Source organism: Mucilaginibacter conchicola (genome assembly GCF_003432115.1).
In the GTDB taxonomy this organism is placed as follows: Bacteria; Bacteroidota; Bacteroidia; order Sphingobacteriales; family Sphingobacteriaceae; genus Mucilaginibacter; species Mucilaginibacter conchicola.
In genome coordinates this window covers 115,344-173,014 of the sequence record NZ_QWDC01000005.1, presented here as the reverse complement: position 1 = coordinate 173,014, position 57,671 = coordinate 115,344, and the positions used below count along the sequence as shown (strand labels likewise).

Below are 57,671 nucleotides of genomic sequence, written 5' to 3'. Positions count from 1 at the left end.
ATTGGCATTCTTTAGTAGTTTTCCCTGAGAGATATATTCCTCGGCTATTTTCATTAAGGTTGATGACGCACCTGAGGCGATGCTATCCAATTTATTCAGATCCAGCCCCCAGACGGTACGGAGCGAGGTCATGATGTATTCGTTGAGGCGGTCGGCTTCGGTAAGGATTTCGGTTTCGGCGGGGATGGTGTTATCGCTTAAACCCTGCAAGTACTTGGCATTGTTGGCGATGTTCCACTGGCGGGTATCGCCATTAAACGAATGTGCAGATGGCCCAATGCCCAAGTATTTTACGCCCTTCCAATAATTAGAATTATGGCGGCTATAATGACCAGGCTTGCAAAAGTTAGAGATCTCGTAATGCTCAAAACCATTTCTTTGCATGGCATCAAGCATGTAGGCAAATTGCTCGGCGCTTTGCTGTTCGTTCATGGGCGGTTGTTTCTTTTTGCTGATGAACGCTGCCAGGGCGGTTTGCGGTTCAACCGTCATGCTGTAGGCTGATACATGGGGGATGCCTAAAGAGAAAACTGTTTCGAGGTTATGTTTCCATTTACTATCGGTAAGCAAGGGGTAGCCGTAAATAAGATCTACGGTGATGTTCTCAAAGCCAGCATCCTGGGCGCGCTTTACCGATGCTTCGGCTTCCTGCGCGCGGTGCACGCGGTTCATCCAGGCCAGGTCTTCATCAAAGAAGGATTGGATGCCTATACTGAAGCGGTTAACAGGCGTTTGGCGCAGCGCGTTTATTTTCTCCCTGCCAAGGTCATCAGGGTTGGCCTCGAGTGTGATCTCGGCATTGCTGCTAACACTGTGTAATTGCGTTATGCGGTTGATGAGGCTGTTCACCTCATCGGCAGATAATACCGAGGGGGTGCCGCCGCCAAAGTAAATGGTCTCTATGGTTTCGCCCTTTAGGTAATCCTTTTGCAGTTCCAGTTCGCGGAGCATGGCATCCAGCATTTGGTCCTTATATTTTAAGGAAGTGCTGAAATGGAAATCGCAATAATGGCAGGCCTGCTTGCAAAACGGAACATGAAGATAAATACCTGCCATAGCGCAAAAATCGGGATATTATTTTAATTGGCGTGTAAGAAAAATTTGTCATTTCGAACGAGGTACGAGGAGAAAGCTTCTGCAGCTGCTACTTATGGCGTAGAAGATTTCTCCTCACGCCGGCCCGCTTTCCTTCCCTGCTGCTCGTTCGAAATGACAGTTTTTGGATATTAATTGACTTTTAGCGGCACACCGGTCTGGTTTATTTGTATTACGCATCATCCAATAAATACAATAACTTTGCGGGCTGATGGCACCTACACGCTGGCTTACAGTATTTATTTTATTGATAACCCTGGGCTGCTCTGCAGCGCAGGCACAGGTAAGCGATGATACCACCGAGGTAGCTATTGATACGCCTGTGGTAAAACCGAAGCCGCGTTTTACTGGTCCGTTACCTTTTTTAGATTCGGTAGCCCACGCATCGGCCATGCGTGAGCAGTTCATATCAGATTCGCTTTCTATGTTGTACATAGCCAAGCCCGATCCTGAGCGGCCCAACGCATTTGTAGATAGCATCCTTAAGGCCAATGCTTACAAGAACGATCTTTTCCTGGGCTTAACAACTAAAGTTGCGTCCCATCAGGGGTACGGCCACACGCGCCCCTCACGCGATATTTGGGTGATAGGCGTAATATTTATTTTGCTGCTTTTTGCTGCCGGTTTAAATATCGCATCAACCAAGGATGTTGCTAACGTGTTCCAGTCTTTTTACCATCGCAAGGCCGCCGGCCCCGCCGGGAAAGAAGAAAGCCCTATTAACGCATGGACGTTTATCGGCTTGTTTATCCTTTTTGGGCTTACCTGCGGTATGTTGCTGTATTTGCTTACTACAGGTTATTATAAGGTATATTATACAATTGCAGGCTTCCAGCTATTCATAACCCTGTCTATTGTTATCATTGCGTTATTTGCAGTTAAACTTTTAGTACTTAAATTTCTGGGTTTTGTGTTTGATATCAGTAAGCTGGTTGATGACTATATAGCTACCTTATCGCTCACGTATTTTAATATCACTTTTGTGTTTTTGCCTGTAGCCGTGTGCTTTAGCCTAATTGCCGATGCCTTTATCCCTTTCTTGCTGGCTATTACCCTGGTATTGGTAATAATTATATTTATATGGCAGTACCTGCGCAGCAGCGTAAGCATTATTACAAATTTCCGATTTCATAAGTTTTATTTATTTATGTATCTTTGTGCCCTCGAAATTTGCCCTATATTAATACTGATAAAGGCGCTTAATATTGGATTTAGGTAGATAAAATGGCATTGGAAGACAGAAAGAAAAAGGTTAAAAGTATATTAGTTACATTACCAAAACCTGAGAACGACAAGAACCCCTACGCTGAACTTGCTAAGAAGCTCAATTTAAAGATCGATTTCAGATCATTTATTCACGTAGAAGGCGTACCTGCCAAGGACTTCCGTAAGGAAAAAATTAACCTGGCCGATTTTACTGCGGTAATTTTCACCAGCCGTAACTCAGCCGACCACTTCTTCCGTATATGCGAAGAAATGCGTTTTGAGGTACCGGTAGAAATGAAGTATTTCTGCCTTTCAGAAACCATTGCGCTTTACTTGCAAAAGTATATCCAATACCGCAAGCGTAAGATCTTCTTTGGTAAACAAACCGCCGCCGATCTGGCAGAGGTATTAAAGAAACACTCGGCCGAGAAGTTCCTTTACCCATGCTCTGATGTTGCGGCAGAGGAAACCCAGAAGTTTTTGTTAGATAATGGTTACAACTTTACTCCTGCTGTGCTTTTCCGCACCGTATGCAGCGATTTAAGTGACCTTGCCGAAGTGTTTTATGATGTGATAGCTTTCTTTAGCCCATCAAGCATACAATCGCTTTACAAGAACTTTCCCGATTTTAAACAGAACAATACACGTATCGCAGCTTTTGGTGCTACTACCCATAAAGCAGTGCTTGATGCAGGCCTTATCTTAGATATCCCGGCACCAACACCAGGCGCCCCGTCAATGACTATGGCTATTGAGCAATACGTTAAACAAGCTAATAAATAAAATTTAACTGTAGCCGAACGCAACTTTCTGCGTGGCCAAGCGTATAACGGTGAAAATGTTTATTCAAACGGAGTAAATATTTTCACCGTTTTTTATTTAATACGCAGGTTGTAAAGCTTTTAACCGTGGTAACAATACCTCTCGTTAAAAAAGAATTTTTAGCCTTGCATACGGTAAATTTTAATATATTCGGGGCGTTTCGGTATTTTTTATAGGAGATTAAAGCATAATACTGATTTTGGATACAAAATGAAACAATTATACTTTGTGATTGCAGTTTTAACCGGTACTGTTTTAACCGGTTGTGGTATTGGTGGTGGCGGCGGTAACAACGGTGAGGTAACCGGTGTTAGGCAGCGCAATTTTAGGGCTACCACGCCCTACGGAATGGTGTACATCAAAGGCGGTACCTTTTTAATGGGCCAAACCGACCAGGATGTGTCATTTGCCCAAACCGCACAAACTAAACAGGTAACGGTATCGCCGTTCTTTATGGATGAAACTGAGATATCAAACACCAAATACAAACAGTTTGTTTTTTGGGTGCGCGACTCTATCGCTATTACCAGCTATCTAAACGATCAGAAATATTACTACCAGCCAAAAAAAGGTGCTCCTGCAGATCCTAATGGCCGCAAGTACATTAACTGGGATTATGTGGCTAAAAACCCTGTATTCAGCTTAAAAGGTAAAAATGCTTCAGCAAATCAACAAAAACTGCAAGGCCTTTACTACCAGGGTGATGACCGTATATTTGACCGTAACGAGATCGATATCCGCCTGTTAAAGTATAACTACTCATTAATGTCGTTACGCGATGCATCAAACTACCGTAATGATAAAACCAAGCGCCGTTCAGATTTCATCATCCGCGATACCGTGGGTGTTTACCCTGATACCCTTGTTTGGTTAAGCGATTTTTCTTACGCAGCTAACGAGCCTATGGTTGAGGGTTATTTCTCTCACCCTGCTTTCCGTAACTACCCTGTTGTTGGTGTTACCTGGCGCCAGGCACGCGCTTTCAGCGTATGGCGCACCCGCTTAAGCGATGGCGCTAAAGATAAACGTAAACTACCGCACAACAACCCTTACCAACTGCCTGATGAGGCACAGTTTGAGTACGCAGCGCGCGGTGGCCGTATAGGTACTGATTACCCTTGGGGCGGCCCTTACATCAAAAATGCAAAAGGTTGTTTAATGGCCAACTTTAAACCGGGCCGTGGTAACTACACTGATGATGGCGGCGCTTACACGGTAAACGTACGTTCATATTTCCCTAATGATTTTGGTTTGTACAACATGGCCGGCAACGTTGCCGAGTGGACATCATCAGCTTATGATGAGTCTGCATCAACCTTTGTGCATGACCTTAACCCGGCTTTCCATTACGAAGCTAAAGCCAGCGACCCTGAAGTGTTAAAACGCAAGGTGGTACGCGGCGGTTCGTGGAAAGATATAGGTTACTTCTTACAAAACTCAACCCGCAGCTTTGAGTATCAGGACACTGCGAAATCATATATCGGTTTCCGTTGCGTAACTGATTACATGGGCCGCGACATCAGAGACAGACGCTAAAACAAAACACACAAATAACAAAACTACTACTACACAAAAAGATTATGGCTGGGAAGAAAAAACCTTACGGAATTGGCAACATCGTATCATGGGGTGCCTCTATTGTAATTGTGGGATTGATGTTCAAGATCCTTCACTTACCGGGCTCAACCTATTTTATTGCCGGTGGTTTAACAGTTGAGGCTTTATTGTTCTTGATGTTAGGCTTCCAGAGGGAAGACAAGGAGATTGATTGGACACGTGCTTATCCTGAGTTGGATGAGGATTACAACGGAGAACTGCCAAAAGTATCGGCCCGCCCGGCTGCAGCAGTTCCTGCTAATTTCTCAAACACAGCAGCGTTGGATAAAATGCTTGAGGATGCCAAAATTGGCCCTGAGCTTATTGGCAGCCTTGGCGAAGGTTTAAGAACCTTTGGTGATAAAGTAAACGCTATATCGCGCGTTACCGATGCCGGCGATGCAACTATTGCCTACACCAACAAAGTAAAACAGGCTACAGCAAGCTACGATAACTTAAGCAATGCTTTTGATAAAGCATCTGCTAACCTTGCTGAAATGGCTAATACTAACATTGATACCAAAGCGTACCACGATCAGGTGAACAACCTGGCTAAAAACCTGTCGTCATTAAACGCGGTTTATGAGCTGGAGCTACAAGACTCAAGCGCGCACTTAAAATCAATGAACAAGTTTTATCAGAACCTGGCGCTTACCATGAACAACTTTAACGAATCATTAGAAGATTCTAAACAGTTTAAAGAAGAGGTAGGTCGCTTAGCTAAGAACCTTGCGTCGCTTAACTCAATTTACGGTAACATGCTTACTGCCATGAACCAACCGCGAGTTAGCTAAATAATTTTTTTTGACAGAAGTATAAACTGATAAATACAAGGTATGGCGGGCGGTAAAGAAACCCCAAGGCAGCGGATGATAGGTATACTATACCTGGTACTATTAGGGCTTATAGCCTTAAACGTGCCGGATAGTTTACTCGATGCCTTCAGAAATATTACGGTGAGTTTGGAGACTTCATCCAAAAACGTTACTACAGGTATTGATAATACCTACAAAGCGTTTGAAGCAACCAAGTTGAAAGAACAAAAGGAAAGGGCACAGCCAATTTACGATAAAGCGAAAAAGGCCAGTGCAATAGCCAATGATCTTTACAACTATATCGAATCGTTAAAGCAGAAATTAACAGCAGCAGGTGGCGGCTTTAATCCCGAGATAAATGACGTGGCGCAACGCGATAACCTTGATGTATCGGCCCACTTAATGATCGACGGAAAAAATGCAGATGTATTGCGCGAAAAGATAGACGAAACGCGCAAGCAATTGATAGAGACATTACCGGAACGCGACAGGGCAGGTGTAAATTTCTCGTTAAATGCTATCGATCCACCAAAACGTGGCGATATCAAAAAAACCTGGCAGGAAGCTAACTTTGGCGATGGTATCCCTTTGGGCGCTACTTTAACCACTTTAGCCAAATTACAGGCTGATACCAAGAATGCCGAGAACGAGGTTGTTAAAAAGATCTTAGGCGAGGTTGACCAGGCCGTAGTGAACCTTGATAAATTCAACGCGGTTGCAGTTGCGCCATCAAGCTATGTAATAGCAGGCCAGCCATACACGGCAGAGGTTTTCCTTACAGCGTCTGATTCAAAATCAAACCCTGATATTTCTGTTAACGGTAATAAACTGGCAACCAAAGATGGTAAAGGTACTTATACGGTAAGCACCGGTTCTGAAGGTACTTTCACATGGGTAGGTAAAATCCATGTGCGCCAGAACGACGGTACTTTTAAAGATTACACAACAGCACCGCAAACTTACCAGGTAGCCCGCCCATCGGCAGTGGTATCTCCTGATAAGATGAACGTATTGTATATCGGCGTGCCAAACCCATTATCAGTATCGGCACCGGGTGTTTCAAAAGATAAAATTAAAGTAAGCATCAGCGGCGGTTCTATCAGTGGTTCGGGCGGTCACTACACAGCTAACGTATCATCAATTGGTACAGCTAAAGTAACTGTTAGCGGCGATAAAGGTACCGTGTTAGGTACTTCGGAGTTCCGTGTAAAACGTATCCCTGACCCAAGAGCGATGTTTGCCGGCAAAAGCGGTGGTAACACAAGCGCTGCCAACTTACGTGCACAAGACAGGCTTTTTGCCAAGTTAGATAACTTTGAGTTTGATGCTAAGTTTAACGTAACCCGTTTTACGATGATCTTGATCAAACCTCGCCAGGATGCCATCATCCTGTCAACCACAGGTGGCGAACTTTCTGGTGCTATGAAATCTGCTTTGGCGGGTATCACGCCGGGATCTACCTTAGTATTTAAAGAAGTTGTAGCTGTGGGCCCTGATGGTACTCAGCGTGGATTAGACGGTATGGTAATACAGGCTAATTAATTGGAGATTATGAAAAAGACATATTTGATCGTTTTACTTTGCATGGTTTGCAGTGTTTCTTTTGCACAACGCAAAAAAACCACTACCAAGCGTAAGGCTACAACCACGCGCCAGGCTGCCCCGCGTACAGCGGTTGCACCTGCAACTACTGGTGCCAGCGCTTCTTTACAGCCTGATACTGCAAGGAAAAAACCTTTTGACCGCCCTTTGGATGGTTACTACAAAAAGAACAACATCCTTAGTGCAAAAGTAACTCCATACGCTAACCTGCGCGAAGCCGATGTAATGTTTGCTAAACGTATCTGGAGAGAGATTGACGTTCGCGAGAAAATGAACCAGTACCTGGCATCGCCAAAAATGCGCTTAATTGATGTATTGATGGCTGCTATTGATGCAGGCGAATTAACCGCTTACGATCCAACTCCGTCAAAAGACGATCCGAATGGTGATGGCTTTACAAGGCCACTAAGCGGCGCTCAGGCACGCAGCAAAATGGCTGATAGTGCAGTAGTAGATCAATTTGATAAAAACACCGGCGAGAAAATAGGTTCTAAAGTTATGGCCGGCGAATTTAACCCGGATAGTGTTGTTAAATTCCGCTTAAAGGAAGACTGGGTGTTTGACAAACAACGTTCAATTTTTGAGCCACGTATAGTTGGTATTGCCCCGTTGGTAAAGCCAAAAGCAGCGGGTTTAGACCTGGAATACCAACCGGCTTTCTGGATCTACTTCCCTGAAGCACGCCCTATACTGGCAACCAAAGAAGCCGTTAGCCGCAACAACGATGCAACCGGACTAAGCTTTGACGACTGTTTAGTGAAACGTATTTTCACCAGCTACATTGTCAAACAATCTAACGATAAAGACGAACGTATCCGCGATTACGCACAAGGTATTGATAAGCTCTACGAAAGCGACAGGATCAAAAAGAGCCTGATGGACTGGGAGCTTAACCTGTGGCAATATTAAGTTTTAGAGATCAGAGATTTGAGGTTAGAGATTAGTTAGCCTCTTTATTTTAAATATGAAGCCCCGCTTGTTTTACAGGCGGGGCTTTTATTGTGTAGAAAATCATGTCATCGCGAGGAGCGCCAGCGACGCGGCAATCTCATCGCGTTTAGTCGAACGCGATGAGATTGCCACGCTATCGCTCGCAATGACATGGATTTTTGATGGTATTAAAAATAGCTTACGGCAACAAACCACCGGCCTTTTGCTCGCTCACAGCGGGGTTAAAATAGGCGGTGATAGCTTTGGCTTGTTTAAGGTTCACTACTTCCTGCAGTTCGGTCTCCGTAGCTTCTTTAATTTTCTTTACCGATTTAAAGTATTTTAAGAGCTTCTCGGCAGTTGTTTTGCCAATGCCGTCTATCAGTTCCAGTTCGGTGGCTAAAGTGCCTTTGTCGCGCTTTTTGCGGTGTGCCGTGATGCCGAAACGGTGTGCCTCATCCCGCAGTTGCTGGATGATCTTTAGCGTCTCTGATTTTTTGTCTAAATACATCGGGTATTGGTCGCCGGGATAGTAGAGTTCTTCCAAACGTTTAGCAATGCCGATAACAGTTACTTGCTTCTCGATACCTAATAATTTCAAGCTTTTTAAAGCCGATGACAACTGCCCCTTACCACCATCAATAATGATCAATTGCGGCAAGCCGGTATCCTCATCCAACGTGCGGCGGTAACGGCGGAAAACGGCCTCTTCCATGGTGGCAAAGTCATTAGGGCCCTCAACCGTTTTTACGTTAAAGAAACGGTAATCCTTTTTAGATGGCTTGCCGTCCTTAAAAACCACAATGGCCGATACCGGATACTTACCCTGAAAGTTTGAGTTATCAAAACACTCGATGTGTCGCGGCAACTGGTTCATGCGCAGATCCTTCATCATCTGCGTAAGCAGGCGCTCGGTACGTACCTCGGGGTTTAGTTTCTCGTACTGGTCTATCTTTTCCTTTTTAAAGAACTGTACGTTCTTCTGCGATAAGTCAAGCAGTTTGCGTTTCTCGCCCAGTTTAGGTACGGTGAATTTAATGCGGCTGTCTTCCAGATCGATATCAAACGGAACAATGATCTCTTTTGATGTACTGTTATACCTTGTCCGGAACTCGCTAATGGCGATCTCCAGTAATTCCTCATCACTCTCATCCAGACGTTTCTTCAACTCGATGGTTTGCGTTTGGATGATGGTGCCGTTCATTACCTTTAAGTAATTTACAAAGGCGTATTTCTCCTCGGATGCAATGCTGAACACATCCACATCCGTAATAGACGAGTTTACAACGGTAGATTTACTCTGGTAGTTCTCCAACAGGTCGGCTTTGCGTTTAAGGCGGTGGGCAAGTTCAAAATTGAGGTCGGCAACGGCTTCATCAAGGTCGCGCTTAAGGCCGCGAACCACGTTGCCAATCTTGCCGTTCAGCATATCTGTTATCTCGGCAATGCCGCGGTCGTAATCCTCTTCCGACTGGAAATTCTGGCAGGGACCTTTGCAGTTGCCCAACTGATACTCTAAGCAAACTTTGAATTTGCCTTTATCAATATTCTCACGCGTTAATGCCAGGCTGCAGGTACGCAGTGGATAGGTTTCCTTAATCAGCCCCAGTATGGTATGCATCATGCTTACCGAAGCATAAGGGCCAAGGTATTTAGAACCGTCCTTAATGATGCGCCTGGTCCAGTATATACGCGGGAAATTCTCGTTCTTGATGATGATCCAGGGATAAGTTTTATCATCCTTCAGCATTACGTTGTAGCGCGGCTGATGCTTTTTGATCATGGCATTCTCCAGCAGCCATGCATCTACCTCGGTATCAACAATAGTGAAAGTGATCTTGCGGATCTTGGATACCAGTACCCGCGTTTTGGCGTTTATCTGCGTATCCTTATTAAAGTACGATCCCACGCGGTTGCGCAGGTTTTTAGCCTTGCCAATGTATATCAGTTCATTATCGGCATCCCAATACTGATACACCCCCGGCTTGTGCGGTATGTTTTTTAAAGCTTCCCTGTGATCGAATTTTTCCATGCCCCTCAGTTTGCAGTTGCCGGTTGGCAGTTTGCAGTCAATATTTAACGGCCATATCGCAAAGGTAGTTTTGCAAACTGCAAACTACTAACTGCAAACTAAAAATCCAGTTTCTTCTCCACCTCTGTTTGCCCGGTTTGTTGCTGGCTGTAGGCGTTGCAATCCAGTGTGATGGATAAACCCGATTTTGGCGGAACAAAGTCTATATTCTTTTTGATGCCCAGCTCGGGGTTGGCGTAAACGCGTTTCATATATAACGCCCATATAGGCAGGGCAGTATTGGCACCCTCACCCAAACGGGTTGAGCGGAAGTGGATATCGCGGTCCTCGCAGCCTGTCCACACGCCGGTTACCAGTTGCGGGGTTATACCGATGAACCAACCGTCAGAGTTATCATTAGTAGTACCTGTTTTACCGCCTATAGGGTTGTTGAGTTTGTACGTGCCACGCATGCGCCAGCCGGTACCCTCGTCAATAACGCCTTTAAGCATATAGGTCATAACGTAAGCGGTTTGCTCGTTCATGGCCTGTACCACACGCGGCGAGTTATTGTAAAGTACGTTTCCGTTTTTATCCTCAATACGCAGCAGGTAAGTAGGTTCCGTCCAAACGCCTTGGTTGGCGAATGCCGAATAAGCGCCGGTCATATCAAATACCGAAGCATCAAACGTACCCAAACAGATAGAGGGGTATGGCGGCACGTTGCTGGTAACACCCATTTTCTTGATCAGGTCTGCAACGGGCTGCGGTTTTACCTCGTTCATTACGTAGGCGGTAACCCAGTTTTGTGAACGGGCCAAGGCGGTACGCAAGGTTATCACACCCGGCACGGTCTCGCTCGGTGATGAGCGCGGCGACCATGGCGAACCATAACCCGTAATAGTAATAGGCTCGTTAGCTACTTGCATACATGGCGAAATGCCGTTTTCGATAGCCACGGCATAAGTAAATGGTTTAGCGGTTGAACCCACTTGGCGGGTACCCATCTTTACCTGGTCGTACTTAAAGTGCTCAAAGTTGGTGCCGCCCACCCAGGCTTTAATGTAGCCGGTGGTAGGGTCCATACTCATCATGGCATTGCGTAGCATCATTTTACAATACACAATAGAGTCGATAGGCTTCATTGTGGTATCGATATCGCCGCGCCAGGTGAACAGGTTCATTTTGGCAGGCGTATTAAATTCTTCGCGTATCTCCTCGTCAGATTTATTTAGTTGTTTGGCAGCAATGTAACGGTCTGATCGTTTCATGCCTTTATCCAATAGCGACTTGAAAGTAGGGATGGTTTTCCAAAGGCTGATACCTTTCCAGTGCTGGTTAAACTGTGCCTGCAGGTTACGCATGTATTCTTTTTGCGCTTCCTCGGCATACTCCTGCATGGTTGAATTTAGGGTAACGTAGATCTTCAAACCATCACGATCCAGATCATAAGGGGTAACACCGTCGGGTTTAAAAATGGCTTTATCAACCAGTATCTTCTGAACTTCTTTCTTTAATACTGCGCGGAAGTAAGTTGCAATACCATCATTATGATTAATAGGATTGAACTTCAATCCCAGCGGTTTTGCCTTTGCCTCATCAGCTTGGCCCTGACTTATCTTATCTTCTTCGGCCATACGGCGAAGCACAAAATTGCGGCGGTTTATCGCATTATCGGGATGGTTGATAGGCGAGTAAATACCCGGCCCGTTGATCATACCGATCAGCAATGCAGCCTGGTCTGCCGTTAATTTATCGGGTGTGGTAGCAAAATATGTGCGTGATGCTGAGCTGATACCATAAGTATTGTAAGCACCAAAATCGACTGTATTTAAATACAGCGTCAGGATCTCTTCTTTGGTATAATTGCGCTCCAGCTTAACTGCGGTTATCCATTCCTGTAGTTTTTGTACCACACGTTTAAACGGGTTGTGCGAACGCTCTGAGAATAGGTTAAGCGCTAACTGTTGTGTGATGGTACTGCCCCCCTGCTTTTTACCCACAAGGTTATATAAGATGATAGTGAACGTACGCTGAAAATCGATACCCGAGTGTTCAAAAAAGCGCGAATCCTCTGTAGCCACCAATGCGTTGATCACGTTTGGTGAGATTTGCTTGTAGGTAACGCTTGTGCGGTTCTTGATATAATACTTACCGATAACCTGCTTATCAGACGAGATGACTTCTGATGCCTGGTCGCTCTTGGGGTTCTCCAGCTCGCGGAATGATGGCAGCGGGCCAAACACCTGGAAGGCGATAAGCAGCAGCGCTACCACCAATATGCTGAAGCAAAAGATAAAGAAGCGCCAGATGTACCAGTTGTATCGTTTAATGTCTTGCTGGGCAAGTTTGTTTTTTGTGGGTTTCATTTAGTAATTCTCCTGATAGTACTCGTAGTAACTATCTATTGCAATTTTGTCTGCTAATTTATCCAGATTTTCTTGTGTTATGATAAAAAAGCTGTATTTGTCCTTTGGTACCTTCATAATATCGGGCATCAGCGGGATAATATTGCGGGCGTAATCCTTAACAGCGTTGAGGCTGGTAAAGCGGCCAACGTATATCAGCTGGTTATCGGCACCAACGGCTTTTAACTGGTGTTTGATGGCGTTACCTTCAAAATTCACCCTGTTAAACTGCCCAATGCCAAAACGCGAAGAGGCCACGTTAGTTGTACCCGATGCAACATTTACTACAAAATAGTAGTTGCTGCTATCGCGCTTGCTGAACATCGAGGTGTTGTATTTTGGTTTTTTAACCTCAGGTTTTGCAGGCTCCGGTGTTGGTGCTTGTACCGGTGGAGTAACAGCTGCCTGTTCGGCAGGTTTGGATACCACGGGTTCTTCAACCGGTTTTTTAACTTCAGGCTCGGCTGGTTTGGTAACCGGCGGCGTTTCTGTTTTAGTTATTTCTGATGCTTTTTCTTTGATGACAGGCTCAGGCACCGGTGCAGGTTTCTCTTCCGGTTTACGCACATCCGGTACAATGTCAACCTTCTCTGCCGGTACACGGTATTCTGTTTTTTGCTGATAAACAATCGGCAGGGTAAACAGCGGGTCGGTAGCATCACGATCAGTCAATACCACTTTGCGTTGCAATAGCTCGGCCTGGTTGGCGGCAATATAAGCCAGGTGCTGGTTCACCAGCGGGGTAATGAGTTTATCATCAGGATAACGGGTTACTATCTGGTTAAGGTCATTACTGAACGGTGTCAATGTTTCCTGGTGCGCCGCTGCAAATGCACGCAGGTAATAAACCTGGGCGGCGTAGCGGTTATTTGGATACTGGGCCAACAAGGCATCGGCAGAGGTAACTACCTGTGCGTACTGCTTTGCCGAGTAAAGATCATACACCTTATTATATAGGATAGCAAAACCGTTATCAGCATCGGCCACGTGCTGGGCATAATCAGGATCGAGAATGGTACGGGCAAAAGGTGTTTGCGGATAGTTTTTTACCAGCAGGTCTTTATACTTTGTTGATGATGGCTCGTCTTTGGTTTCGCTGTACAGCCTGTACAGGTTATAATAAATAGCCGGCGTATTATCATTATTAGGGAAACGGCTCAGGATCTTTTCAAAAGCAATAATAGCTTCCTTTTTATCATCCAGTATATCACGATAGAAAGTGGCAATATCCATGTAAGCATCCAGCACGCGCTTGTTTGAGCGGGCCATCAATGGCGGGGTAAGCGGCAGATTCTGTACAATTTGCTGGCGATAGTTATTTGCTTCTACATTGGCCGCGTTGCCCAAACTTGTCGGGTCGGTTGAGGCCAGCGTTGGGTCGGCAGCATTAGGTGTTACCGAGTTATTTTGCGTAATGTTGCTGCTTTGGCGGTTTGCCCTGCGCCAGTTATCTTCCAGCTTGCGGTTGCCCCAAACGCGTTTAAAATTGCTAAAACCCTGACTAACCGCATTGCTGTTATTAAAATAAAAAGCGCTGCCGGTAGGGGTGCTCTCCACAGGCGGATCATTCACATTAACCGTATTACGTGCCTGTGCACTGGTGGCAATGTTAGCTTCCTGTTTTTGTTTGATGGTTTGGGCCTCTACCATCTTATCTATCCGCTGATTGCGGGCAGCTTCATCAAGGCGGGCCAGCATTTGCAGCGTATCCTCGCGCGAGATGATCTGCAACCTGTCGGCAAGTATCTGTAGGTTATCGGCCTTTTTGGCGATGATGGTATAACGCGGGTAATTTGGCGGAAGATTAGCCAGCGTACTATCGTAATACATTTTAGCCTTTACATAATCGGCTTTGTTGGTGAAGTACACATCGGCAGTGCGCAGGTAGGAGAGGCCTTTCTGCGTTTGGTTCCTGATGCTGGCCTTTACAGATTGAGCGTAGCTTTTCAGCGCCTCATCAATATTGCCATCAGCATATTGCAGTTCGCCTATCTGGTAATAGATCTGGTCGTTGAAATCTTTGTTGTTAGGGTTCTTTAATAAGGAGCGAAGTCTGGCCGCGCGGGTAAGCTTAACGCCGCTTTGCCCTTCCTCAATGCGTATGCGATTAAGGTTGGCATTAAAAGCCATATCAAACAGAGCATTGCTGCGTGCCACGCGGCTGTAGCTGGCAATGGCATCCGTTGGTTTATGGTTCAGTTCCTGTAGCTGGCCAAGGATGTAGGTCCAGCGCAGTTCCTGTTCGCTGTTGTTTGAGTATTCGATGGCCAGTTTCGCCATTGCCTCGGCATCAGTATAATCCTGTACATTGATATCATACTGCAGCTTGCTGGCATAAACATCGGCTGTGATCTTCTTTTTAGGATTTACGTTTCGCAAGGCAGTATCCAGCGACACCTTCGCATCATTTGGTTGTTTGATATAAAGCAGCGATCGCGATTTGTAAACCAATGCTTCCTGCCTCAGCTCGGGCTGGGTTGCACCAAATGAGCGGATCACATAGTTGGCATACTCAATGGCATCAAAATAATTACCATCGTAAAAATTGGCTTTGCTTAATAACAGGTAAGCATCACCTAAATAATGACTTTGCTCTTTTACACTGATGATCTTGTTAGCGCGCGACTTTACAGCATCAAGGTCGGCATCGGGCTGGTCCATGCCGGCAGTGGTATCGCGGTAAACGCTTAGCAGTTCGCTGTAATCATCAACATAAGCCTGCTCATAAGCGGCCTGCTTTGCCCGTAGGATTTCGTTGGCATTAAAAAGAATGTTGTATTTGGCCGTAAGGTTCTGCAGCCCGCGGTTAACGGCACTCTGCTTCTCCAGCGAGCAACCGGCAATAAAGAGGCAAATTGCAAGCAAGCCCGGTTTTATCTTTAAAGGGATGTGATTGTACCTCAATTTAATAGATGTTTGTGACAGGTTATGGTTTTTGGTCGCCCTTCTGTTTTGAAGAGTTGGCTAATTTATAAAGGTTTTCAAGGTCGGCTAAATCTTGTTTTCTCGCCGTACCGGCTTTATTCTTTATAAGATCGTCCAGGCCAATATAACTAATTGTTAAATCATCCACATCTACGAACAACCTGTTATTAAAGGCCTCTTCAAAAGTAACTCCCGAAATACTATTCAAAATATCTATCCTTAGCGGGGGATAGCCAAGTTGAGTTACATAATGTTCCCTTAAAAAATCGTCTTTCTTTAAACCTACAGATCCGAATCCAAAGTCATTAATTACTAATAGCATTTTACCGGCATTTTCTTCTGTAGGATTTATCCATATATCTAAGTCACCAGTATGCCTGGGTTTGCCGTGAAAGGCCAATGCATGAGCGCCTACAACCATATAAGCAACATCATGCTGATTTAGCAAAGCGATAAATTCCTGAAAATCCTTTTCAAGTATCATAATGGATGTTGATTAACCACTTTCTCAATCTTAGACGGGAAAGATTTATTTAACCATTTATAATAGTTAAACCTAAGGCGTGTCACTTCCTTTAAACGCTCGGCAACGGGCTGGTTTAGCCAATACTGAATATAAGCCATTTCCTCGTCTTCCTGCTTTACGAAATTTACTACCTTTTCCATGGTTTTAGCCTGAATGTTATTAGAATATATGCAACAAACGCATTTGCTAAAATACTAAACATTATGCAATAGGTTTAATAAATTTGCCCGATGGAAGAAAATGAACCAAAGGATAACAGTAGTGGGGGCAGCCCCGTTAATGCTTATGCTAAATACACGGGCCTTGCTGTGCAAATGATAGTTGTGATAGGTATTTTTGCCTTCGCAGGCTATAAAATAGATGAGGCCGCCGCGCATGAGACCAAGTGGGTTACAGCTACCCTGGCTTTGGTGGGAGTTTTTGTTTCGTTATACCTGGTAATTAGAGCAGTAAGAGATTGAAGACACAAAAAATTATACTTCAATTTGTGGTATTTGTGGCGATACTTGCTGCCATTCCTGCACTGTTGGGCAGCGCCTGGTTGGTGCCTAAATTCTGGGTACTTTTCTTCTTTGTTACAGCTTTCACGGTTATAGTAATTGCCTCATTATTGGCCGTACAGCGTATTAAACCCGAATTATACGCCCAAACCTTCCTGGCAACTACCATTGTAAAGATGTTAGGATGCATGGCTTTTGCCCTGATATTTGTGTCAAAAATACACATCGATAAGACCGTTTTTTTGCTCGATTTTGCTTATTTATATTTCTTAAATACCGCCTTTGAAGTTTACGTTTTGTTGTGTAACTTGCGCAACCAAAATTAGAAGTAAAAAACACTCATTCAATGTATTTAAGCCGTATTTTGAATTCAAAAAAAATAGCTTTAAGCCTCATTTTAGGCGTTTTTTTAACGTTTGTCACTTGTAAAACTTTTGCTATACAGCATGAGGAACACGCCGTGGAAGCGTCAGAATCGCACAACGAAAAGGAGTTTAGCCCAAGTGAGGTAATACTTGAACACATTGCCGATTCGCATAGCTGGCATTTGTGGGGCCATACTACAGTTGCCCTGCCTGTTATCCTTTATACCGATCAGGGTTTCGAGGTGTTCTCATCTGCTCATTTCGAGCATGGCCATGCTGATTATAAAGGTCAATACTACACCTACCGTTTAGTAAAAGATAAAATTGCCATTGTTGGCCCCGGCGAAGAATTAGTTGCCGGTGCAAACATGCTTAATATGCACAAAAAACTGATCGACTTCTCTATCACTAAAAACGTGGTAAGTATGTGGATCTCTTTTGTGTTGCTGTTAATTATATTCTTCAGCGTTTCTGCAGCTTACAAAAAGCGTGCAGGCAAAGCGCCAAAAGGTTTACAATCTTTTATGGAGCCTATTATCCTGTTTGTACGTGATGATATTGCCCGCCCAAACATCGGTTACAAATACCAGCGCTTTATGCCGCTTTTATTAACCGTGTTCTTCTTCATCTGGATCAACAACTTAATCGGTTTAGTTCCTTTCTTCCCGGGTGGTTCAAACTTAACAGGTAACATCGCGGTAACTTTTGTGCTATCGCTTATCACGTTGATCATCGTTAACGTAAATGGTAACAAATACTACTGGAAACACATTTTTGCACCAGACGTACCGGTTTGGTTGTACCCAATTATGTGGCCGGTAGAGCTGGTAGGTATCATCTCTAAGCCGTTTGCATTGATGATCCGTTTGTTTGCTAACATTACAGCAGGGCACATCATTGTGTTAAGCTTAATATCATTGATATTTGTGTTCAAGAGCGTTGCTATTGCACCGGTATCAGTTGCCTTTGTGGTGTTTATGGATGTGTTAGAGTTGCTGGTTGCTGCATTGCAGGCCTTCATTTTCACGCTGTTAACAGCACTATTTATTGGTACTGCTATTGAAGAGCATCACCATTAATAATTGTAAATAACCATATAATATATATTCACTTTTAAATTTAAAACAATGATTGGAAGTATTGCTGCATTAGGTGCAGGTTTAGCAGTAATCGGTGCTGGTATCGGTATCGGTCAGGTAGGTGGTAAAGCGATGGAAGGTATCTCTCGCCAGCCTGAAGCTGCTTCAAAAATCCAAACTGCGATGATCATTGCTGCCGCTCTTATCGAGGGTGCTGCTCTGTTCGGTGTGGTTGTATCATTCCTGGGCTTGAAATAATCCATCGCCCGGAAAAAATTTTAACCGTACTTGCAGCGATTGGCGGCAGGTACGGTTATTAAAATTGACATTTAAACTCATATATAAAACAAAACATGGAATTAGTAACTCCTGAAATTGGTTTGGTTTTTTGGACCACCGTATCGTTCTTAGTGCTGTTTTTCCTGCTTGCTAAATTTGCATGGAAACCTATCATGAGCGCTATTGATGATCGTGAGCGCTCTATTGAAGATGCTTTGCTTAAGGCTGAAGCAGCTAAAGAAGAGATGAGCCGCCTTACTAACGAGAACGAGGTGTTGTTGAAACAAGCCCGTGCCGAGCGCGACCTGATCCTTTCTGAAGCTAAAAAGATCAAAGAGCAGATCATTGCTGACGCTAAAGAAGCTGCACACAAAGAAGGTGCACGCCAGATTGAACTTGCACGTGTTGAAATAAACAACCAGAAAGCTATTGCAATGGCTGATGTTAAAAACCAGGTTGCAGAGCTATCTATACAGGTTGCTGAAAAGATATTACAAAACCAGTTACAAGACCAGCAAAAGCAGGACGAACTGGTATCACAGCTGTTAAAAGAAGTGAAGTTATAATTTGGAGATTGGTGATCAGAGATTAGTGAGTAGTTAAACCGCTCACCATTCAACCATTCACCACTCACTATCAAAATAAGACATGTCAGAAGTAACCATAGGAATCAGGTACGCCAAATCGCTTATAGAGCTTGCACAGGAACAAAATGTTGTTGATGCGATCAAAGCCGATATGGATACTTTTCTTCAAACACTTAAAGCATCATCTGAGCTTAAAGCCGTGCTGAGCAACCCAATTGTTCCGCAACTGAAAAAAGTACAGATACTTGATGCCATATTTGGGGGTAAAGTAAACAACATTACCATCAGCTTTTTTAAACTGATGGTGAACAAGGGGCGTGGCGAAGTACTTTATGCAACAGCTAAAGAGTACATTAACCTGTATAACGTAGCTAAGCATATTACTAAAGCTACTGTTGTATCTGCTACCCCGCTGTCTGCTGCTAACCAACAGGTTATTACTGATGAGTTGCAGAAAGCTATTGGCGGTACCATACAGCTTAACGCTAAGGTTGATGCAGCTTTAATAGGTGGTTTTGTGCTAACCGTTGGCGACAGACAACTGGATACCAGCGTACAAAGCGCCCTGAATAAATTAAGAAAAGATTTTGCCGCTAAGGCAGTTTAATAACAGAAAAATAAACTCTAAATAAATTTTAAAAATGGTAGAGGTAAGACCGGACGAAGTATCAGCTATCCTGCGTCAGCAATTAGCGGGCTTTAAGTCAGAATCTGAATTAGAAGAAGTGGGTACTGTACTCCAGGTGGGTGACGGTATTGCACGTGTTTACGGTTTAAGCAAAGTACAATCAGGTGAGCTGGTTGAGTTTGGTAACGGTTTACAAGGTATCGTACTTAACCTTGAAGAAGATAACGTGGGTGTGGTATTGTTAGGTAAATCAGACGATATTAAAGAAGGTGACACCGTTAAGCGTACAAACCGTATTGCATCTATCAACGTAGGCGAAGGCATGCTTGGCCGTGTTGTAGATACTTTAGGTAACCCGATTGATGGTAAAGGCCCTATTGCCGGTCAAACTTACGAGATGCCTCTGGAGCGTAAAGCACCGGGCGTTATCTACCGCCAGCCGGTTACCGAGCCATTACAAACCGGTATCAAAGCTATCGATGCGATGATCCCTATCGGCCGTGGCCAGCGCGAGTTGGTTATTGGTGACCGCCAAACAGGTAAAACTGCGGTTTGTATCGATACCATCATCAACCAAAAAGAATTTTATGATGCAGGCAAGCCTGTAATCTGTATATATGTTGCCTGTGGCCAGAAAGCTTCTACCGTAGCTAACATAGTACGTACATTAGAAGAGAACGGTGCAATGCCTTACTCTATCGTAGTTGCTGCAAACGCTTCAGACTCTGCTACCATGCAGTTCTTTGCTCCGTTTGCGGGTGCAGCTATCGGCGAGTACTTCCGCGATACAGGCCGCCCAGCTTTGATCATCTATGATGATCTTTCAAAACAGGCTGTTGCTTACCGCGAGGTATCATTGTTACTACGCCGCCCACCAGGCCGCGAGGCTTACCCAGGTGACGTATTCTACCTGCACAGCCGTTTATTAGAGCGTGCCGCTAAGATCAACTCAAACGATAACATCGCTCAGCAAATGAACGATTTGCCAGAGTCTATCAAAGGTATCGTTAAAGGTGGTGGTTCATTAACTGCTCTTCCTATCATTGAAACCCAAGCAGGTGACGTATCAGCGTATATCCCAACCAACGTAATTTCAATTACCGATGGTCAGATATTCCTGGAGTCTAACTTGTTCCTTGCAGGTATCCGCCCGGCTATCAACGTAGGTATCTCGGTATCACGTGTAGGTGGTAACGCGCAGATCAAATCAATGAAAAAGGTAGCAGGTACCTTAAAGCTTGACCAGGCACAATACCGCGAGTTAGAGGCCTTCTCTAAATTCGGTTCAGACCTTGATGCTTCAACCAAATCAGTAATTGATAAAGGTGCACGTAACGTAGAGATCTTGAAACAAGGTCAGTTCTCTCCGGTATCAGTAGAAAAGCAAGTTGCTATCATCTACATAGGTACCAAAAACTTAATGCGTAACGTACCGGTTAACAAGATCCGTAAGTTTGAAGAAGAGTTTACCAGCCAGTTAGAAGTGCGCCACCCTGAGGTGCTTGCAGCCCTAAAAGCAGGTAAGTTTGACGATCAGCTAACCGGCGTGTTAGAGACCGTAGCTAAAGAAATATCAGCGAATTACTAATTAGATGTGCAGATATGCTGATGTGCAAATGTGCAGATCAGCGTATCTCGCAGATAGTTTAAACTATAACCGTGTAATGTTGCAATCATCTGCACATCTGCACATTTGAAATTTGCACATTAATAACGAATGGCTAATTTAAAAGAAGTAAGAAACAGGATAGCGTCTGTAAACTCAACGCAGCAGATCACCAAGGCCATGAAAATGGTTTCGGCGGCTAAGTTGCGCAGGGCTACTGATGCTATTGTACAATTGCGCCCTTACGCCAGCAAATTAAAAGATCTGTTGGCTAACCTTTCTGCAAGCCTAGAGGATGGTGCATCACCTTACCTGCAGGAGCGTGAGCCGGTACGCGTATTGGTGGTTGTGGTAACCTCAAACCGTGGCTTGGCTGGTGCATTTAACACCAACGCTATAAAAGCTGCCAACAACCTGATCAACGAGAAGTACAGTGCCCAAATGAAAGCCGGCAATGTATCAATCGTAGCTATTGGTAAAAAAGGTCATGATTTTTACACTCGCCGCAAGTTTAATGTGGTGGGTAACCATAATGATCTGTACCTTGATCTTAACTTCGCTAACGCATCAAAAGTTACTGAAGAGATCATGCAGGGCTTTGTTAATGGCCAGTATGACCGTGTTGAACTGGTGTACAACCACTTCCGTAACGCAGCTGTACAGTTCCTGATAACCGAGCAATTGTTACCTGTACCAAAAGCTGAGAAGGAAGAGAAACCAGCTAAAGAGGCTTTCGCTACTAAGAAGGAAGCTACTTTAGAAAGCCAGGTTGATTACATACTTGAGCCTTCAAAAGAAGAGATAGTAGAGCAACTGATCCCTAAGAACATCAAGATCCAGTTATACCGCGCAGTGTTAGATTCAAACGCATCTGAGCACGGGGCCCGTATGACCGCGATGGATAAAGCAACCGAGAATGCCGGTGAATTATTGAAAGCCCTTAAACTTTCATACAACCAGGCGCGCCAGGCAGCCATCACCACAGAACTTACCGAGATAGTAAGCGGTGCAGCAGCACTAAGCGGCGCATAATCTGCAGCTATCCGTATGATATCACAAAGGCTTCCCAATTTGGGAAGCCTTTGTTGTTTCTAAACGCCACGTAATTGCGAGGAGCAACAGCGACGTAGCAATCCCCGATATGCAGAGTCGCTTGTCCTAAAGAGATTGCTTCGTTCCTCGCAATGACGCGTTTATTTGTTGTCATTCTGAGCGACAGCGAAGAATCTAACCGCGTTGTTGCTACCTACGTCATTGCGAGGAGCAACAGCGACGTGGCAATCCCCGATATGCAGAGTCGCTTGTCCTAAAGAGATTGCTTCGTTCCTCGCAATGACGCGTAGGTGAGCGTTTTCTTGATTCCTGACTCTAACAGTCCTGATTCTATTCTACACCCCCTTCAGTGGGCTGGGGGGCTAATTTTATCATTCACCAGCCCAACGATCTCTTTCTCCGCTTCAATAGCCTTATTCTCCAATTCAGTGCCTTTACTCAATACCTCATCTACAAAAGCTTTATCATTACACCCCTGGGCATTGATCTTCACATTCATAAAAGCACCCAATACTGCAGAGCGGGCACACAAGGCAGCAACGCCGGCATCCGTCACCGAATTTGGGTTACCCACCTCAACCATAGCCTTGATGAGTCCGAAGCTTTCTACTGCTATCTGCATCACTCTGAACGGAACTTCAATAGCATATTTAGTAGCTGATTGTATAGCCTCTGTTCTCGCAGCCTTTTCCTGATCGGTTGATTTAGGCAATGAAAATGCTTCCATGATTCGGTTAAACGCTGTCGTATCCTTATCCACCAAACCCAGCAGCTCATCCTTATAACGCTGGCCTTGCTCAGCCCAATTGCTAAACTCTTCCCAGCGGCTGTCCCAACCTTTCTTATGAGATGACAGATTGGCCACCATGGTTGCTAACGAAGCGCCCAAAACACCCAGGTAGGCTGATATAGAACCACCACCCGGCGCTGGGCTTTCACTTGCCGTTTCATCAGCAAATTCAGTCAGGCTCATGCTGATGAGTTTGCTGTCGGCTTTGTCTTTTAGCAAGTACTCGATAATACGCTCTTCGGGTTTAAATGGCCCTAACTCATCCAGTCCCATTGATTTTATGGTGATCTTGATCAGTTCGCTCTCGCTTACACCAACAGAACGTTTCTGCTTACGCAGGAAATATTTACCGGCATCCAGCATGGCTTTCAGAGGGATCAAACCCACGAGTTCGCTGCCTGTAACGCGAATGCCGCGCTCATTAGCCTTTTTGCACACCTCATCAAAAGCAATGTGCACAGGCGTAACCTCAATGTTGGTGAGGTTCATCGAGATCTGGGCGATACCATATTCCTCAATGTACCATCCAATAGCTTTCACACTTTTTAGTGAGCCGGGAATGTTCTTTGGTTTGCCGTTCTCATCGGTTACTATTTTGCCCGTCACCGGGTCGCCCTCGCGCAAGGCACGGCCAGCCTCGCGAACATCAAAGGCAATGGCATTTGCACGGCGGGTTGAGGTGGTATTCAAATTTACGTTGTACGCGATCAAAAACTCGCGCGCACCTATCACGGTAGCACCTCGCCTTACATCGTTCTCCGCAGGACCAAAATCAGGCGTCCACTCCGGCTGTTTTATTTTCTTGAAGAAACCTTCGTATTCTCCCGCACGGATGATGGAAAGGTTGCTGCGGTTTTTATTTGGCTGTGCATATTCATATAGGTAAGCCGGTATCTGCAATTCTTCGCCAACACGTTTGGCCAGTTTTACAGCATACTCTGCCGTCTCTTCCATACTAATGTTAGCAATCGGTATCAGCGGACAAACATCCGTTGCACCCATGCGCGGGTGTTCGCCTTTTTGCTTGCTCATATCAATCAGCTCACCAGCCTTTTTAATAGCACGGTAGGCGGCTTCTATCACCTGCTCAGGCTCGCCCACAAAAGTTACCACCGTGCGGTTGGTAGCCTTGCCCGGGTCAACATTCAGCAGGCGTACACCATCCACAGCTTCCACCTCATCGGTTAGCTGCTTAATGATGCCCATGTTTACACCTTCACTAAAATTAGGTACGCATTCAATCAACTTTTTCATATTTCGATGTCATTGAGTCATTAGGTCATTGAGTCATTGTGGTTATTTCAATAAATCAACGTAATCTTAAAAATCAGTAGAATCTGCGGTCCACACATTCACAGGTTTCATCTTCCCCTGGTAATACAAAATCTCGCGATAATCACTGCAAGGGTAGGCCTGCATATCGGCTACCATGCCCGGCGCTAATATACCACGGTTGCTGATCTTTAGTGCCGCTGTTGCGCGATAAGTTAAACCGGCGAATACTTCTGCTGCGGATAACTTTTCTGATGCACTCATTATAGCCGCCTGCATCAGTAGATCACCCATCGGGGCCGAGCCGGGGTTCCAGTCGCTGGCAATGGCGAGGCAGGCACCGGCGTCAAGCAGTCTACGCGCAGGCGGGTAATTCATCCCCAAGCCTAACGAGGCGCCGGGCAATGCCACTGCAACCGTATCAGAATTAGCCAATAATTTTATCTCGGCTTCGCCGGACGTCTCGAGATGGTCGGCAGATACAGCGCCAACCTCTACTGCAACCTTGCTGCCGCCCGTGGTAAACTGGTCGGCATGTACGGTGATATCAAAACCTAAAGCTTTGGCTTTGGTCAGGTAGGTTAAAGCATTTTCAGGATTGATGGCGCTTTGTTCAACAAAAATATCAACCCGTGAACTTAACTCTTCCTGTTTGATCATCGGCAGTAATTCATTCAACACCATATTCAAATACTCTTCCTGCGAACCCCCAAAATCCTTCGGCACCATGTGCGCCGCGAGGCAGGTAGAGATCAGTTTAGCTTTGGTTTGAGCAGATGCTGCTTTTATAGCACGTAGCTGTTTTAACTCTTCCTGTATAGATAAGCCGTAACCGCTTTTAACTTCGATGGTTGTTACACCTTCAGATAAATGGCGATTAGCGCGTTGGATGAGGGTTTCGGTCAGTTCCTGTTCGCTGGCGTTACGCGTTTGTGTGACCGTATCCCATATACCGCCGCCCGCTTTGGCAATCTCCAGGTAAGTTTTGCCTGCAATGCGCATACTGTAATCCTTAGCCCGGTTACCGCCGAAACAAATATGTGTATGGCAATCCACAAAGCCCGGGAGCAAAACCTGCGGCGTAGTAATTTCATCTATTTGGGCTGTTGGATGGGCTTTTTGCAATACATCAAAGTCGCCAATGGCTATTATGAGGCCATCATCAGTCAATACGCCACCGTTGTGGATAATGCGCAATTGATCATCCCTAAGTGCACCTTTCAGCGGCAGGCCATCAAGCGGCAATATCTGTGTAAACGGACCGGTTAGTTTCATCTCTATCTATCTTACGTCATTGCGAGCGTAGCGTGGCAATCCCCTGCCTACAGAGCCGCTCTGTAAGTAGGGGATTGCCACGTCGGCTTCGCCTTCCTCGCAATGACGGATTTATTTTATCGTCTTTTATTAATGCCCCAATGACTCAAAATCACCACACCTTCAACCCAAACCTTTCGCCCCATTCTGCGGCTTTATCATAGCCTGCATCGGTATGGCGGAAGATACCCATGGCAGGGTCATTGTGTAGTACGCGTTTAAGGCATTCTGCGGCGCGTTCGGTACCATCAGCAACCACTACCATGCCGGCGTGCTGCGAGTAGCCCATACCCACGCCACCGCCGTGGTGGAATGATACCCATGTTGCCCCGCCCGAGGTGTTGGCCATCAGGTTCAGCAGCGGCCAGTCTGATACGGCGTCCGAGCCGTCTTTCATGGCTTCGGTCTCGCGGTTGGGTGATGCCACTGAGCCGCAATCCAGATGGTCGCGACCTATCACTATCGGTGCTTTCACTTTGCCGCTTGCCACGAGGTCATTAAATATAAGTCCTGCTTTTTCGCGGTCGCCCATGCCCAGCCAGCATATACGTGCCGGCAGGCCCTGGAACGACACTTGTTTTTGCGCTTTTTCCAACCAATTGATCAGCGCAGTATTTTCGGGGAAAGCTTCCATCAAAGCTTTATCAGTAGTATAAATATCTTCAGGATCGCCGGACAGTGCCACCCAGCGAAACGGCCCCTTACCCTCGCAAAACAGCGGGCGGATAAAGGCCGGTGTGAAGCCCGGGAAGTTGAACGCATCCGGCTCACCGCCCTGGCGGGCAAACTCGCGCAGGTTATTGCCATAATCAAAAGTGATGGCACCGCGTTTTTGCAGCTCCAGCATGAAACCAACATGGCGGGCCATACTGGTGAGTGCTAAAAGCTTGTATTGGGCGGGATCTGCTTTGCGCAGGTCTACCGCTTCGTCTAAACGCAGGTTGTGCGGCACGTAACCGTTTATAGGATCATGTGCCGAGGTCTGGTCGGTAAGCATATTGGGTACAATGCCATCAGCTATCAGGCGCTCCAGCATATCGCCGGCATCGCTTACCAAGCCGACTGATAACGTTTCACCTTTTGCCATGGCTTCTTTTACCCAGGCAATGGCCTCGTCGTAAGAATGGGTAACACGGTCAATGTATTTACTCTCGATACGTTTTTGAATGCGGCTTTCATCCACATCGGCACCCAGAAAAACAGCGCCTGCCATAGTAGCAGCCAGGGGCTGAGCGCCACCCATGCCGCCTATACCGGCACTGACGATCAGTTTCCCTGTTAAATCGCCATTGAAATGCTGGCGACCGGCTTCTACAAAGGTTTCATAAGTGCCCTGCAAAATGCCTTGGGTACCTATGTAGATCCAGCTGCCTGCGGTCATCTGCCCGTACATCATCAGGCCTTCGGCGCGAAGTTTATTGAAATGCTCCCAGGTTGACCATGCCGGTACCAGGTTACTGTTGGCAATGAGCACGCGAGGTGCCTGTGGATGCGTACGTACAATGCCCACCGGCTTACCCGATTGCACCAGCAACGAATGGTTTTCATCCAACTCGAGTAAGATCTCAATGATCTTCCGCAAAGATTCCTGATTGCGTGCCGCCTGGCCTATGCCGCCGTATACCACCAACTCGTCGGGGTTTTCGGCAACCTGCTTATCCAGGTTATTCAAAAGCATCCTTAAAGGTGCTTCGGTTTGCCAGCTTTTAGCGTGTAACTGGTTGCCAACCGGCGCCTTATAATGCGGGTGGTTGGCATATGTCTTAATAAATTCCGAATTCGTCATCGTCATTTAAATTGATGTAATGGTTTTGGGCGGTTTGGTTGGCAAGGGCCAGTAATTGCCCGCTGATAACTAAGCGGTGCAGGGCGTTGATATCCGTAGCAAATATCCTGTCGTCTTTTATGGCAGGCACGTGTTGCCTCACCAAATGGTAGCAAGCTTCTATCAGATCGGTTGATTGTAATGGCCTGCGAAACTCCAGCGCCTGTGTGGCGTAAAGCAATTCTATCGCTTGTATATATTCGATATTATCGATGATCTGGTGCAATTTGCGCCCGCTGATAGAACCCATGGAAACGTGATCTTCCTGGCCCAGCGAGGTAGGCACACTATCCGCGCTGGCAGGGAAACAAAGCGTTTTATTCTCGGTAACCAAGGCCGCGGTGGTGTATTGCGGGATCATGAGGCCCGAGTTTAGTCCGGCATCGCTCGTTAACAACTTTGGTAAACCATAACGGCCTTCGCTCATGAGGTAGCAGCGGCGGTCGGCAATGTTGCCTAACTCAGCTGCCGCTATGGCTGCATAGTCCAGCGGAATAGCCATGGGCTGCCCGTGGAAGTTACCACCGCTAATGGTATCCTCAGCATTAAAAACTACAGGATTATCGGTAACCGAGTTGAGCTCGATCTCAGTCATTTCTTTAAGGTGCAGCCATGCATTGCGTGATGCGCCATGCACCTGCGGCATGCAACGTAACGAATAAGGATCCTGCACACGGTCGCAGTCCTGATGTGAGTTGCCTATCTCTGAACCCTGCAGCATACTTGCCAAACGTTTGGCTACATGCTTTGTGCCTTTATAGGGGCGGATGGCATGCAGGCGCTCATCAAAAGGACGGGCAGAACCCATCAAAGCTTCAAGAGAAACCGCGCCGATGACATCAGCCAGATCCAAAGCATTTTTTAAACGCTCAACGCCTTTTACAGCAAAGGCTAAGATGAACTGCGTGCCATTTATCAGGGCCAGGCCTTCTTTTGGGCCGAGGGTTAAAGGCTGCAGGTTATTGTCTTTCAGCACCACATCTGCGGGCAGGCGTTTGCCATCCACAAATACTTCGCCCAGACCTATCAGTGGCAGGAAAAGGTGCGATAGGGGAGCCAGGTCTCCTGATGCACCTACCGAACCTTTCTCGGGTACCACAGGGATTACATTATTTTCGATATGCCAGATGATACGCTCTAAGGTAGCAAGGGCAATGCCCGAGAAACCCTGAGCCAAAGCATGTACTTTAGTGATGAGCATCAGTTTGGCAATTTCCCGGGGGATGGGGTTGCCCACGCCCACGCTATGGCTTTTTAGAATATTGCTTTGCAGCAGGCTGGTGTCCTGCTCAGAAATGCGCGTATCGCACAGCGGGCCAAAGCCGGTATTGATCCCATAAACGGCATCATGGCCGTGTGCTATTTTCTCCACTTCGCGCCATGATGTTTCAATGCGCTGTTTGGCATCGGCATTAATAACGCCGCTTACTTTGCCGGTTGCTATGTCTAAGCAAAGGCCAACGCTGAGGTGGTCTATGCCGTAATTAAAGTTTTTCATCGGTAATGGCATTAAGTTTTTTACCAACCTGGCCGGATAGGTCATAGCTGCGGAAGGTATCTTCCATGGCTGTGATAGCAGGCAACAGGTGCTCTATCTGCGCATCGCTTGCGGCAAGTTCAGTCATGCTGGCGCTGATGGCATCCCAGATGGGAAGGATCTGCTGCAGCAAGGCTTTACCTTTTTCGGTGAATTGTACCATCTGGCGGCGGGCATCATCAGGGTCGGCAGTGGTCTCTACCAGGTTGCGGTTTTTGAGGTTGGTGATGAGCTGACTTGCCGCCGGGTGCGATACCTCGGTTTTATCGCTCAGTTCTTTTATCGACAGCGAATCGTTCTGCGACAGCAAATAAAAAACCGGGAACCAGCTGGCATCAAACTCGATGCCTTCGTTCTGATAAATGCGGTTTATCTCGCCCAGAAAAGCTTCGCTTAAACGTCTCAGGCGGCTGCCCAAAACCAGGTAACCTAAATTCTGATACAAATTCATAAATGCAATTTATATAAGTGCTTATATAAATGCAAGTTTATTTATTAAAAGCTTGTTAATCAAAATGCTTTGTCGGGATACGCCTGCAAGGTCGTCGCAATTGGCCCTGCCGTGGTATGTGTTTTGCGCCCATCTTTGTGCTATAAACTTAAAGCTATGGAAACTACAAAATTTGAGATCGACATTAATGCTACGCCTGCAAAGGTTTGGGATTCGTTGTGGAGCGACGAGAACTACCCAAAATGGACAGCCGCTTTCTGCGAAGGTTCGCATGCCATTACCGACTGGCAGGAAGGCAGCGAAGTGCTGTTTTTGGATAAGGATAAGAACGGCATGCGTGCTATGATAGAGAAGAATGATCCTGAAAAATTTATGTCGATAAAAACACTTGGCGAAATGTCAAAAGGCGAAGAAAAGACCGGTGGCAGCCCATCAACCTGCGGCGACTGGTACGAGAATTATACGCTTACGCCAAAAGGTAACGGTACGCACCTGCTGATTGAGCTGAAAGCTGATGAAGTACCGCCCGAGTTTAGAGATTTCATGGATACTACCTGGCCAAAGGCGCTTGATGAGTTGAAGAGGATTGCGGAATGCCCCCCAGCCCCCTGAAGGGAGAGTAGGAAGCCTCTCCCCAGCCCTCTGCAAAGGAGAGGGAGTTGAAATATAAGTTGTCATTTCGAACGAGCGGGAGCGAGGAGAAATCTTCTACGCTTGATAATTACGTTTCAAATCGCTTGCAGAAGATTTCTCGTCGCGTCATTTCACAAGGCCCCTACTGCTCGCTCGAAATGACAAATTTTTACGAACCCCCGCTGGGGGGCTTTTTGTATCACCCTTTTTACACCGTAAAAGCACATTTTTAAATGTTTAAGTTACATTTGCTACATGAAAAAATATGCTTTACTACTGATACTTGGTTTGCTTGCAGGCACCAGTTTTGCCGATGGCATTGATACATTGAAAAAGAATGGCTACACGCTTATAGTAAGCGGTAACGATGCTAATTTTGATAAAGGGTTGCGCGAAAAACTTATCAATACATTTTTTGAAGTGTACCCCGGCATTGTAAAAGAGTATAACAAAAAGAGCCTTAAGGTGGTGAATTTCTTTATTGATACGGCTTACCATGGCGTTGCTGCTACCGATAACGGCCGTGTGGTTTTCAGTACCGAATACATGACCAAACACCCCGGCGATATTGATGTGGTTACCCACGAGGTGATGCATATTGTGCAGGACTATGGCCAAACCAACGGCCCGTGGTGGGTTACCGAAGGTATTGCAGATTACGTACGTAACGAGCATGGTGTAGCCAACGCTGCCGCCGGCTGGAAACTGCCCGACTATAAATTAACCCAAAACTTTGATAACAGCTACCGCGTAACCGCGCGCTTTTTTACCTGGATAGAGAAGCACGTTAAAAAAGGTACCGTTAAAAAGCTGGACGATATTATGCGTAAGCATACCTACACTGCTGATACATTTAAGCAACTAACCGGCAAAACGGTTGAAGAGTTGTGGAAGGAGTATGGGGCGAATCCGGCTTTATAGAGAGTCAGGACTGTTAGGATCGGGAATCAAGAAAGAGCTTCATCCACGCCTAACTTTGTCATGCTGAGGAACGAAGCATCTTTCCACGGTTAGTGGTTCGACAGGCTCACCATGACATTTATATAATTATGTCATTGCGAGCGTAGCGTGGCAATCTCGTCGCTCACAGATCAACGCGATGAGATTGCCACGTCGCTGTCGCTCCTCGCAATGACATGTTGTTATAAAAAGAAAAGAGCCGTGCATTACTGCACGGCTCTTTTCTTTTATGCGTAATTCTTAGTAATGATATCTCACAAACGCTTCCATGGCGGCGTACTCGGCCATGCCTAAGTGGTCATATGCCTGGGCGGTTTCGCGATTGCGGTCTTCGGCGCGTACCCAAAACTCGCGTGCATCATCACCCGGGAAAACAGGGCGGTCTTTCTGCGACTGGTGTTTGAAGATAGCGTTACGTTTGCGGATCACCTCGGCAGGCGAAAGTGGTACGGCCATTTCAATTTCGTAGGTAGGGAACTCCTGCCATGCACCGCGGTACATCCATACCCAGCAATCTTTCACCCAATCCTCGGTCTCGCGCAGGCGGCGTAACGATTCTATAATGATGTTGAAACAAACCACGTGCGTACCGTGCGGATCGGCAAAGTCGCCTGCGGTAAACACTTGCTGTGGTTTTACCTTTTGCAACAGCTCCATGGTGAGTTTAATATCGTCTTCACCAACCGAGTTTTTTTGCGTTTTACCTGTTTCGTAGAAAGGTAACGCCTGGAAGTGGATATTGCTATCCGGCACACCGGCATAGCGGGCACCTGCAATAGCTTCGGTTTTACGGATAAAACCTTTTACATCGCGTATTTCAGGCGTATCTATCTGGTTAGGGAGTTTAGCAATCATAAACTGGCGCATGTCGTTATAGGTTTTCTGCATCTGAGAAACATCCTCACCAACGCTTTCTTTAAAGTCGATAGCAAACTCAACAAAGCGCAGTACATCATCGTCCCAAACGGCCGTATTGCCCGATGTTTGGTATGCTACGTGTACATCATGCCCCTGATCAACCAAACGGATGAAAGTACCACCCATAGAGATCACATCATCATCAGGGTGCGGAGAGAACACGATAGAGCGTTTGCGTGCAGGCTCGGCACGTTCAGGGCGCTGGCTGTCATCAGCACCAGGTTTGCCACCCGGCCAACCGGTAATGGTGTGCTGTATCTGGTTAAATATATCAATATTGATCTGGTAAACAGGGCCTTTATCAACGGCCAACTGTGCCATACCGTTGTTATTATAATCTTCTTCTTCCAGTTTAAGGATAGGTTTGTTAACTGCATCAGATAGCCAGATAACCGCTTTTTTGATCAGTCTTTCGTCCCAAACACAATCTTTAACCAGCCATGGAGTATCAAAACGGGTAAGTTGCGATGCTGCATCAACATCCAGTACAAACTCTACATTTTCTGATAATTGAAGGAAAGTAGCAGGAACCTCGCTCGAGATTTCGCCTTCAACAGCCTGGCGGATGATAGGGGCTTTTTTAGCGCTCCATGCCATCAGGATAATTTCGCGGGCTTTAAATATGGTACCCACACCCATGGTGATAGCTTTGGTAGGTACGTTTTGCTTACCACCAAAATCGCGGGCAGCATCACGGCGGGTAAGGTCGTCAAGGGTAACCAAACGTGTACCCGAGTTTGGTGCCGAACCCGGTTCGTTAAAACCGATGTGACCGGTACGACCGATACCCAGGATCTGCAGGTCTAAGCCACCCAATTCTTCGATCTGGCGCTCATACTCTAAACAAAAAGCGGCAACATCATCGGCAGCAAGCGTACCATCGGGGATGTGTACGTTGGCCTTCTCAATATCAATATGGTCAAATAGATTCTCGTTCATGAAGGTAACGTAGCTCTGGTCTGCGTCGGGCTTCATGGGGTAATATTCATCAAGGTTAAAAGTGATCACATTTTTAAAAGATAATCCCTCTTCTTTGTGTAGCCTTACCAGCTCGGCGTAAACCCTAATAGGGGTAACACCCGTAGCTAAACCCAACACCGCGTGCTGGCCAGCTTCCTGTTTGTTACGGATAAGGGCAGCTATGCGTTGCGCAACAGCTACCGATGCTGCTTTCTGGTCTGAATAGACCGTAACCGGCAGCTTCTCGTACCGGGTTTCTTCTAATAAATTTAATCTTGCCATAATAGGTTTATTTGTAGTTCAATATCTTAAAAAAATCAGGTCAAAAAAAATCCCCACTAAAAGTGAGGATTTACAACCAATAAACTAAAAAATTAAAATCCTCTTGTAAGGATAAGTACGCTCTTTTATATGATGCTTCTACGTTCATCGGTACAAACTTAATAAATGTAATAACACAAAACAAAATACTTTTTAAAATAATTTAAAAAGATTGATTTAAAGCTTGTTTAAGGTCATTGATCAAATAATCTGCTTCTTCCAATCCCACATACATGCGTATTAATTGATGGCGATGATTGGCCGGATCATACTCAATTTGCTTCACGCCTGCAATTGCGGGGATGATCAGACTCTCATGCCCACCCCATGAAACGGCCATCAGAATATGTTGCAGTTTGTTGCAAAACGATTCGATCTTTTCTAAGGAAGAATCCTTCAGTGTAAAACTGAACAACCCGCCGCAGCCAAGCATTTGTTTAAGGGCGAGTTCGCGTTGTTTAAAATTCTCATCAAAAGGCCAGAGAATTTTATCTACCTGTGGTTGCTGCTTTAACCAGGCGATGACTCTTTTGGTGGTCTCAAAACTACGCTGTAACCGTAAAGGCAAAGTACGCAGGCCGCGAATGAGCAACCATGCCGAATGCGGCGAAAGGGCTGCGCCAACGTTCAGAAACTCATGATCGAAGATCTGTTTAATGATGGTTTTGCTGCCCGTTAAAACACCTGCCACTACATCAGAGTGCCCGCCAATATATTTTGTTGCCGATTGCGCCACCAGGTCTACTCCCAGTTTTATGGGCTGTTGGTAAAGCGGCGTACAATAGCTGTTATCTATCATGGTGATGATATTGTTTTGCTTCGCGATGGTAGCGATGGCCGCTAAGTCCTGCAGATCATAGCTGAAAGTATTAGGGCTTTCCAGGTAGATGAGTTTGGTATTGGGCTGGATAGCTTGCTGAATATTCTTTGTATCGCTGCCATCAACAAAAGTAGTTGTGATGCCGTATTTAGGCAGCAAGTTGTTGAACAGCTTGATGGTCCAGCTATAGGGGTTTTCTACTGAAATAATATGATCGCCTTGTTTGAGCAGGGCCAGTATGGGTACGGTAATAGCCGCAATGCCACTGCTGAACACGAGGGCATCTTCGGCTCCATCTAAAGCCGCCAATTTTTGGCGAAGGATATTTAGCGTAGGGTTTTGCCCGCGGGAGTAAAGGGTGGCTTCAAACTCATCGGATAAGGCCTCGCGGAAGTCAGCAACGGTTTTAAAAGTAAAGTTGCTGCTCTGCATTATGGGCGGCGATACGGCGTTGAAATATTGTTCGCGGTCTTCGCCCAATTCGTTCAGTATATAGGAGATGTCCATTGTTTACTGGGGTTGTAGTGGTTTTGGTTTGCGTGTGCCGAGGTAGTAAATAGCCAGTCCCAGTACATAAGCTGCCAGGCACCAAACGGCGGCAAACGGGTCTTCTTTAAAAGTGATAAAGATATTGATGGTAACAAACCAATAGGCCAGTATAAATATCACCGGGATAAGGGGGAACCATTTTATAACGTAGATGCCGCTGGTATCCAGATCCTTGGTGCGCTTGCGCAGGATAAATATGGTTAATGCACAAAGCGACAGGCCGATAGTATCAAAAAACATCACATACTTCAACATCTGGCTAAAAGAATCTACAAAGAAAAGGATGATGAGGGCTGCGGCCACAAACACCGTCATCCCAAATTCCTGCACCTGCGTTTTGGGGTTAACGCGTTTAAATATCTGAGGAAGTATGCCGTCCTCGGCCATGGCGTAATACACGCGCGGGTTAGCCAGTATATTCACGTTTACATAACCCAGTACTGATACAAACATTAATACCGATGTAACTTTATAACCCGTTGGCCCAAAGATAACACCAGCCAGTTTAGCAGCCAGCGTATGTGTTTGCTGCAAGCCGCCAATACCCAAAACAGAATAGTAGGCGTAGTTTATTGCCAGATAAAGCACAATCACTGTACTTATTCCAAACACAATTGCCTTGAGGATATTGGTTTTGGCATTGATGATATCGCCACCAAAATTGATAGTTTGCTGATAACCGCCATACGTAAAAAATACAGCTACCAAGCTCAGTCCAAATGCGGTGATCATGTTGCCATCCTGCGCCGGGGTAATGGCCGGGTGCGGCACAGAAGCATCGCTTTTAAATATAGCAGTACATAAAACCAGTATGGCTACTACCTTAAATAGGGTAAGCACATTTTGCGCGCGGGCGCTAAGTTTTATGCCAAGGAAGTTGATCACATACAATATCAACACCGTTAGGATAGTGGTAATTTTAGTACCCAGCTGGTTTTGCAGGCTGGCCGGTAGCAGGATGGGATTAATATATTCGGCACCCAATAAAGCCACTGCCGCTACTGATGATGCGTTGCTGATAACCAATACCCAGTTGATCATGAAGGCGAAGGCCGGGTGGTAGCAATAGGAGAATACCTTATAAAAACCGCCTGTAGATGGGTAGCGGGCGCCTATCTCGGCAAAAGTGAGGGCGCCGCATAAAGTTACCAGCCCGCCAAAGATCCAGGCACCAAAAAAGATCCAGGTATTGCCCGCTTTTACGGCTACATCGCTGGGGCTGCCAAATATGCCCATGCCTATTACCAGGCTAATAACGATCATGCTGAGGTCAAAGCGGTTAAGGCGGGGCTGTATACTCATTATTACTTATGTGTTTATTTTTTAATTTATATTTTATAATTTTTGTAATTGCCGTTGAAAAGCACTTATTTAGTTTGCTAATTTTACCGTGCCTTATTAAACTATTGTGAAGCAATTTAAACAAATATTACTTACGGGGATATTGATGTTTGCGTTTGTTTCTGCGGTTTTTTCGCAGGTACGTAAAACGTATGTTGCTTCTGTAAAGGTACCAAAAGGTAAATATGCACTTCCGCCACAGCGCCAACAGATGAGCGCTCAGCTAAAAGCTTTTCAGCAATTGGTTACTGATGCCAATGCTACTTTCACTTTTCCACAAGGTTTCAGAGAGATAAAAGCGCCTAATAATGAGGATGTATCTTTTGATTATGCCATGGAAATGCCAGGCAAGGATTTTGAGATATGGTTCCAGGTACGATCGTTAAAAGAGAATTGGGCGGCGTATGAGAAAACGCTGAACGATAAATCTACAGAGCAAGCTAACCCCGATTCGTTGTATAATGGTATGGGCAAAGCGCAGGCCACTGCCTTTGCCGGTGATAACCCGCCACTGATGCGCTTTATACCGCCAAATATTGCTGCGCGATATAACGCGGATGCCGGAAAATCTTACATGATGAACCTGCCCGATGCCAAACTCACCAAGCGTTACCGTTATGCACTGCTGATAACCCTGCAGAAAGATCGCACCGGCACCATTATGGCGGTTTGTTTCTCAAACCAGAAAGGCCCCGAGTTTTTCAAGAACATCGATAAGGCCAGCAACTGCATGAAGTTTAAACCTTAAGGTTTTTAATGTTGATATGTTAGGATATTTAAATATGATTTAAGTATCTGTATCTTATTTTTGCAAATGGCGTAGTACGCGCCTTCTATTTTTGACTATGGCAGAGAATGTAAATTATAACGACGATAGTATCCGCTCGCTCGATTGGAAAGAACACATCCGTTTAAGGCCGGGTATGTACATTGGTAAGCTTGGCGATGGCTCTGCTTATGACGACGGCGTTTATGTATTGTTAAAAGAGATAGTAGATAACTCGATAGATGAGTTTGTGATGGGATCTGGCAAAACCATCGAGATCAATATGAGCGATCATAAGGTTTCGGTACGTGACTATGGTCGTGGTATCCCGCTGGGAAAAGTTATTGATTGTGTATCTAAAATAAATACCGGCGGTAAATACGATAGCAAAGCCTTCCAAAAATCTGTTGGTTTAAATGGTGTGGGTACCAAGGCTGTTAACGCTTTGTCCACCGCATTTACTGTACAAAGCTACCGCGATGGCCGTACCAAAATTGCCGAGTTTGAAAAAGGCGAACTGGTGCGCGATGAGCCTGAAAAGGAGACTACCCAGCGCAACGGTACTGCCATCAATTTTATACCCGATAACAGTATTTTTCGCAACTACCGCTTTATACCGGAGTTTGTGGAGAATATGATATGGAACTATGTTTTCCTTAACTCGGGCCTTACTGTAAATTTCAATAATCAAAAATATTTCTCGGAACGTGGCCTTTATGACCTGCTAACCCGTAATGCCGATACCGAGAACCTGCGCTACCCAATCATCCACTTAAAGGGCGAGGATATTGAGATAGCCATGGCGCATGGGCAATCTTATGGCGAGGAGTACTACTCGTTTGTGAACGGCCAGCATACTACCCAGGGCGGTACCCACCAGGCAGCCTTCCGCGAAGCGGTGGTAAAAACTATCCGCGAGTTCTATAAGAAAGAGTTTGACGCTTCGGATATCCGCGCCTCTATAGTAGCGGCCATTGCTATTAAGGTACAAGAGCCGGTTTTTGAGTCGCAAACCAAAACCAAACTGGGTTCGCAAAATGTTGGTCCGGATGGGCCATCGGTGCGTGGTTTCATTAATGATTTCCTTAAAAAAGAACTGGACGATTTCTTGCATAAAAATCCTGCTGTTGCTGATGCCTTGCTAAAACGCATCCTGCAATCAGAACGGGAGCGTAAGGATATTGCCGGCATCAAAAAACTGGCGAACGATCGTGCTAAAAAAGCATCGTTACATAACCGTAAACTGCGCGATTGTAAGCTGCATTTTGATGATAACCACGAGCGTAAGCAGGACACAACCCTGTTCATTACCGAGGGTGACTCTGCCAGTGGATCTATCACCAAATCGCGCGATGTAATGACCCAGGCGGTATTCAGCTTAAAAGGTAAGCCGTTGAACTGTTTCGGCTTGACCAAAAAAGTAGTTTACGAGAACGAAGAGTTTAACCTGCTGCAGCACGCCTTAAATATTGAAGATGGTATTGATGCGCTGCGTTATAACAACATTGTGATTGCTACCGATGCCGATGTGGATGGTATGCACATCCGTTTGTTGCTGATGACCTTTTTCCTGCAGTTCTTCCCTGATCTGGTTAAGGCAGGCCACGTGTCTATCCTGCAAACGCCGCTGTTCCGTGTGCGCAACAAAAAGGAAACCATCTATTGCTACAGCGACGAAGAGCGCCGCAACGCCATTGCCAAACTGGGCAACAAGCCCGAGATAACCCGATTTAAAGGTTTGGGTGAGATCTCGCCAGAGGAGTTTGGCCTGTTCATAGGTAAAGATATGCGCCTTGACCCGGTAATTCTTAAAAACGCCGACATCAAAGCATTGCTTGAATACTTTATGGGCAAAAACACTCCGACCCGCCAGCAGCACATTGTAAACAACCTGCGTGTGGAGAAAGACGACGAAAGCGTTAACCCGCTGGTTGCCGAAAAAGCCGACGATGTAGAATTAGCTGTAGCGGTGTAAAATAGCCCAAAACATATTTGTAGAGACGCGATACTTCGCGTCTCTTTTTTGTAATGAATTATTTGTAAATTAGAATATGAATAGAGACAAAGTAATTGCGACGGTGAATGACATGCCAACCGATTTTGATTTGGATACGCTTGTGGAAAAGTTAATATTCATTGAAAAAGTAGAAAAAGGGTTACAGCAAGCAGATCAAGGGGATGTTATACCCCATGGCGATGTAAAACAATTGGTTAAAACGTGGTCGAAATAAATTGGACATCTATTGCAATAAGTGATTTGCAAGGTGTTTACGATTACATTGCGGAAGATTCAATTACCTACGCGGGAAGATTTGTAGATAAGTTAATAGCAAGGGTAGAGATACTTGAGACACATCCTGAGTCAGGAAGAATAGTGCCGGAGTTTGATAATCCATCCTTGAAAGAATTGATTGAGGGCAGCTATCGTATTATTTACAGGATAGTCAATGAAGAAAAAGTGGAGATCATTCGCATACATCATTCCGCTCGTTTATTAAAATAGTAACCCAAAACATATTTGTAGAGACGCGATACTTCGCGTCTCTTTTTGTTTAATAAGGTTTACAAGTGGCGCAAAGTATTGGGTTTCTACAGGAAAATTGTTTTCTAACAAATAACTCTTATCTTGTATCCCCCCGTTTTACCAGCGGACAAAAAAATGTTTATTAATAAAAAAGAAAGCCCTCTCTTTTGGAGAGGGTGGGGAGAGGCATAATGACAAACCACGAAATAAAAATAGCTTTCAACGAATACAACACGGTTGACGATCTAAGCACCCCTGATAAATTACTTTGCGAAGAAGCCGTTAAATCTTTGGATTCGTCGCACTCGCCATATTCAAAATTTAAGGTAGGGGCGGCGGTACTGCTACAGAGCGGAACAATATTACACGCCAGTAACCAGGAGAACGTGGCTTATCCATCGGGTCTTTGTGCCGAGCGTGTGGCGTTGTTCCACTGGGGAACTATGCATGCTAATGACCCGATTATTGCCATGGCAGTTACCGCTCATACCAACGATTTTAAACTCACCAAACCCATTACCTCATGCGGTGCCTGCCTGCAGGTAATGGCCGAATGTGAGAAAAGGCAACACCAACCTTTCAGAACATTGTTATATTGCATTGACGGCCCCGTGTGGGAAGTGAACGGCGTACAAAGCTTTTTGCCTTTCATGTTTTTTGAAGACCGTTTAATACAACAATCATCGCTATGAAAAAAATAATCATTCTGCTTGTTTTAGCCTTTGCGGGCTTAGGTGCCCACGCACAAAAAGGTTTTCCGTTTGATAATGAGATCCGCGATTTTAAGCATCAGGACAGCCTTAAATTTCCGCCAAAGCATGGCATCCTGTTTATCGGTAGCTCATCTATCCGTAAGTGGACAGATCTGGAGCAGCGTTTTGCCAATAAACCCATCATCCGCAGGGGAGTGGGCGGTTGCACTATTGAGCAATTGGTAAATTACTACACGCCGTATATTATGTATCCATACCAGCCGCGCAAGATTTTTATCTACGCCGGTGAGAACGATATAGCCGAAGGCAAGAGTGGTGAGTTTACCGCCCGCCAGTTCTACCAGCTTTGGGCCATGATCAAACAGAACCTACCCAACGCCGAGATCTATTTCATGTCGATAAAGCCAAGTCCGAGCCGAGCCAAGTACTTTCCCGAAGTACGCCGTGCCAACACACTGGTTAAAAGCTTTCTTAAAGGCAAACGCAAAAGCCATTATGTGGATGTAGCTTCGGTTATTCTCGATGCCAAAACTCAACAGCCCGATACCAGCCTTTTTGAAAGCGATATGTTGCATTTGAACACTAAGGGCTATGATAAATGGCAAGCGGTGCTTTTGCCGCTTGTTAGATAATATCGAATGATGAATGTTGAATTTCGAATGATGAAGTAAACCATTAAGCGTTCTTAACTTCGAAGTTTATCATTCAAAATTCAATGTTCGATATTATTCTATACAAAACAGAAAAGCCCCTGTAAAGGGGCTCATCTCACACTCAAACACTAAAATTAAAATCAACTAAATACGCTGTAAACATTGGTTATTTTCCAGCCGTCGCCGGTGTTGGCAATGGTTACGTAGTTGCTACGGGTAAAACCGGCATATTTCATATCCACCTTTACTACAGCAATATGGCTGTTGCTTTCAACCACTTCGGTAGCGGTAGTACAGGTTTGTTCAACGTTTTTTTGTTCTTTTAAGTAATCGGTCATTTGCTTCTTATCAAAGCTGATGATAGATTTACCGCGCAGTATGCTAAACTTAGCCGATGCATCAACAACCTGGTTCAGGTCGGCAATTTTGCCGCGGGTCATGGCATCAAGGTAAGTATTAATGGCGTGTACGCGGGTAAGGTTCACAGCAGGTACATCATTAGCTTTTGCAAAGCTGCAGGTTAGCACTAAGGCTACGGCTGCGGTTAAGTTTCTTAAGGTTTTCATGGTATTGAAGTTTTTGGTTTTTATTATTGCTTGTTTGTATATAAGATGCGACGAGATAGCGTTCCGTTACACCCCGAAATGTTAAATTGGCTTATTTAACAAACATTTAACATTCGCCCGCTTAAAAGATATATTTGGGGAGATGATTGATTACACCACCATAATGCAACAGCACGGAGAGGCCGGCGAAAAAACCGGGTGGACCTTTGTGATTGTTCCGTTTGATGTGGTGCAGCAGATATTGCCGGGTAATAAAAGATCGGTACGGGTGCGTGGTTTTCTGGATGAACACCCGGTAGCAGGCATGTCACTGATGCCCGTAGGAGAAGGCAATTTTTTATTAGCTGTTAAAGCTGAAATTCGCAAAGCTATCCGCAAGGAACGCGGTGCCATGTTGCGTTTGCGGTTGGAGCACGATAAGGATTTTAAGCTGGAAATGCCTGAAGAATTACAGGAGTGCTTCGATTTTGAACCGCCCGAAGCTTTTGTATATTTCGATAGTTTATCAAAATCGCACCAAGGCTATTTCTTTAAATGGATAAACGATGCCAAAACCGAGCAAACCCGTGCCAACCGTATAGCGGCAACCATCAGCGCTGCAAACAGAAGGATGGATTACGGGGCGATGTTGAGAGAATTGAAAAAGCTGAGGGAAGGGTAAAATATCATTGCCGTTGACTTCAGTCAACGGATAATAAATAAGTATGGCTGGCTTTAGCCAAAATGAAGCTTGATTGGGCTAAAGCCCGATATGTTATTTCCTTAATACCGTTGCCTGAAGACAACGGCAATTAATTTTTCTGTTTCAAAATCCGAAGATCTTTCTGGTTGTAATTTTGGTCGTCAGTCATGCTATTAAATTGACTTATCATTTAGGTTGTCACCAAGTGTTGAAATGTGCATAAAATCTACTCTCCTAAACATCCCCACATCTGCACATTTATTTATCTTTACCAATCCGCATTAAATTTTTTAGCTGTATAAATGAGCGAAGATATTAGCAATCCTGATACTCCCGAAAACAACCAAGAAAACGTACTTCATAACGTAACGTCACTTAACGGATTATATGAGAACTGGTTTCTGGATTACGCCTCGTACGTAATTCTTGACCGTGCCGTTCCGCATATAAACGACGGCTTAAAACCCGTACAGCGCCGCATTTTGCACTCGCTGAAAGAGATGGACGATGGTCGCTACAACAAAGCTGCCAACGTTATTGGTAACACCATGAAATATCACCCGCATGGTGATGCTTCTATTGGCGATGCCATGGTGCAGATAGGCCAGAAAAACCTGCTGATTGACTGCCAGGGCAACTGGGGCGATCCAATAACCGGCGACTCGGCAGCGGCACCGCGTTATATCGAGGCCAGACTATCCAAGTTTGCTTTAGATGTGGTATTTAATCCTGATACCACCGTTTGGCAGGCCAGTTACGATGGCCGTAACCGCGAGCCTATTACGCTGCCGGTAAAGTTTCCTTTACTGTTGGCCCAGGGTGCCGAAGGTATTGCTGTAGGTTTGGCTACCAAAATTTTGCCGCATAATTTTATTGAGTTATTGGATGCTTCGGTAGCAGTACTTCGCGGTGAGCGACCAAATTTATTGCCCGATTTCCCTACCGGGGGTATGGCTGACGCTTCGGCGTATAACGAGGGGCAACGAGGCGGCAAGGTGCGCGTACGTGCTAAAATTGTTGAGCGCGATAAAAAGACTTTGGCTATCACCGAGATCCCGTTCAGCACCACTACCGGCGGTTTGATTGACAGCGTTATCTCGGCCAATGATAAGGGTAAGATCAAGATTAAAAAGATCGAAGATAACACCGCTAAGGATGTAGAGATAGTAGTGCACCTGGCACCGGGCATATCGCCCGATGTTACCATCGATGCATTGTACGCCTTTACCGACTGCGAGGTATCCATATCGCCAAATACCTGTGTGATACAGGACGATAAGCCACGCTTCATGAGCGTGAATGATATGCTTACCGAGAGTACGCATTTCACCAAAGACCTGCTGAAACAGGAACTGGAGATCAGGCTGAAAGAGTTGATGGAAAAAATATTCTTCAGCTCGTTGTTGAAGATCTTTATCCAGGAAGGTATGTACAAGCATCCTGATTACGAAAGTTCATCAGACTTTGAGACCGTAGTAGGTGTGTTGAACCGACTGTTTGAGCCTTTCTTCCCGCAGTTCTACCGCGTTATCACCGATGAGGATTACAAGAAGCTGATCGATAAACCGATGAGCAGCATTACCCGTTTCGACGTTAAGAAAACCGACGAGCAGATCAAAAACCTTGAGGCTGAGATTAAAGTGGTGAAGAACCATCTTAAACACCTGATTGATTATACCATTGCCTGGTTTGAGAAACTGAAAGAGAAATACGGTAAAGGCCGCGAGCGTAAAACCGAACTGCGCACCTTTGACCGCGTTGAGGCTGCCCAGGTAGCTTTGGCCAACGTAAAACTATACGTGAACAGGGTTGATGGCTTCATCGGCTCTGGTTTGAAACGCGATGAGAACGTGGAGCTGGTTGGCGAATGTTCTGATATCGATGATATCATCGTGTTCCGCAATGATGGCCGCTTTATTGTGACCCGTATGCAGGATAAGGTATTTGTGGGCAAGGATATTGTGCACGTGGCCGTATTCAAGAAAAACGATGAGCGTACCGTTTACAACATGATCTACAAAGATGGTGAAAGCGGTATTGCCTATATCAAACGTTTCTCGGTTACGGGCATCACCCGCGATAAAGAGTACGATCTTACCAAAGGTACTAAAGGCTCAAAAGCGCTATACTTTACTGCCAACCCTAACGGCGAGGCCGAGGTAGTGAACATCCAGCTGAAGCCACACTCGAAACTTAAGAAACTGCAGTTTGATGAGGATTTTGCCAATATCGCCATCAAAGGTCGCGGATCTATGGGTAACATTGTTACCAAGTATCCTATTAAGAAAGTAATGCTGAAGAGCAAAGGTGTATCAACCCTGGCAGGCCGCAAGATCTGGTATGATGAGATCCTGAAACGTTTGAATGCCGATAGTCGCGGTAAATACCTTGGCGAGTTTGATGGCGACGACCGTATCCTTACCGTATTGCCAAACGGCGTTTACGAACTCACCAGTTTCGACCTCAATAATCACTTTGATGATAAGATGATCCTTATCGAAAAGTATGATCCGGCCAAAGTATTCTCAGTAGTGCATTACGATGGTAAATCTAAAAACTACATGGTGAAACGCTTTGTGTTTGAGAATACCGCCATCGGTAAACAAACCAGCATCATCAGCGATGAAAGCGGCTCTAAACTGGTACTCATCTCGGGTGCATCGCAAGCGGTTGTTAAGGTAGATCAGTTGAAAGGTAAAACCGCCATTGAAGAAACGGTGGAGTTGAATTTGACCGACCTGATAGATGTGAAAGGGATGAAGGCTATGGGCAACCGCCTATCCGTACACCAGGTGAAAACCGTTGAACTGATAGCCGAGCACGACGATGCAGAGGATGTACCAGATCCGGCACCAGATTCTATTGAGGATACCGAAATAGTTATTCCCCCTGAGGATAAGACAGTAACAGATGCAGCACCTTCAGCACCACAATCTGAACCTGCAAAACCCGTTATAGAACAGGAACCTGCACAGCCTGCCGCTGCCCCTGATGAGCAGCCGAAGAAAAAGATCGATCTGGAAATAACCAATCCGGATGATATTGATCTGAAGGACAATGACGGCGGTCAGTTAGGTCTGTTTTAAACCGAAAGAATCTTTATGTTGAAACGTATACTCATGTATTGCCTGCTTGCATTAGCAGGCAATACTATTGCTATAGCACAAAATACCACCCACACTTTCGCACTTGGCGATACCGATTTTTTGCTGGATGGTAAACCTTTCCAGATGATATCAGGCGAGATGCACTACACCCGCATCCCCAAAGAATATTGGCACGAGCGTATGAAAATGGCTAAAGCTATGGGCCTTAACACCATTGGTACTTACGTGTTTTGGAACGCGCACGAGCCTGTGCAGGGCAAATATGATTTTGAAGGGAATAATGATATCGCCGAATTTGTACGCGCGGCAAAAGAAGAAGGCCTATACGTAATACTGCGCCCAAGCCCTTACGTTTGTGCCGAGTGGGAATTTGGTGGTTACCCATGGTGGTTGTTAAAAGACCGCAACATGAAGGTGCGTAGCAAAGAGCCTGCATTTATCAACGCATACCGTGCTTACATGATGGAAGTGGGCAAACAATTGGCCCCGCTGCAGGTAAACCACGGCGGCAATATACTGATGGTGCAGATAGAGAACGAGTACGGCTCGTTCAGTAATGATAAAGAGTACCTGGCCCAAAACGAAAAGATTTTTAGAGATGCGGGCTTTGATGGCTTATTATTTACTTGTGATGGTCCCGGCCAGATGCCTGCGGGCTACCTGCCCGGATTTTTGCCTGCTGTAAATGGCGAGGATGATCCGAAGAAAGCTAAAGAACTCATCAATAAATACCATAACGGTAAAGGCCCTTATTACATAGCCGAGTGGTACCCTGGTTGGTTTGATAGCTGGGGTAAAACTCACAGTACCACCAATGCCGATGATGATGCCAAAAAGCTGGATGAGATCTTATCGGCAGGTATCTCTATCAACATGTATATGTTCCACGGCGGTACCACGCGCGATTTTATGAATGGTGCTAACATGAGCCGCAAGGAGCCATATTCGCCCCAAACATCAAGCTATGATTATGATGCCCCGCTAAACGAGGCCGGTGACCCTACACCAAAATTTTACAAGCTACGCGAGGTAATTGCCAAACACTTGCCGGCCGGGCAAACCCTGCCCGAGATACCGCAAAAGCGCCGCCGTACTTACGCCCTTGAGGTTACCAAAGTAAGCGGCGTAGCTAACCTGTTCAATAATTTGGGCTTGCAAACCGAAAGCGAGCGCCCGCTGAGTTTTGAAGACCTCGACCAGGGATATGGCCTGGTGCTCTATCGTACCACTTTGGCTAACGCTATAAACGGCCTGCTCAAAATAAAAGAACTGCGCGATTATGCTACCATATACCTGAATGGTAAACGTGTTGCAGTATTAGATCGCCGCTTAGGGCAGGATTCAGTTCAGTTGAGTGGAGTTAGTGCCAACAGCGTACTGGATGTATTGGTAGAGAACAATGGGCGCATCAACTACGGGCCATATTTAACTGATAACCGCAAAGGCATTACCGAGAAAGTTACCCTTGCCGGCCAGGAGTTATTGGGCTGGAAGATGTACAAGTTCCCCTTAACAACGCCTGCCGGTTTCAAATACCTACCCGCCCAAAATGAGGGTGAACAGCAACCTGCTTTATACCGCGGTACTTTTACACTAAGGGGAGTGATAGATACCTATCTGGATATGCATGGCTTTGGTAAAGGCGTAGCTTTCGTAAATGGCCATAACCTGGGCAAATACTGGAACATTGGCCCGCAGCAAACCTTATTTGTACCCGCAGCATGGTTAAAGAAAGGTACTAACGAAGTGGTAGTTTTTGATGAGTTGAACAGCGGCCATAAAGAGATCTCAACCATAGATCATCCGGTACTGAACGAAGTAGCGAAATAAGCTATTAAACAAAAAAGGCCCCGATAATCGGGGCCTTTTTTGTTTGTGTGGTATCCTGAGAGATTATAAGATCAGGATTAAAACCAAAATGATGATGATGATAGCACCTACTGAAAGGTAGATACCGCCGCCACCCATGGCTTGTGCTTCTTTTTTAAGTTCTTTAACCTCAGCTTTTAGTTCTTTTCTGTCAGCTTTAGTTAGTTGCGAAATGTCCATCGCTTTAATTTCTTCAACGCGCTCTTTAATTTCCTCACAACGTGCAATGCGCTGCTCTTTGGTCATGTTAGCAGCAGCCTCCTTGTACATTTTCTCGGTATTGATAGTGGTTGCAGCATTTGCACTAAAAGTGAAAGCGGTTAGCAACATAGCGATGGTGAATAGATAGAATTTAGTTTTCATAGCTGTAAATGTTGTAATGAGTGATTTTACTCTGATAAGTGTTAAATGCAAAAAAATGTTTTAACACCGTTTAAAAAATTATCAATTATATGCTGATGTAATAAGAAGCCTCAAAAACATGCCCCACAGCCACTTTTTGGATAGCTTCTTTCTGCTTAATGTCTTTAGGCCCATCGGCAGAATCTGCACAGCCCAGCCAGGGCTCAATGCATACAAAATCGGCGCCGGGTTTTGACCATACACCCAGGTAGTTAAAGTGCGGAAACTCTAACGACAGGCTTTGATCGTGCTTGGTGCTTTTGATAGTCACCATGCGCGACTGCAGGTTTTTAAATACCAAGGCATCGTTGGCGAACAGATCGCGGTTTAGCTGTAATTTTTTATCTGTAAGTGCGATTGGTGAGGTTTCTCCGGTGAATTGCCCGTCGCTGTTTAACAGGTGCGCCTGCAGGTTTTCCTGGGTTTCAAACTCAAGGTAATAATCCTCATAAGTTTCGCCCTGGTTGAAAGGCACGTTAAAGGCAGGGTGGCCGCCTACCGAGAAATAAACAGGTTGGGTATCGCGGTTAATCAATTTATAGGTAATGCGAAGGGCATTATCTATAAGCGTGTATAATACCTGGAAATCGAATTTATACGGATAAACCTCAAGCGTGTGCTCTGAGTAGGGCAGCGAAAAACCGGCATGCTCCTCATCACCATCTAATATCAAAAACTCCGACTGGCGGGCAAACCCGTGGCGGTTCATCTTATAGGTTTTGCCATCAACATGCAGTTCGTTGTTAAGCAAACCACCCACAATAGGGAACAGGTTAGGTGCATGGTAGCCCCACACACTGGCATCGGCCTGCCACATTTGTTCAACCCCGGTTTGTTTATTGATGAGCGAACTTAACTGCGCGCCCTTAGCATCGATAGCCACGCGAAGGTGGTCGTTTTCAAGAATGGTCATAGTATGTGAGCGTTTTAAAAAGTATCAACAAATGAGGGGGCTTCTGGTTTGGGTGTATGATACCAGTAGAAAAAATATGTCATTGCGAGGAGCGATAGCGACGCGGCAATCTCCTCGCCTGAATAAACGCGAGGAGATTGCTTCTCCGCAAGCCGGCGGATCGCAATGACATATTATAATACCTACTGCTTATCCACCTTAATATTCGCCTTTATAACAGAATCTTTCTGCGCACCGCTGAGCTTGTTGTTGTATTTGAACAAAGCGTTCTCAAAATCGCCGTAGGCAACGTTAGGGATCACAATGTAGCGGTTACCGAACTCTTTTTTTAATTGTTCAGTAGCAGCCATGCGGTCGGCTTCGGCGGGCTTGTTATCGTATGCTTTGTCAAAATCGGGCAGGTTATCGCCGCAAAGTATAGCAATATTGAATTTGGCCAACACCTGCTGGCGGCGAGCCTCTTTGCTTGAAGAGCCTTGTCTTAACAGGATGTGCGCTGCATCAGTAAACGGCAGGCCGTATTTCTGCAGGTTTTTAGTAGTACCTTCGCGTTCGGCCTCATCGCGGTTGGTGATGTAGAAAACTTCAACGCCCTTTGATGCTGCGTATTTAAAAAATGCAGGTGCACCGGGCACAGTATCGGCCGCGGCTTTATCTGTCCAGGCCTTCCAGGTTGCCTGACTATATTCCTGGTTGTTAATAGCACGCATGGCATCATAAGGGCTGTTATCCAATAAAGTCTCGTCAATGTCGGTCACCACGGCTAATGGTTTACCGGCAGGTTGTTTAATAGCTTCATCTAAACGATATTTGGCCGTGCTGTATGCCTGAAAGCATAGTGCTTTATATTCTGCAGCGCGTTGCTGCCAAAGCGATGCCCACACTTTACCGTTATTGGTTATTGATGTGCTTTGCTGAGCTTGTTTAGGAGCCGAGCAGGCGGCTAATAATGCAGTGCCTGCTAATAAGATACCGGTAAGTTTTTTCATAAGGAAACCTGATGTGCCCTTACAACAGCTCGGGCTTTATTTTATCTGTAAATTCCTTAGCAAACTTATTCAATTTGGGCTGAATTACAACCGCGCAATAAGGCTTCAACGGATTATCATTGTAATAATTTTGATGGTGATCTTCGGCTTTGTAAAATTCTGCTGCCGGGCTTATCTCCGTGAGGATGGGATTCTCAAACACTTGTTCATCAGTAAGGCGTTTGATCATGGCTTCGGCCTGTTGCTTTTGTTCTTCGCTATCATAAAAAATAACTGAGCGGTATTGCGTGCCTATATCACCGCCCTGGCGGTTAAGGCTGGTGGGGTTATGGGTTTTAAAGAACATAAGCAGCAACTCGTCAAGCATAACCATATCAGCATCGTACTCCACCACAACTACCTCGGCATGGCCGGTGTTGCCATTGCAGATCTCCATATAAGTTGGGTTTTTAGTACTGCCACCCGTATAGCCCGAAGTTACCCGGCGCACGCCTTTAACACTCTGGAAAATTGCCTCGGTACACCAAAAGCAGCCGCTGCCAAATGTTATTTTTTGGATGTTCATATTACAAAAGCAACCGTAAAAATTGGCTTTGGTTTAGGCACTTATTGTAAACCTATTTTTAAGATCCGCAATCCATTGTCGTCAGGAATGTAACAAATGCCATTATTGTCTACGGCTATAGTTGAAGGAGAATAGGCAGCCGTTATATGAGGCGTTAATGCATTTATAGTTTTATTGTTGCTATTATTATTAAGAGCGTTTAAGATGGTTTTCTCGCCGTTGGTGTTTATTTTTAGGATTTGGTTCTTAGAGTTTAAAATGTACATATTGTTTTTATTATCAATAGCAACGCCACTCATATAGTCTTCAAATGTGGCCCCGGGCGAATCTGTTTTTTCGAGTGCTTGGTTATTAAATTGATAAATAGTATCTCCGCCGAAGTCTGTGTTTAGGACGAAACACATGTAAAATTTGTTGGCATTATCTGTGGCTATCAAAGCCGGGTAATTGACGTATGCATTAATATTTAAATAGTTACTCACATCACCGGCAGGCGTGATTTTTCTGATGATTCTTCGATACTGATCAACCACAAATACATTGCCACTGATGTCAACTGCAATACCATCAATATCCTTAAATTGTGCTGCACTTCCATTTCCGTTTGTATAACCTTCTGTTTCGCTTCCGGCGAACGTGCTCACATCACCTGTTGGTGTTATCTTTCTAATTAAATTCCCGGCAGCATCAACAACAAAAAGATTATCATGCTTATCTATTGCTATCGCCGAGGGGTAGCTAAAACTCGCGGTGATGCCTTTTCCGTCTTTTATCCGTCTAACACCATCCCCGGCAAAAGTTGATACCTCTCCGTCCGGAGAAATTTTTCTGATCAAATTGTTAGGCTGGTCGGCAACAAAAACTTCGCCTGCGCTATTAACTGCCAAACCCACTATATTGCCAAAGCTCGTTGCGGGGCCTTTGCCGTTTTGCATACCTCGTATTCCGTTCCCTGCAAGTACGGTAGTCATAAAAGTATAATCATAAGTGAAAGACGGAACTGTTGCAGATTTTGCACCGTTGGTAACTATTACTTTGCCCGTACCCGCACCTAATGGAATGTTAACGGTAAGCTGGGTGCTGCTTGCGGCAGTTATTACCGCTTCTTTATTGTTAAAAGAAACTTTATTTGCCGATAGTTCTTTATTAAAACCCGAGCCTTTTATCACTACGCTTTGGTTATAACTGCCATGATCAACACTTAGTGACGTGATCACAACTTCTTGCTGGCCGGGTTGGGGTTTAACAGGATCTACCGGCGCTGGTGGCCCGGTAACTTTTGAGCAGCTAATGACGAATAGCCCCAAAAATATAGGGAAGAAGAGTTTTATAAGTGCTTTATTGAAAGGCATATGTGATAAGTTTACAGTTGTAAAATTAACTAAAGTATCTGATCATCAAATATTAGTTTGATGAAGATTTTTAAAGTATCAATCAATATCCTGATAAGGAATGCCGCTCAGGGCAGCCAGTTTAGTGGGGCGATTTTTAAACAACTCTTTTGCAGGCGTTATAGCCTTAGGTTTAAAATTGGTAAAAGGCAATTTGTAGCAAAAGTTATCTGATGTTGTTATGTAAACGTTATCGTACTCTTTATCATCCACCAAATAAAACATACATAATTTGTTATATATGTCAGGTTCTGATACACCCTCATTTTCATAAACAGTAGCCCATCCCCAAATTTCGGCTTGCCATTTAATGTCAACCGGATAAGCTAAATAATTTATAGCGAAGCCAAAGATGGTAAGATCGGTGTTATATGGGAATGTTACCGCATGTTCGTTTTCGCTAAGCGTGTAAAGCCTTGGCAAAGCCGCATATTCTTGCTGATTATATTGGTTACAAAAATCTTTTAACGCACGGGTTACATCGGCAAGCGTGGCGTTTTTGATGAGGATTAACTTATCGTTAGGTGTTTCTGTTGATGGCTTTTTATTTGCCGGCGGCCTGCTTTCGCTGCCGGTTTTGTTTTTTGATTTACGGATAAGCAGGAAAAGCACGATAAGTATGATAATGGCGACTTTCATCTATAAAGGTTTGCCCGAAGGTAATAACAGATTTATTTAAAAGAGGCTGTTAAACAAATAAATTTTCAGTTAAATAGTTGAATGGATTTTATTAGCTTCGCGTGACTTATTAATAAATCTAAACCATATCACAAATCATGATTAAGAATCTGCAAATTAACATATCTGTTAAAGCATTATTTTTTGCTCTCGCTTTATTAATATTTAGTGCTTGTAAAAAAAGCAACGATGGAGATAGCACCGTTGCGGCATCTATCACTGTCAATGTAGATGGGAAGGCGAAAAAATTTGATCGGGGCGCATCTGCAATAACGCTGGTTTATAACTCTGAGCAATCGGCTACCACAATAACCGGCACTGCTGATGATGGAGCGATTCTCTCTATTACAATTAGTGGAAAATTAGTTACAGGTAAAACCTACTCAAATACTGCTGCACAAAATATTGATAAGCCTGTCATCATGTATAGCATTGGCGATGTTAGCTATTACAGCTATTTTAGTGGCTTACAAACGTTTGGAAGCGTTACTATAACTTCAGCTACAGAGACATCTGTAAAGGGTACTTTTGACTGTGACATGTTAGAGTATATACCCGGTCTTGGCAATAATATTGGTAAAGGCAAAAAGAACATGACGAATGGTAAATTCAGCGTTAAGTTAACAAGCCAGTCTGCCCAATAATATGTTATCGCCTGTTACGTTTGTTAACTAAACTACGTTATAAATTATTATGAGATACTTTACAACCACTAAACTTTTTAAAACCCTTATGTTGGCGGGTGTCGCGTTTGGCTCATTTGCTTTAAACGCTTGTTCAAAAGATGATCTTAAAGATGATGCAGATACCAGAACTTCTATCTCAGTAGCCGTAAACGATACTTCAAAAGTGTTTGGTTTAAACACATTTACTTCAACCGCTAACAACGTAACTGTAGCACAGGGTTATGCATCTGATGGCACAAAACTGTCTATCACGATCCCCGGAACATTAGTAGCCGGTAAAAGCTACTCAAGTGGCACCGATAAAGCTACCGTTATATATACCGTAAATGAGGATACTGATAAAAAAGAAAGCTACTCAAATATAAACAGTGCAGTAGTTGATCTTGTAGTTACCTCGGCTACAGACGCAGCGGCCCAAGGTACTTTCTCGGGTAGCTTATTGCAAGAAAACGTACCCGGTAATGCTAAAACAAAAGTTATTACAAACGGTAAATTCAACATTAAGCTAAAATAAATACTTAGGTTGATTATAAAAAAAGGCCCCTGATATTTATCAGGGGCCTTTTTTTATTCTGTTAGTACCGTAAATTTAAAATCTAAGGGTTCAAAGTTACGGATGAGTTCATCGATGAACAGTTGCCCCCATTTTACATAGCTGAGGCCGAAATTCTCGTTACGCTCCTGCAGGCTGTTCTTAGGGAACAAGTCTTCTTTGATGTTTTCTATCTGCTCCAGGCGGGTATGGTAGTTGCGTTTTTCGGCTTTTACCAGTTTTTTTTGGAAGTTGCCTATGGCATGTTTTAACCTTGCTTGTATAGCCGCTGCAGATGGTGGCAGGGTAGGGTCTATTTTGTGCGATGCCAGTTTTATTTTCTCAAAAGTACGCTCAAACTCGCGCCACTCTTCGGTAAGGCTAAGGTCGTGGTTGCTGTGCTTTTTTACCCAGGCGTTTTTTATCTCGTCGGTATTTTTAAAAAGCAGGGCAGGAGATACTTCCATGCTTTTGATCTTGGCGGCAGTTTCCTTCCGGATAACCAAACCCGAGTTGCGCAGTATGAGCACCGGGAAATCGACACCATAAAAATCGAAATTAGATTTCAGCTCCAGCCAGTAAACCACCTCGGCACCGCCACCTATGTAGGCAATGTTTGGCAGGATGCATTCCTGGTACAGCGGGCGCATCACTACATTAGGGCTAAAGCGCTCAGGAGCGGTTTTTATTTCTTGTTTAAGCTCGTCTTCAGTAAAAGTGATATCGGTATTCATCACCGAGTAACGGCCATCCTCAAACACAATACGCTCGCGCAGTTTCTCTTTTAAGTAAAAGAAGTTGATTTCGCGTGGGTTAACCTGTATGTGAACACCAAGCTCTTGCAACTTCTTATTTGCTTCGCTGATGTTTTTGAAACTGTTTTGCTGAATGATATCCCGCTCTATAATAGGCGCAAACTCCGCTTTCAATCTACGGTCGTCGGCATCAATAATGATAAGACCGTAGCGGGCAAATAATGCATTTACCAGGTAGCGGGTAGCATCGGCCAGTTTATCAAATTTTGTATAGGCAGTCTCCACCATCTCGCCAAGCTCTGATGAGTGGCCATCAATACCCAGCACGCCTTTGTACTGGTTAATAGCCTGGCGCATGGTATCGGGGTTAATACGGCCCGTTGCGCCCGTGGCCTCGTACCACCAGTGTACCTTTTTACCACCTATGTTGGTATAGTTTATCTCGGCAAAATCATGGTCTTCTGATGCCATCCAATAAACCGGCACAAAATTCTTATCAGGGAATGCGTTTTTGAGCTGCCTGCAAAGTTTTATGGCAGTTACTATTTTGTAGATAAAGTATAGTGGTCCCGTGAAGATATTCAGCTGGTGACCGGTAGTAACGGTGAATGTATTCTGATCTTTAAGCAGCTCAATCTGGCTTTTTAAGGCATCAGCAGCATCAAGGGTGGGGAAGTTATCATCTTTGCCGAAATATTGCTCAAGCAGTACCTCAACAAGCAACCCGCGGTCAGCAACTACCTTTTTGGTGTTGAAGAACTCCGCAAAGCCCTGCATAGTTGGCCTGTGACCATAGAACGAACGTAACTCCGGATTATCCTCAAGATAATCGATCACTGTTTGGGAGAAAAACCCCGTGTCTTTATAGTCAATACAGGCAGCTTCCATTTATTTTAAGATTGCGGTAACGTTGTAAAAGCGTGGCTAATATTTACTCACCCCGACTACGCTTCGCTGGTCGACCCTCTCTGCTTCGCAAAGAGGGTGAGAAGTTTTTTCCTTACCCTCTTTGCGCAAAGCGGAGAGAGGGTGGTCGAGCGTAGCAAAGACCGGGTGAGTCCAATGCCAGGCAACAAAGCGTTACCCTATTCAAAGTTAATCGTCGAAAATAGATTTTAATATTTGAATAGCAACAAGGTGCAGCCGCAAAGGGTTTTATTTTACAATTTGTCCATAAAGGTCAAAGTCTTCGGCGCTGTTGATCTTTACGTTCACAAAGCTGCCAACGGCTGCATAATCAATGCTTGCATCTATCAATACCTCGTTATCCACCTCAGGCGAATCGTATTCGGTACGGCCAACAAAATAGCCGCCGTCTTTCTTGTCGATCAATACTTTGTAGGTGTTACCTATCTTCTCCTGATTCTTCTCGTACGAGATACCTTGTTGGATCTCCATGATGGCATCGGCGCGTTCCTGTTTTACTTCTTCAGGTACGTCGTCAACCAAGGTATGAGCATGGGTTTTTTCTTCGTGCGAGTAAGTGAAACAACCCAAACGGTCAAAACGGGTATCCTCAACCCATTGCGCCATTTCTTCAAAATCTTGTTGGGTTTCGCCGGGGTAGCCGGTGATGAGAGTAGTACGCATAGCGATGTTAGGCACGCGGTCGCGGATCTCGTTCACCACATCAATGGTTTTTTGCTTGGTCAGCCCGCGGCGCATCGATTTCAGCATGTTGTCAGTAATATGCTGCAACGGCATATCCAGGTATTTACAGATATTGTCGCGCTCGTTCATTACATCCAGCACTTCCATTGGGAAGCCTGCCGGGTAGGCGTATTGCAGCCTTATCCATTCCACTCCGTTCACATCACTAAGGCGACGGAGCAACTCATCCAGGTTACGTTTACCGTACAGGTCTAAACCGTAATAGGTGAGATCCTGGGCAATTAGTATCAGTTCTTTAGTGCCATTAGCCACCAGACTCTCGGCATTTTTAACCAGCTGCTCTATCGGCGTGCTTACGTGTTTGCCACGCATCAACGGGATAGCGCAGAAAGAACATGGGCGATTACAACCCTCGGCAATTTTAAAATATGCAAAGTGCGAAGGAGTGGTGAGCAAACGCTCGCCTATTAATTCGTGGCGGTAATCGGCGCCAATATTATGAAGGATGTTCTGCAGGTCGTTAGTGCCAAAGTAGGCATCAACGTTGGTTATCTCAGATTCCAGCTCGGGTTTGTAGCGTTCGCTAAGGCAACCGGTAACAATAACCTTACCCACTTTGCCCTGCTCTTTAAGCTCGCTGTATTGCAGGATGGTATCTATAGATTCCTGCTTGGCATTATCAATAAAGCCACAGGTGTTGATCACCACGATATCATTCTTGCCCACCTTGTCGGCCTCATGTACCACATCAAAGGCATTGCCTTTTAGCTGGCCCATCAGTACCTCGCTGTCGTAAATATTTTTAGAGCAGCCTAAGGTAACCACGTTTACACGTGGTTTGGCCGCAATTTTTTGTACTCTGCTAATTTCCTTTGTCTTCATAATATCAACCCGTCATTGCGAGGAACGAAGCAATCTCTGTAAAACTATGCATCGCGAGGGATTGTCCTGAAGAGATTGCTTCGTTCCTCGCAATGACGCCGTGAAGGCGAATTATTAATTGAATAGACTATTCACAAACTCCTGCCTGTCAAATAACTGCAGGTGATCTATGCCTTCGCCTACACCGATGTATTTAACCGGTATCTTGAACTGGTCTGATATACCTATCACCACGCCGCCTTTTGCGGTACCATCAAGTTTGGTTAAAGCCAGGGCATTTACTGCAGTAGCTTCGGTGAATTGCTTGCATTGCTCAATAGCATTCTGTCCGGTTGAGGCATCCAGCACCAATAAGATCTCATGTGGTGCGCCAGGGATAACCTTCTCCATCACATTTTTAATCTTGGTGAGCTCGTTCATCAAACCTACCTTATTATGTAAACGACCGGCAGTATCTATAATTGCCACATCGTCGCCATTGGCTACTGCCGAGCGCAGGGTATCAAACGCTACCGAGGCAGGGTCGCTGCCCATTGCCTGTGCTACTACCTTAACGCCAACACGCTCGCCCCAAAGTTTTATCTGGTCAACCGCTGCCGCGCGGAAGGTATCGGCTGCGCCTAATACCACCTGGTTGCCGGCTTGTTTAAGCTTATGCGCCAGTTTACCGATGGTAGTGGTTTTACCCACTCCGTTTACGCCAACCACCATAATTACGTATGGCTTATGGTCGCCGTACTCGAGGGTACGGAAATCATTGCTGTTGTTTTCGGCAAGCAGCTGCTGTATCTCATCCTTAAGCAGGTTGTTCAGCTCAGAGGTGCTTACATACTTATCGCGCGCAACGCGGGCCTGTATGCGCTCTATGATCTTAAGAGTAGTGCTTACACCAACATCTGATGTTACCAGTACTTCCTCAAGGTCGTCAAGCACATCGTCATCAACAGATGAGCGACCTGCAACGGCTTTAGTTATCTTAGAAAAGAAACTATCCTTAGTTTTCTCAAGCCCGGCATCCAATACCTGCTTGTCTTCTTGCGTGGTTTCTTTCTTTTTAAAAAAATCAAATAATCCCATGTTAATATGCAGATGTGTATATATGCAAATTTGCAGATTGTTGTTCTAATACCCGAATAAAAGCATCTGCACATTTGCACATCTGCATATTCGCACATCAATCTGCCACTAACAAAAAAAGCCCTCTCGTTATAAACAAGACGGCTTTTATATCTTTATCAAAAGTGATTACAGTTTACCTGCAATAGCATCTTTAATGTTATCGTTTGGAACGATCTGCTCTTTGAATGAGTAAGCACCAGTACGTGGCGACTTAACCATTGTAATAACTTTTGAAAATTCTTTTCCTTTACCTGTTTTCAGGGTTGCAACTACTTTCTTTGCCATGTTATTATTTTTTTATGCTGATGTTTTTGTCTGCTACAGCAATCACTGCTATAACGGGCCAACACCAACTAAATTATTTAATCTCTTTGTGAACTGTTACTTTACGCAATACAGGGTTGAATTTTTTCAACTCTAAACGCTCAGTTGTATTCTTTTTGTTCTTGGTGGTAATGTAGCGAGACATGCCCGGCATGCCGCTTGTTTTGTGCTCTGTGCACTCTAAAATTACCTGAACTCTGTTACCTTTCTTAGCCATCTT

General features: G+C 45.1%; 53 protein-coding genes (1 of these 53 only partly in view). 27 read left to right on the top strand and 26 right to left on the bottom strand.

All coding sequences use genetic code 11. From position 1 onward, the window contains the following. Positions 1-1,056 carry the 5' portion of a radical SAM family heme chaperone HemW gene (hemW, locus tag D0C36_RS23400; protein WP_117394153.1) on the bottom strand. 66 nt of this gene lie to the left of the window's left edge, so 1,056 of the gene's 1,122 nt are visible here — the first part of the coding sequence; the start codon lies at positions 1,054-1,056; its stop codon lies beyond the left edge, outside the window. Between the two features lie 250 nt (positions 1,057-1,306). Between hemW and D0C36_RS23395 the strand changes: the two genes are divergently transcribed. From D0C36_RS23395 to porN, 6 genes are all read left to right on the top strand, one after another. Beyond that, positions 1,307-2,314, top strand: coding sequence for a DUF4271 domain-containing protein (locus D0C36_RS23395; protein ID WP_117394152.1), 1,008 nt, complete (start codon positions 1,307-1,309; stop codon positions 2,312-2,314). Positions 2,315-2,319: 5 nt separating this feature from the next. Then, the gene (locus tag D0C36_RS23390) at positions 2,320-3,084 is read left to right on the top strand and encodes a uroporphyrinogen-III synthase (RefSeq protein WP_117394151.1); all 765 of its coding nucleotides are present in this window, start codon (positions 2,320-2,322) and stop codon (positions 3,082-3,084) included. A 249-nt stretch (positions 3,085-3,333) separates the two neighbouring features. After that, complete coding sequence (porK, locus tag D0C36_RS23385) at positions 3,334-4,659, top strand: T9SS ring complex lipoprotein PorK/GldK (protein WP_117394150.1); 1,326 nt, start codon at positions 3,334-3,336, stop codon at positions 4,657-4,659. 44 nt (positions 4,660-4,703) lie between these two features. Further along, positions 4,704-5,513: a type IX secretion system motor protein PorL/GldL gene (gene porL, locus D0C36_RS23380; protein WP_117394149.1), complete on the top strand. Its 810-nt coding sequence runs from the start codon at positions 4,704-4,706 to the stop codon at positions 5,511-5,513. Between the two features lie 42 nt (positions 5,514-5,555). Further along, positions 5,556-7,076, top strand: coding sequence for a type IX secretion system motor protein PorM/GldM (gene porM, locus D0C36_RS23375; protein ID WP_117394148.1), 1,521 nt, complete (start codon positions 5,556-5,558; stop codon positions 7,074-7,076). Positions 7,077-7,085: 9 nt separating this feature from the next. Next, positions 7,086-8,045: a type IX secretion system ring subunit PorN/GldN gene (gene porN, locus D0C36_RS23370; protein WP_117394147.1), complete on the top strand. Its 960-nt coding sequence runs from the start codon at positions 7,086-7,088 to the stop codon at positions 8,043-8,045. A 220-nt stretch (positions 8,046-8,265) separates the two neighbouring features. Here porN and uvrC read toward each other — a convergent pair whose 3' ends face one another. From uvrC to D0C36_RS23345, 5 genes are all read right to left on the bottom strand, one after another. Further along, positions 8,266-10,098 carry an excinuclease ABC subunit UvrC gene (uvrC, locus tag D0C36_RS23365; protein WP_117394146.1) on the bottom strand — a complete coding sequence of 611 codons (1,833 nt, stop codon included), beginning with the start codon at positions 10,096-10,098 and terminating at the stop codon, positions 8,266-8,268. Between the two features lie 98 nt (positions 10,099-10,196). Further along, entirely contained in the window at positions 10,197-12,446 is a 2,250-nt protein-coding gene (locus D0C36_RS23360; protein WP_117394145.1) for a penicillin-binding protein 1A, read from the bottom strand. After that, positions 12,447-15,389 (bottom strand): type IX secretion system periplasmic lipoprotein PorW/SprE, encoded by a 2,943-nt coding sequence (gene porW, locus D0C36_RS23355; protein WP_117394144.1) that lies wholly within the window; start codon positions 15,387-15,389, stop codon positions 12,447-12,449. A gap of 22 nt (positions 15,390-15,411) precedes the next feature. Continuing rightward, complete coding sequence (locus D0C36_RS23350) at positions 15,412-15,894, bottom strand: nucleotidyltransferase (RefSeq protein ID WP_117394143.1); 483 nt, start codon at positions 15,892-15,894, stop codon at positions 15,412-15,414. Continuing rightward, positions 15,891-16,076, bottom strand: a complete 186-nt coding sequence (locus tag D0C36_RS23345) for a hypothetical protein (RefSeq protein ID WP_117394142.1) — start codon at positions 16,074-16,076, stop codon at positions 15,891-15,893. The genes D0C36_RS23350 and D0C36_RS23345 overlap by 4 nt, the downstream gene beginning before the upstream one ends. A gap of 90 nt (positions 16,077-16,166) precedes the next feature. Between D0C36_RS23345 and D0C36_RS23340 the strand changes: the two genes are divergently transcribed. The 8 genes from D0C36_RS23340 to atpG all read left to right on the top strand — a co-directional run bounded on the left by D0C36_RS23340 (position 16,167) and on the right by atpG (position 22,012). Continuing rightward, on the top strand, positions 16,167-16,397 hold the full coding sequence (locus tag D0C36_RS23340) for an AtpZ/AtpI family protein (protein WP_117394141.1): 231 nt from the start codon (positions 16,167-16,169) through the stop codon (positions 16,395-16,397). Then, positions 16,394-16,762 (top strand): hypothetical protein, encoded by a 369-nt coding sequence (locus D0C36_RS23335; protein ID WP_117394140.1) that lies wholly within the window; start codon positions 16,394-16,396, stop codon positions 16,760-16,762. Before D0C36_RS23340 ends, D0C36_RS23335 begins: the two co-directional genes overlap by 4 nt. Positions 16,763-16,896: 134 nt before the next feature. Then, the gene (gene atpB / locus D0C36_RS23330) at positions 16,897-17,880 is read left to right on the top strand and encodes a F0F1 ATP synthase subunit A (RefSeq protein WP_394339854.1); all 984 of its coding nucleotides are present in this window, start codon (positions 16,897-16,899) and stop codon (positions 17,878-17,880) included. Between the two features lie 48 nt (positions 17,881-17,928). Beyond that, positions 17,929-18,138, top strand: coding sequence for an ATP synthase F0 subunit C (gene atpE / locus D0C36_RS23325; RefSeq protein WP_022830206.1), 210 nt, complete (start codon positions 17,929-17,931; stop codon positions 18,136-18,138). A gap of 95 nt (positions 18,139-18,233) precedes the next feature. Further along, on the top strand, positions 18,234-18,725 hold the full coding sequence (gene atpF / locus D0C36_RS23320) for a F0F1 ATP synthase subunit B (protein WP_117394138.1): 492 nt from the start codon (positions 18,234-18,236) through the stop codon (positions 18,723-18,725). An 82-nt stretch (positions 18,726-18,807) separates the two neighbouring features. After that, positions 18,808-19,353: an ATP synthase F1 subunit delta gene (gene atpH, locus D0C36_RS23315; protein ID WP_117394137.1), complete on the top strand. Its 546-nt coding sequence runs from the start codon at positions 18,808-18,810 to the stop codon at positions 19,351-19,353. A 34-nt stretch (positions 19,354-19,387) separates the two neighbouring features. Then, on the top strand, positions 19,388-20,962 hold the full coding sequence (atpA, locus tag D0C36_RS23310) for a F0F1 ATP synthase subunit alpha (RefSeq protein ID WP_117394136.1): 1,575 nt from the start codon (positions 19,388-19,390) through the stop codon (positions 20,960-20,962). Between the two features lie 129 nt (positions 20,963-21,091). Continuing rightward, complete coding sequence (atpG, locus tag D0C36_RS23305) at positions 21,092-22,012, top strand: ATP synthase F1 subunit gamma (RefSeq protein WP_117394135.1); 921 nt, start codon at positions 21,092-21,094, stop codon at positions 22,010-22,012. Positions 22,013-22,379: 367 nt separating this feature from the next. Here atpG and ftcD read toward each other — a convergent pair whose 3' ends face one another. The 5 genes from ftcD to D0C36_RS23280 all read right to left on the bottom strand — a co-directional run bounded on the left by ftcD (position 22,380) and on the right by D0C36_RS23280 (position 29,222). Next, the gene (gene ftcD, locus D0C36_RS23300; RefSeq protein WP_117394134.1) at positions 22,380-24,077 is read right to left on the bottom strand and encodes a glutamate formimidoyltransferase; all 1,698 of its coding nucleotides are present in this window, start codon (positions 24,075-24,077) and stop codon (positions 22,380-22,382) included. Positions 24,078-24,143: 66 nt separating this feature from the next. Beyond that, entirely contained in the window at positions 24,144-25,370 is a 1,227-nt protein-coding gene (gene hutI, locus D0C36_RS23295) for an imidazolonepropionase (RefSeq protein ID WP_117394133.1), read from the bottom strand. A gap of 151 nt (positions 25,371-25,521) precedes the next feature. After that, positions 25,522-27,195: a urocanate hydratase gene (hutU, locus tag D0C36_RS23290; protein ID WP_117394132.1), complete on the bottom strand. Its 1,674-nt coding sequence runs from the start codon at positions 27,193-27,195 to the stop codon at positions 25,522-25,524. After that, positions 27,173-28,732, bottom strand: a complete 1,560-nt coding sequence (gene hutH, locus D0C36_RS23285; RefSeq protein ID WP_117394131.1) for a histidine ammonia-lyase — start codon at positions 28,730-28,732, stop codon at positions 27,173-27,175. The genes hutU and hutH overlap by 23 nt, the downstream gene beginning before the upstream one ends. Then, on the bottom strand, positions 28,719-29,222 hold the full coding sequence (locus D0C36_RS23280; protein ID WP_117394130.1) for a MarR family winged helix-turn-helix transcriptional regulator: 504 nt from the start codon (positions 29,220-29,222) through the stop codon (positions 28,719-28,721). Before D0C36_RS23280 ends, hutH begins: the two co-directional genes overlap by 14 nt. 156 nt (positions 29,223-29,378) lie before the next feature. Here D0C36_RS23280 and D0C36_RS23275 point away from each other — a divergent pair, with 156 nt between their 5' ends. Both D0C36_RS23275 and D0C36_RS23270 read left to right on the top strand, forming a co-directional pair. Further along, positions 29,379-29,834, top strand: a complete 456-nt coding sequence (locus tag D0C36_RS23275) for an SRPBCC family protein (protein WP_117394129.1) — start codon at positions 29,379-29,381, stop codon at positions 29,832-29,834. A gap of 276 nt (positions 29,835-30,110) precedes the next feature. After that, positions 30,111-30,776 carry a basic secretory protein-like protein gene (locus D0C36_RS23270; protein WP_117394128.1) on the top strand — a complete coding sequence of 222 codons (666 nt, stop codon included), beginning with the start codon at positions 30,111-30,113 and terminating at the stop codon, positions 30,774-30,776. 279 nt (positions 30,777-31,055) lie between these two features. Here D0C36_RS23270 and nagB read toward each other — a convergent pair whose 3' ends face one another. From nagB to D0C36_RS23255, 3 genes are all read right to left on the bottom strand, one after another. Beyond that, positions 31,056-32,975, bottom strand: a complete 1,920-nt coding sequence (nagB, locus tag D0C36_RS23265; protein ID WP_117394127.1) for a glucosamine-6-phosphate deaminase — start codon at positions 32,973-32,975, stop codon at positions 31,056-31,058. A 202-nt stretch (positions 32,976-33,177) separates the two neighbouring features. Continuing rightward, positions 33,178-34,341, bottom strand: coding sequence for a trans-sulfuration enzyme family protein (locus tag D0C36_RS23260; protein ID WP_117394126.1), 1,164 nt, complete (start codon positions 34,339-34,341; stop codon positions 33,178-33,180). Positions 34,342-34,344: 3 nt separating this feature from the next. Next, complete coding sequence (locus D0C36_RS23255; protein WP_117394125.1) at positions 34,345-35,685, bottom strand: APC family permease; 1,341 nt, start codon at positions 35,683-35,685, stop codon at positions 34,345-34,347. Between the two features lie 106 nt (positions 35,686-35,791). Between D0C36_RS23255 and D0C36_RS23250 the strand changes: the two genes are divergently transcribed. From D0C36_RS23250 to D0C36_RS23225, 6 genes are all read left to right on the top strand, one after another. Then, entirely contained in the window at positions 35,792-36,472 is a 681-nt protein-coding gene (locus D0C36_RS23250) for a hypothetical protein (protein ID WP_147322090.1), read from the top strand. Between the two features lie 97 nt (positions 36,473-36,569). Further along, positions 36,570-38,465 (top strand): DNA topoisomerase IV subunit B, encoded by a 1,896-nt coding sequence (locus D0C36_RS23245; RefSeq protein ID WP_117394123.1) that lies wholly within the window; start codon positions 36,570-36,572, stop codon positions 38,463-38,465. 76 nt (positions 38,466-38,541) lie between these two features. Continuing rightward, positions 38,542-38,721 (top strand): hypothetical protein, encoded by a 180-nt coding sequence (locus D0C36_RS23240; RefSeq protein WP_117394122.1) that lies wholly within the window; start codon positions 38,542-38,544, stop codon positions 38,719-38,721. Continuing rightward, the gene (locus D0C36_RS23235) at positions 38,709-38,993 is read left to right on the top strand and encodes a type II toxin-antitoxin system RelE/ParE family toxin (RefSeq protein WP_117394121.1); all 285 of its coding nucleotides are present in this window, start codon (positions 38,709-38,711) and stop codon (positions 38,991-38,993) included. Before D0C36_RS23240 ends, D0C36_RS23235 begins: the two co-directional genes overlap by 13 nt. A gap of 212 nt (positions 38,994-39,205) precedes the next feature. Beyond that, the gene (locus D0C36_RS23230; protein ID WP_117394120.1) at positions 39,206-39,706 is read left to right on the top strand and encodes a cytidine deaminase; all 501 of its coding nucleotides are present in this window, start codon (positions 39,206-39,208) and stop codon (positions 39,704-39,706) included. Beyond that, positions 39,703-40,359, top strand: a complete 657-nt coding sequence (locus tag D0C36_RS23225) for a GDSL-type esterase/lipase family protein (RefSeq protein ID WP_117394119.1) — start codon at positions 39,703-39,705, stop codon at positions 40,357-40,359. The genes D0C36_RS23230 and D0C36_RS23225 overlap by 4 nt, the downstream gene beginning before the upstream one ends. A 161-nt stretch (positions 40,360-40,520) precedes the next feature. On the opposite strand, the gene D0C36_RS23220 is transcribed toward D0C36_RS23225, so the two are convergent. After that, positions 40,521-40,946, bottom strand: coding sequence for a nuclear transport factor 2 family protein (locus D0C36_RS23220; RefSeq protein ID WP_117394118.1), 426 nt, complete (start codon positions 40,944-40,946; stop codon positions 40,521-40,523). Positions 40,947-41,109: 163 nt separating this feature from the next. Here D0C36_RS23220 and D0C36_RS23215 point away from each other — a divergent pair, with 163 nt between their 5' ends. The 3 genes from D0C36_RS23215 (at position 41,110) to D0C36_RS23205 (ending at position 46,565) form a co-directional block, all read left to right on the top strand. Next, positions 41,110-41,607 carry a YdeI/OmpD-associated family protein gene (locus tag D0C36_RS23215; protein WP_233524560.1) on the top strand — a complete coding sequence of 166 codons (498 nt, stop codon included), beginning with the start codon at positions 41,110-41,112 and terminating at the stop codon, positions 41,605-41,607. A 323-nt stretch (positions 41,608-41,930) separates the two neighbouring features. Then, the gene (locus D0C36_RS23210; protein ID WP_117394116.1) at positions 41,931-44,714 is read left to right on the top strand and encodes a DNA gyrase/topoisomerase IV subunit A; all 2,784 of its coding nucleotides are present in this window, start codon (positions 41,931-41,933) and stop codon (positions 44,712-44,714) included. Positions 44,715-44,729: 15 nt separating this feature from the next. Continuing rightward, positions 44,730-46,565, top strand: coding sequence for a glycoside hydrolase family 35 protein (locus D0C36_RS23205; RefSeq protein WP_117394115.1), 1,836 nt, complete (start codon positions 44,730-44,732; stop codon positions 46,563-46,565). A gap of 63 nt (positions 46,566-46,628) precedes the next feature. Here the strand turns inward: D0C36_RS23205 and D0C36_RS23200 are convergent, their stop codons facing one another. The 6 genes from D0C36_RS23200 to D0C36_RS23175 form a co-directional block, all read right to left on the bottom strand. Further along, positions 46,629-46,967, bottom strand: a complete 339-nt coding sequence (locus D0C36_RS23200) for a hypothetical protein (protein ID WP_117394114.1) — start codon at positions 46,965-46,967, stop codon at positions 46,629-46,631. A gap of 85 nt (positions 46,968-47,052) precedes the next feature. Next, positions 47,053-47,919 carry an aldose 1-epimerase family protein gene (locus D0C36_RS23195; RefSeq protein WP_117394113.1) on the bottom strand — a complete coding sequence of 289 codons (867 nt, stop codon included), beginning with the start codon at positions 47,917-47,919 and terminating at the stop codon, positions 47,053-47,055. Between the two features lie 182 nt (positions 47,920-48,101). After that, on the bottom strand, positions 48,102-48,908 hold the full coding sequence (locus D0C36_RS23190) for a 5'-nucleotidase, lipoprotein e(P4) family (protein ID WP_117394112.1): 807 nt from the start codon (positions 48,906-48,908) through the stop codon (positions 48,102-48,104). Positions 48,909-48,927: 19 nt separating this feature from the next. Further along, on the bottom strand, positions 48,928-49,473 hold the full coding sequence (gene msrA / locus D0C36_RS23185) for a peptide-methionine (S)-S-oxide reductase MsrA (RefSeq protein WP_117394111.1): 546 nt from the start codon (positions 49,471-49,473) through the stop codon (positions 48,928-48,930). 41 nt (positions 49,474-49,514) lie between these two features. Next, positions 49,515-50,825, bottom strand: a complete 1,311-nt coding sequence (locus tag D0C36_RS23180) for an IPT/TIG domain-containing protein (protein WP_117394110.1) — start codon at positions 50,823-50,825, stop codon at positions 49,515-49,517. A 78-nt stretch (positions 50,826-50,903) separates the two neighbouring features. Then, positions 50,904-51,503 (bottom strand): hypothetical protein, encoded by a 600-nt coding sequence (locus D0C36_RS23175; RefSeq protein ID WP_117394109.1) that lies wholly within the window; start codon positions 51,501-51,503, stop codon positions 50,904-50,906. Between the two features lie 137 nt (positions 51,504-51,640). On the opposite strand from D0C36_RS23175, the gene D0C36_RS23170 reads away from it, so the two are divergent. Together D0C36_RS23170 and D0C36_RS23165 are read left to right on the top strand one after the other, a co-directional pair. Further along, positions 51,641-52,186: a hypothetical protein gene (locus tag D0C36_RS23170; protein WP_117394108.1), complete on the top strand. Its 546-nt coding sequence runs from the start codon at positions 51,641-51,643 to the stop codon at positions 52,184-52,186. 49 nt (positions 52,187-52,235) lie between these two features. Further along, a complete protein-coding gene (locus D0C36_RS23165; protein WP_117394107.1) occupies positions 52,236-52,742 on the top strand; it encodes a hypothetical protein in 507 nt (168 codons plus the stop codon). A gap of 53 nt (positions 52,743-52,795) precedes the next feature. Here D0C36_RS23165 and bshC read toward each other — a convergent pair whose 3' ends face one another. From bshC to rpmG, 5 genes are all read right to left on the bottom strand, one after another. Then, on the bottom strand, positions 52,796-54,403 hold the full coding sequence (gene bshC, locus D0C36_RS23160; protein WP_117394106.1) for a bacillithiol biosynthesis cysteine-adding enzyme BshC: 1,608 nt from the start codon (positions 54,401-54,403) through the stop codon (positions 52,796-52,798). A gap of 267 nt (positions 54,404-54,670) precedes the next feature. Beyond that, the gene (rimO, locus tag D0C36_RS23155; RefSeq protein WP_117394105.1) at positions 54,671-56,008 is read right to left on the bottom strand and encodes a 30S ribosomal protein S12 methylthiotransferase RimO; all 1,338 of its coding nucleotides are present in this window, start codon (positions 56,006-56,008) and stop codon (positions 54,671-54,673) included. Positions 56,009-56,122: 114 nt separating this feature from the next. After that, positions 56,123-57,085, bottom strand: a complete 963-nt coding sequence (gene ftsY, locus D0C36_RS23150; RefSeq protein WP_117394104.1) for a signal recognition particle-docking protein FtsY — start codon at positions 57,083-57,085, stop codon at positions 56,123-56,125. A gap of 168 nt (positions 57,086-57,253) precedes the next feature. Beyond that, positions 57,254-57,412: a DUF4295 domain-containing protein gene (locus D0C36_RS23145; RefSeq protein ID WP_095705631.1), complete on the bottom strand. Its 159-nt coding sequence runs from the start codon at positions 57,410-57,412 to the stop codon at positions 57,254-57,256. A gap of 73 nt (positions 57,413-57,485) precedes the next feature. Next, positions 57,486-57,668 (bottom strand): 50S ribosomal protein L33, encoded by a 183-nt coding sequence (gene rpmG, locus D0C36_RS23140; RefSeq protein WP_022830075.1) that lies wholly within the window; start codon positions 57,666-57,668, stop codon positions 57,486-57,488. Positions 57,669-57,671: the final 3 nt, after the last annotated feature.

Excerpts from the sequence above, each read along its gene's own strand:
- uvrC (WP_117394146.1), bottom strand. The coding sequence starts at position 10,098 with ATGGAAAAATTCGATCACAGGGAAGCTTTAAAAAACATACCGCACAAG.
- D0C36_RS23240 (WP_117394122.1), top strand. The coding sequence starts at position 38,542 with ATGAATAGAGACAAAGTAATTGCGACGGTGAATGACATGCCAACCGAT.
- porN (WP_117394147.1), top strand. The coding sequence starts at position 7,086 with ATGAAAAAGACATATTTGATCGTTTTACTTTGCATGGTTTGCAGTGTT.
- msrA (WP_117394111.1), bottom strand. The coding sequence starts at position 49,473 with ATGAACATCCAAAAAATAACATTTGGCAGCGGCTGCTTTTGGTGTACC.
- D0C36_RS23270 (WP_117394128.1), top strand. The coding sequence starts at position 30,111 with ATGAAAAAATATGCTTTACTACTGATACTTGGTTTGCTTGCAGGCACC.
- D0C36_RS23280 (WP_117394130.1), bottom strand. The coding sequence starts at position 29,222 with ATGAATTTGTATCAGAATTTAGGTTACCTGGTTTTGGGCAGCCGCCTG.
- D0C36_RS23145 (WP_095705631.1), bottom strand. The coding sequence starts at position 57,412 with ATGGCAAAGAAAGTAGTTGCAACCCTGAAAACAGGTAAAGGAAAAGAA.
- ftsY (WP_117394104.1), bottom strand. The coding sequence starts at position 57,085 with ATGGGATTATTTGATTTTTTTAAAAAGAAAGAAACCACGCAAGAAGAC.
- D0C36_RS23195 (WP_117394113.1), bottom strand. The coding sequence starts at position 47,919 with ATGACCATTCTTGAAAACGACCACCTTCGCGTGGCTATCGATGCTAAG.
- D0C36_RS23170 (WP_117394108.1), top strand. The coding sequence starts at position 51,641 with ATGATTAAGAATCTGCAAATTAACATATCTGTTAAAGCATTATTTTTT.
- D0C36_RS23220 (WP_117394118.1), bottom strand. The coding sequence starts at position 40,946 with ATGAAAACCTTAAGAAACTTAACCGCAGCCGTAGCCTTAGTGCTAACC.
- D0C36_RS23190 (WP_117394112.1), bottom strand. The coding sequence starts at position 48,908 with ATGAAAAAACTTACCGGTATCTTATTAGCAGGCACTGCATTATTAGCC.
- D0C36_RS23180 (WP_117394110.1), bottom strand. The coding sequence starts at position 50,825 with ATGCCTTTCAATAAAGCACTTATAAAACTCTTCTTCCCTATATTTTTG.
- porK (WP_117394150.1), top strand. The coding sequence starts at position 3,334 with ATGAAACAATTATACTTTGTGATTGCAGTTTTAACCGGTACTGTTTTA.
- D0C36_RS23225 (WP_117394119.1), top strand. The coding sequence starts at position 39,703 with ATGAAAAAAATAATCATTCTGCTTGTTTTAGCCTTTGCGGGCTTAGGT.
- ftcD (WP_117394134.1), bottom strand. The coding sequence starts at position 24,077 with ATGAAAAAGTTGATTGAATGCGTACCTAATTTTAGTGAAGGTGTAAAC.
- rimO (WP_117394105.1), bottom strand. The coding sequence starts at position 56,008 with ATGAAGACAAAGGAAATTAGCAGAGTACAAAAAATTGCGGCCAAACCA.
- D0C36_RS23245 (WP_117394123.1), top strand. The coding sequence starts at position 36,570 with ATGGCAGAGAATGTAAATTATAACGACGATAGTATCCGCTCGCTCGAT.
- D0C36_RS23350 (WP_117394143.1), bottom strand. The coding sequence starts at position 15,894 with ATGATACTTGAAAAGGATTTTCAGGAATTTATCGCTTTGCTAAATCAG.
- atpA (WP_117394136.1), top strand. The coding sequence starts at position 19,388 with ATGGTAGAGGTAAGACCGGACGAAGTATCAGCTATCCTGCGTCAGCAA.
- D0C36_RS23275 (WP_117394129.1), top strand. The coding sequence starts at position 29,379 with ATGGAAACTACAAAATTTGAGATCGACATTAATGCTACGCCTGCAAAG.
- porM (WP_117394148.1), top strand. The coding sequence starts at position 5,556 with ATGGCGGGCGGTAAAGAAACCCCAAGGCAGCGGATGATAGGTATACTA.
- bshC (WP_117394106.1), bottom strand. The coding sequence starts at position 54,403 with ATGGAAGCTGCCTGTATTGACTATAAAGACACGGGGTTTTTCTCCCAA.
- atpF (WP_117394138.1), top strand. The coding sequence starts at position 18,234 with ATGGAATTAGTAACTCCTGAAATTGGTTTGGTTTTTTGGACCACCGTA.
- D0C36_RS23230 (WP_117394120.1), top strand. The coding sequence starts at position 39,206 with ATGACAAACCACGAAATAAAAATAGCTTTCAACGAATACAACACGGTT.
- hutU (WP_117394132.1), bottom strand. The coding sequence starts at position 27,195 with ATGACGAATTCGGAATTTATTAAGACATATGCCAACCACCCGCATTAT.
- D0C36_RS23390 (WP_117394151.1), top strand. The coding sequence starts at position 2,320 with ATGGCATTGGAAGACAGAAAGAAAAAGGTTAAAAGTATATTAGTTACA.
- D0C36_RS23200 (WP_117394114.1), bottom strand. The coding sequence starts at position 46,967 with ATGAAAACTAAATTCTATCTATTCACCATCGCTATGTTGCTAACCGCT.
- rpmG (WP_022830075.1), bottom strand. The coding sequence starts at position 57,668 with ATGGCTAAGAAAGGTAACAGAGTTCAGGTAATTTTAGAGTGCACAGAG.
- D0C36_RS23255 (WP_117394125.1), bottom strand. The coding sequence starts at position 35,685 with ATGAGTATACAGCCCCGCCTTAACCGCTTTGACCTCAGCATGATCGTT.
- D0C36_RS23210 (WP_117394116.1), top strand. The coding sequence starts at position 41,931 with ATGAGCGAAGATATTAGCAATCCTGATACTCCCGAAAACAACCAAGAA.
- D0C36_RS23215 (WP_233524560.1), top strand. The coding sequence starts at position 41,110 with ATGCAACAGCACGGAGAGGCCGGCGAAAAAACCGGGTGGACCTTTGTG.
- atpG (WP_117394135.1), top strand. The coding sequence starts at position 21,092 with ATGGCTAATTTAAAAGAAGTAAGAAACAGGATAGCGTCTGTAAACTCA.
- porL (WP_117394149.1), top strand. The coding sequence starts at position 4,704 with ATGGCTGGGAAGAAAAAACCTTACGGAATTGGCAACATCGTATCATGG.
- hutH (WP_117394131.1), bottom strand. The coding sequence starts at position 28,732 with ATGAAAAACTTTAATTACGGCATAGACCACCTCAGCGTTGGCCTTTGC.
- D0C36_RS23395 (WP_117394152.1), top strand. The coding sequence starts at position 1,307 with ATGGCACCTACACGCTGGCTTACAGTATTTATTTTATTGATAACCCTG.
- D0C36_RS23345 (WP_117394142.1), bottom strand. The coding sequence starts at position 16,076 with ATGGAAAAGGTAGTAAATTTCGTAAAGCAGGAAGACGAGGAAATGGCT.
- atpE (WP_022830206.1), top strand. The coding sequence starts at position 17,929 with ATGATTGGAAGTATTGCTGCATTAGGTGCAGGTTTAGCAGTAATCGGT.
- D0C36_RS23175 (WP_117394109.1), bottom strand. The coding sequence starts at position 51,503 with ATGAAAGTCGCCATTATCATACTTATCGTGCTTTTCCTGCTTATCCGT.
- hutI (WP_117394133.1), bottom strand. The coding sequence starts at position 25,370 with ATGAAACTAACCGGTCCGTTTACACAGATATTGCCGCTTGATGGCCTG.
- D0C36_RS23360 (WP_117394145.1), bottom strand. The coding sequence starts at position 12,446 with ATGAAACCCACAAAAAACAAACTTGCCCAGCAAGACATTAAACGATAC.
- nagB (WP_117394127.1), bottom strand. The coding sequence starts at position 32,975 with ATGGCAAGATTAAATTTATTAGAAGAAACCCGGTACGAGAAGCTGCCG.
- D0C36_RS23165 (WP_117394107.1), top strand. The coding sequence starts at position 52,236 with ATGAGATACTTTACAACCACTAAACTTTTTAAAACCCTTATGTTGGCG.
- D0C36_RS23340 (WP_117394141.1), top strand. The coding sequence starts at position 16,167 with ATGGAAGAAAATGAACCAAAGGATAACAGTAGTGGGGGCAGCCCCGTT.
- D0C36_RS23260 (WP_117394126.1), bottom strand. The coding sequence starts at position 34,341 with ATGGACATCTCCTATATACTGAACGAATTGGGCGAAGACCGCGAACAA.
- atpH (WP_117394137.1), top strand. The coding sequence starts at position 18,808 with ATGTCAGAAGTAACCATAGGAATCAGGTACGCCAAATCGCTTATAGAG.
- D0C36_RS23205 (WP_117394115.1), top strand. The coding sequence starts at position 44,730 with ATGTTGAAACGTATACTCATGTATTGCCTGCTTGCATTAGCAGGCAAT.